Annotated in this window: 50 protein-coding genes; 27 read left to right on the top strand and 23 right to left on the bottom strand. The window is 57.5% G+C overall.

Annotation, left to right across the window (positions count from 1 at the left end):
- Positions 1–769 precede the first annotated feature (769 nt).
- From GRX64_RS11220 to GRX64_RS11190, 7 genes are all read left to right on the top strand, one after another.
- Positions 770–2071, top strand: a complete 1302-nt coding sequence (locus GRX64_RS11220) for a DEAD/DEAH box helicase (protein WP_166267203.1) — start codon at positions 770–772, stop codon at positions 2069–2071.
- A gap of 270 nt (positions 2072–2341) precedes the next feature.
- On the top strand, positions 2342–3160 hold the full coding sequence (locus tag GRX64_RS11215) for an IclR family transcriptional regulator (protein WP_166267201.1): 819 nt from the start codon (positions 2342–2344) through the stop codon (positions 3158–3160).
- 636 nt (positions 3161–3796) lie between these two features.
- Positions 3797–4954: a TAXI family TRAP transporter solute-binding subunit gene (locus GRX64_RS11210; RefSeq protein WP_166267199.1), complete on the top strand. Its 1158-nt coding sequence runs from the start codon at positions 3797–3799 to the stop codon at positions 4952–4954.
- Positions 4955–5030: 76 nt separating this feature from the next.
- A complete protein-coding gene (locus GRX64_RS11205; protein WP_235937642.1) occupies positions 5031–6974 on the top strand; it encodes a TRAP transporter permease in 1944 nt (647 codons plus the stop codon).
- 27 nt (positions 6975–7001) lie between these two features.
- Complete coding sequence (locus GRX64_RS11200; RefSeq protein WP_166267197.1) at positions 7002–7685, top strand: 3-oxoacid CoA-transferase subunit A; 684 nt, start codon at positions 7002–7004, stop codon at positions 7683–7685.
- Positions 7672–8313, top strand: a complete 642-nt coding sequence (locus tag GRX64_RS11195; RefSeq protein ID WP_166267195.1) for a 3-oxoacid CoA-transferase subunit B — start codon at positions 7672–7674, stop codon at positions 8311–8313. Before GRX64_RS11200 ends, GRX64_RS11195 begins: the two co-directional genes overlap by 14 nt.
- Before the next feature lie 22 nt (positions 8314–8335).
- Positions 8336–9715, top strand: coding sequence for a hypothetical protein (locus GRX64_RS11190; RefSeq protein ID WP_345790076.1), 1380 nt, complete (start codon positions 8336–8338; stop codon positions 9713–9715).
- A gap of 24 nt (positions 9716–9739) precedes the next feature.
- On the opposite strand, the gene GRX64_RS11185 is transcribed toward GRX64_RS11190, so the two are convergent.
- Entirely contained in the window at positions 9740–10219 is a 480-nt protein-coding gene (locus tag GRX64_RS11185; protein ID WP_166267193.1) for a winged helix-turn-helix transcriptional regulator, read from the bottom strand.
- Between the two features lie 158 nt (positions 10220–10377).
- Between GRX64_RS11185 and GRX64_RS11180 the strand changes: the two genes are divergently transcribed.
- The 4 genes from GRX64_RS11180 to GRX64_RS11165 all read left to right on the top strand — a co-directional run bounded on the left by GRX64_RS11180 (position 10378) and on the right by GRX64_RS11165 (position 15827).
- Complete coding sequence (locus tag GRX64_RS11180; protein ID WP_166267191.1) at positions 10378–11490, top strand: NADH:flavin oxidoreductase; 1113 nt, start codon at positions 10378–10380, stop codon at positions 11488–11490.
- A 384-nt stretch (positions 11491–11874) separates the two neighbouring features.
- The gene (locus tag GRX64_RS11175; RefSeq protein WP_207308782.1) at positions 11875–12315 is read left to right on the top strand and encodes a GNAT family N-acetyltransferase; all 441 of its coding nucleotides are present in this window, start codon (positions 11875–11877) and stop codon (positions 12313–12315) included.
- Positions 12316–12603: 288 nt separating this feature from the next.
- Entirely contained in the window at positions 12604–13362 is a 759-nt protein-coding gene (locus GRX64_RS11170; protein ID WP_166267189.1) for an SEL1-like repeat protein, read from the top strand.
- Positions 13363–13400: 38 nt separating this feature from the next.
- A complete protein-coding gene (locus tag GRX64_RS11165) occupies positions 13401–15827 on the top strand; it encodes a bifunctional diguanylate cyclase/phosphodiesterase (RefSeq protein ID WP_235937640.1) in 2427 nt (808 codons plus the stop codon).
- A gap of 99 nt (positions 15828–15926) precedes the next feature.
- Here GRX64_RS11165 and GRX64_RS11160 read toward each other — a convergent pair whose 3' ends face one another.
- The 3 genes from GRX64_RS11160 to GRX64_RS11150 form a co-directional block, all read right to left on the bottom strand.
- Positions 15927–16619, bottom strand: a complete 693-nt coding sequence (locus GRX64_RS11160; protein WP_166267187.1) for a pseudouridine synthase — start codon at positions 16617–16619, stop codon at positions 15927–15929.
- Positions 16620–16733: 114 nt separating this feature from the next.
- Positions 16734–18701, bottom strand: coding sequence for a hypothetical protein (locus GRX64_RS11155; protein ID WP_166267185.1), 1968 nt, complete (start codon positions 18699–18701; stop codon positions 16734–16736).
- A complete protein-coding gene (locus GRX64_RS11150) occupies positions 18698–20245 on the bottom strand; it encodes a M17 family metallopeptidase (protein ID WP_166267183.1) in 1548 nt (515 codons plus the stop codon). Before GRX64_RS11150 ends, GRX64_RS11155 begins: the two co-directional genes overlap by 4 nt.
- 504 nt (positions 20246–20749) lie before the next feature.
- On the opposite strand from GRX64_RS11150, the gene GRX64_RS11145 reads away from it, so the two are divergent.
- Positions 20750–22132, top strand: a complete 1383-nt coding sequence (locus GRX64_RS11145) for an L-serine ammonia-lyase (RefSeq protein WP_166267181.1) — start codon at positions 20750–20752, stop codon at positions 22130–22132.
- A gap of 9 nt (positions 22133–22141) precedes the next feature.
- Here the strand turns inward: GRX64_RS11145 and GRX64_RS11140 are convergent, their stop codons facing one another.
- Positions 22142–23320: a magnesium transporter gene (locus GRX64_RS11140; RefSeq protein WP_166267179.1), complete on the bottom strand. Its 1179-nt coding sequence runs from the start codon at positions 23318–23320 to the stop codon at positions 22142–22144.
- A 145-nt stretch (positions 23321–23465) separates the two neighbouring features.
- Between GRX64_RS11140 and GRX64_RS11135 the strand changes: the two genes are divergently transcribed.
- The 3 genes from GRX64_RS11135 to GRX64_RS11125 all read left to right on the top strand — a co-directional run bounded on the left by GRX64_RS11135 (position 23466) and on the right by GRX64_RS11125 (position 25985).
- Complete coding sequence (locus tag GRX64_RS11135; protein ID WP_166267177.1) at positions 23466–24206, top strand: competence/damage-inducible protein A; 741 nt, start codon at positions 23466–23468, stop codon at positions 24204–24206.
- A 210-nt stretch (positions 24207–24416) separates the two neighbouring features.
- Complete coding sequence (locus tag GRX64_RS11130; protein ID WP_166267397.1) at positions 24417–25010, top strand: LysE family translocator; 594 nt, start codon at positions 24417–24419, stop codon at positions 25008–25010.
- Between the two features lie 153 nt (positions 25011–25163).
- Positions 25164–25985, top strand: coding sequence for an SDR family NAD(P)-dependent oxidoreductase (locus tag GRX64_RS11125; RefSeq protein ID WP_166267175.1), 822 nt, complete (start codon positions 25164–25166; stop codon positions 25983–25985).
- Between the two features lie 14 nt (positions 25986–25999).
- Here GRX64_RS11125 and rlmF read toward each other — a convergent pair whose 3' ends face one another.
- The 3 genes from rlmF to GRX64_RS11110 all read right to left on the bottom strand — a co-directional run bounded on the left by rlmF (position 26000) and on the right by GRX64_RS11110 (position 28196).
- Positions 26000–26998 (bottom strand): 23S rRNA (adenine(1618)-N(6))-methyltransferase RlmF, encoded by a 999-nt coding sequence (rlmF, locus tag GRX64_RS11120; RefSeq protein ID WP_166267173.1) that lies wholly within the window; start codon positions 26996–26998, stop codon positions 26000–26002.
- 184 nt (positions 26999–27182) lie between these two features.
- Positions 27183–27968: a sterol desaturase family protein gene (locus GRX64_RS11115; protein WP_166267171.1), complete on the bottom strand. Its 786-nt coding sequence runs from the start codon at positions 27966–27968 to the stop codon at positions 27183–27185.
- A 66-nt stretch (positions 27969–28034) separates the two neighbouring features.
- The gene (locus tag GRX64_RS11110; protein WP_166267169.1) at positions 28035–28196 is read right to left on the bottom strand and encodes a PEP-CTERM sorting domain-containing protein; all 162 of its coding nucleotides are present in this window, start codon (positions 28194–28196) and stop codon (positions 28035–28037) included.
- A gap of 289 nt (positions 28197–28485) precedes the next feature.
- Between GRX64_RS11110 and bamE the strand changes: the two genes are divergently transcribed.
- Both bamE and GRX64_RS11100 read left to right on the top strand, forming a co-directional pair.
- Positions 28486–28800 (top strand): outer membrane protein assembly factor BamE domain-containing protein, encoded by a 315-nt coding sequence (gene bamE / locus GRX64_RS11105; protein ID WP_166267167.1) that lies wholly within the window; start codon positions 28486–28488, stop codon positions 28798–28800.
- Between the two features lie 138 nt (positions 28801–28938).
- Positions 28939–29436, top strand: a complete 498-nt coding sequence (locus GRX64_RS11100; RefSeq protein ID WP_166267165.1) for a hypothetical protein — start codon at positions 28939–28941, stop codon at positions 29434–29436.
- Between the two features lie 194 nt (positions 29437–29630).
- Here GRX64_RS11100 and GRX64_RS11095 read toward each other — a convergent pair whose 3' ends face one another.
- The 7 genes from GRX64_RS11095 to GRX64_RS11065 form a co-directional block, all read right to left on the bottom strand.
- On the bottom strand, positions 29631–30260 hold the full coding sequence (locus GRX64_RS11095) for a YccT family protein (protein ID WP_166267163.1): 630 nt from the start codon (positions 30258–30260) through the stop codon (positions 29631–29633).
- Between the two features lie 113 nt (positions 30261–30373).
- A complete protein-coding gene (locus tag GRX64_RS11090) occupies positions 30374–31303 on the bottom strand; it encodes a porin (protein ID WP_166267161.1) in 930 nt (309 codons plus the stop codon).
- Between the two features lie 441 nt (positions 31304–31744).
- The gene (locus GRX64_RS11085) at positions 31745–32518 is read right to left on the bottom strand and encodes an SDR family oxidoreductase (protein ID WP_166267159.1); all 774 of its coding nucleotides are present in this window, start codon (positions 32516–32518) and stop codon (positions 31745–31747) included.
- A 21-nt stretch (positions 32519–32539) separates the two neighbouring features.
- A complete protein-coding gene (locus GRX64_RS11080) occupies positions 32540–33688 on the bottom strand; it encodes an acyl-CoA dehydrogenase family protein (RefSeq protein ID WP_166267157.1) in 1149 nt (382 codons plus the stop codon).
- A gap of 34 nt (positions 33689–33722) precedes the next feature.
- Positions 33723–34910, bottom strand: a complete 1188-nt coding sequence (locus GRX64_RS11075) for an acyl-CoA dehydrogenase family protein (RefSeq protein ID WP_166267155.1) — start codon at positions 34908–34910, stop codon at positions 33723–33725.
- Between the two features lie 76 nt (positions 34911–34986).
- Positions 34987–36171: an acetyl-CoA C-acyltransferase gene (locus GRX64_RS11070; RefSeq protein WP_166267153.1), complete on the bottom strand. Its 1185-nt coding sequence runs from the start codon at positions 36169–36171 to the stop codon at positions 34987–34989.
- A gap of 45 nt (positions 36172–36216) precedes the next feature.
- Positions 36217–38307 carry a 3-hydroxyacyl-CoA dehydrogenase NAD-binding domain-containing protein gene (locus tag GRX64_RS11065; RefSeq protein WP_166267151.1) on the bottom strand — a complete coding sequence of 697 codons (2091 nt, stop codon included), beginning with the start codon at positions 38305–38307 and terminating at the stop codon, positions 36217–36219.
- 224 nt (positions 38308–38531) lie between these two features.
- Here GRX64_RS11065 and GRX64_RS11060 point away from each other — a divergent pair, with 224 nt between their 5' ends.
- Complete coding sequence (locus GRX64_RS11060) at positions 38532–39149, top strand: TetR/AcrR family transcriptional regulator (RefSeq protein ID WP_166267149.1); 618 nt, start codon at positions 38532–38534, stop codon at positions 39147–39149.
- A gap of 7 nt (positions 39150–39156) precedes the next feature.
- Here GRX64_RS11060 and GRX64_RS11055 read toward each other — a convergent pair whose 3' ends face one another.
- Complete coding sequence (locus GRX64_RS11055; RefSeq protein ID WP_166267147.1) at positions 39157–39999, bottom strand: substrate-binding periplasmic protein; 843 nt, start codon at positions 39997–39999, stop codon at positions 39157–39159.
- Positions 40000–40332: 333 nt separating this feature from the next.
- Here GRX64_RS11055 and GRX64_RS11050 point away from each other — a divergent pair, with 333 nt between their 5' ends.
- Both GRX64_RS11050 and GRX64_RS11045 read left to right on the top strand, forming a co-directional pair.
- Entirely contained in the window at positions 40333–41232 is a 900-nt protein-coding gene (locus GRX64_RS11050) for a DMT family transporter (protein ID WP_166267145.1), read from the top strand.
- Positions 41219–42124 carry a hypothetical protein gene (locus GRX64_RS11045; protein WP_235937639.1) on the top strand — a complete coding sequence of 302 codons (906 nt, stop codon included), beginning with the start codon at positions 41219–41221 and terminating at the stop codon, positions 42122–42124. Before GRX64_RS11050 ends, GRX64_RS11045 begins: the two co-directional genes overlap by 14 nt.
- A gap of 155 nt (positions 42125–42279) precedes the next feature.
- On the opposite strand, the gene GRX64_RS11040 is transcribed toward GRX64_RS11045, so the two are convergent.
- A complete protein-coding gene (locus tag GRX64_RS11040; RefSeq protein WP_166267143.1) occupies positions 42280–43266 on the bottom strand; it encodes a quinone oxidoreductase family protein in 987 nt (328 codons plus the stop codon).
- Between the two features lie 215 nt (positions 43267–43481).
- On the opposite strand from GRX64_RS11040, the gene GRX64_RS11035 reads away from it, so the two are divergent.
- Positions 43482–44114, top strand: a complete 633-nt coding sequence (locus GRX64_RS11035) for a MarC family protein (RefSeq protein WP_166267141.1) — start codon at positions 43482–43484, stop codon at positions 44112–44114.
- 71 nt (positions 44115–44185) lie between these two features.
- Here GRX64_RS11035 and GRX64_RS11030 read toward each other — a convergent pair whose 3' ends face one another.
- Entirely contained in the window at positions 44186–45088 is a 903-nt protein-coding gene (locus GRX64_RS11030) for an alpha/beta fold hydrolase (RefSeq protein ID WP_166267139.1), read from the bottom strand.
- 129 nt (positions 45089–45217) lie between these two features.
- Between GRX64_RS11030 and GRX64_RS11025 the strand changes: the two genes are divergently transcribed.
- A complete protein-coding gene (locus GRX64_RS11025; RefSeq protein ID WP_166267137.1) occupies positions 45218–46249 on the top strand; it encodes a GlxA family transcriptional regulator in 1032 nt (343 codons plus the stop codon).
- Positions 46250–46280: 31 nt separating this feature from the next.
- On the opposite strand, the gene GRX64_RS11020 is transcribed toward GRX64_RS11025, so the two are convergent.
- The 5 genes from GRX64_RS11020 to GRX64_RS11000 form a co-directional block, all read right to left on the bottom strand.
- Entirely contained in the window at positions 46281–47162 is an 882-nt protein-coding gene (locus GRX64_RS11020) for a DMT family transporter (RefSeq protein ID WP_166267135.1), read from the bottom strand.
- 414 nt (positions 47163–47576) lie between these two features.
- Positions 47577–49091, bottom strand: a complete 1515-nt coding sequence (locus GRX64_RS11015) for a TniQ family protein (protein WP_166267133.1) — start codon at positions 49089–49091, stop codon at positions 47577–47579.
- Complete coding sequence (locus GRX64_RS11010) at positions 49091–50077, bottom strand: TniB family NTP-binding protein (RefSeq protein ID WP_166267131.1); 987 nt, start codon at positions 50075–50077, stop codon at positions 49091–49093. Before GRX64_RS11010 ends, GRX64_RS11015 begins: the two co-directional genes overlap by 1 nt.
- A complete protein-coding gene (locus tag GRX64_RS11005) occupies positions 50070–52022 on the bottom strand; it encodes a DDE-type integrase/transposase/recombinase (protein WP_166267129.1) in 1953 nt (650 codons plus the stop codon). Before GRX64_RS11005 ends, GRX64_RS11010 begins: the two co-directional genes overlap by 8 nt.
- 47 nt (positions 52023–52069) lie before the next feature.
- Positions 52070–52678: a TnsA endonuclease N-terminal domain-containing protein gene (locus GRX64_RS11000; protein WP_166267127.1), complete on the bottom strand. Its 609-nt coding sequence runs from the start codon at positions 52676–52678 to the stop codon at positions 52070–52072.
- Between the two features lie 252 nt (positions 52679–52930).
- On the opposite strand from GRX64_RS11000, the gene GRX64_RS10995 reads away from it, so the two are divergent.
- From GRX64_RS10995 to GRX64_RS10975, 5 genes are all read left to right on the top strand, one after another.
- Positions 52931–53569 carry a hypothetical protein gene (locus GRX64_RS10995; protein WP_166267125.1) on the top strand — a complete coding sequence of 213 codons (639 nt, stop codon included), beginning with the start codon at positions 52931–52933 and terminating at the stop codon, positions 53567–53569.
- Between the two features lie 254 nt (positions 53570–53823).
- Complete coding sequence (locus GRX64_RS10990) at positions 53824–54699, top strand: phage exclusion protein Lit family protein (RefSeq protein WP_166267123.1); 876 nt, start codon at positions 53824–53826, stop codon at positions 54697–54699.
- Positions 54700–54781: 82 nt separating this feature from the next.
- The gene (locus GRX64_RS10985; protein WP_166267121.1) at positions 54782–55378 is read left to right on the top strand and encodes a hypothetical protein; all 597 of its coding nucleotides are present in this window, start codon (positions 54782–54784) and stop codon (positions 55376–55378) included.
- 88 nt (positions 55379–55466) lie between these two features.
- On the top strand, positions 55467–56249 hold the full coding sequence (locus GRX64_RS10980; protein WP_166267119.1) for a hypothetical protein: 783 nt from the start codon (positions 55467–55469) through the stop codon (positions 56247–56249).
- 63 nt (positions 56250–56312) lie between these two features.
- Positions 56313–57466, top strand: a protein-coding gene (locus tag GRX64_RS10975) for an IS3 family transposase (protein WP_166263181.1) whose coding sequence is annotated in 2 segments (ribosomal slippage) — positions 56313–56553 and positions 56553–57466 — 1155 coding nt in all. Because the reading frame shifts where the segments join, the coding sequence is not laid out codon by codon here.
- Positions 57467–57471 lie beyond the last annotated feature (5 nt).

The following is a 57471-nucleotide window of genomic DNA, read 5'->3' as shown; positions in this document are numbered from 1 at the left end:
GCCAATCACGGACGGAGCGCAGTGGGTCGCCCAAAAGGTAGTTCCGGAGATGGAATGATCTGCATTGTGTCGGCATGAAGATTCACTCTGGTGGCCGGCTCCGGTCTGATCGAAACGGCCATAAAATGGACGGTTTAGGCGCGCTTAATCGCTACAGATGGCCAGCAGCGTGCGCCTGAGGGCGAGTCTTGTAATGGAGTCAGTGCAAGAAGCACCGGGCGGTGCAGGGGGTGTTATAATGGGGGAGTGGGCGGCTCGGGCAGAGCAACCCCGATATTGGGAAGCTGTCAGTAATAACATACAGAAATCCTCTCCCAGATAGCCGGATCACGGCGTTTTGGGGTCATATTGTTGTTGTGTCACGGCGGGTAGCCGATGGACCGATTTCAGGGTGTCTGCGCCCTTTTGGGGCGTGACACTATCGAGATTAAAAGGGTTTGACGTTAACGTCAACGGTTAAAATCCGGGCAACGGTGGAAGGCTTCGGAAAGCGCCAATGGAACAGTACCCTGCGTGAGCAGACTGTGGGTTTAAAAAAGTAAATACCCGTACCCGGTCGTTATTTACACACGACTCTGTTAGAGTGGCGGTCTTCCTACCTTGAAGGATTTCGTCGAAACGTGCGTTAAGCAGACACGACGAACCCATCCAATACGACCTTTCAGAGGACGGCGCCGGCAACATCGCGCGACCGTAGTCGTTTTACATTCGATGACTTGTTCACGGTCTTTCCCCATTGTGCGGGCAAGAACCGCAAGAGATTAATACTATGGATTTTTCTTCACTCGGTTTGTCCGAGAAGCTGGTACGTGCGACTTCCGACCAGGGCTACTCCACACCATCACCCATTCAGGCTCAGGCCATACCCGCCGTGTTATCCGGCAAGGACGTGATGGCGGCGGCTCAAACCGGTACCGGTAAAACGGCGGGCTTTACTCTGCCATTGTTGCAGCGGCTGGCGGAAACCCAGCGCCAGGGCAAGGGTATTCGCGCCCTGATTCTTACCCCGACTCGTGAACTGGCAGCCCAGGTGGCGGCCAGTGTTGAGCTTTACAGCAAGTACATGCCAACGTCGTCCGCCGTGGTTTTCGGTGGCGTAAAAATTAACCCGCAGATCGCCAAATTGCGTCGCGGTGTTGACGTACTGGTGGCCACACCGGGCCGCCTGATGGACCTGCACCAGCAGGGTGCCGTTCGATTTGACGCCGTTGAGACCCTGGTGCTGGACGAAGCCGACCGCATGCTGGACATGGGCTTCATCCGCGACATTCGTAAAATCCTGGCGCTGCTGCCGGCCAAGCGCCAGAACCTGATGTTCTCGGCGACCTTCTCCGGCGATATCCGCAAGCTGGCGGAAGGCATGCTCAACAATCCGGTGTTGATTGAAGTGGCGACACGCAACGCAACGGCTGACAATGTTGACCAGACCGTTTACCCGGTCGACCAGAATCAGAAATCCGCGCTGCTCAGCCAGTTGGTCAGAAGCAATGACTGGCAGCAGGTCCTGGTCTTTACCCGTACCAAACACGGCGCTAACCGTCTGACCCAGAAACTGGAAAAAGATGGCATTACCGCCGCCGCGATCCACGGTAACAAGTCCCAGGGGGCCCGGACCCGTGCGCTGCACGAGTTCAAGCAGGGATCAGTCAGGGTTCTGGTTGCAACGGATATTGCTGCCCGTGGCCTCGACATCAAGCAATTGCCACAAGTGGTCAACTTCGAGCTGCCTAACGTGCCGGAAGACTATGTCCACCGTATTGGTCGAACCGGTCGTGCCGGTGAAAGCGGCCATGCGTTGTCACTGGTCAGCGCGGATGAGATCAAGTTGCTGTCCGGCATTGAGCGGTTGATTAAGAAAGATATTCCACGCAAGCAGATGGAAGGCTTTGAGCCCAGTGTGAGCTTGACGGCCAAACCACGCGGCGGCTCCGGTGCGCGTCCGAGCGGTGGCCGTGGTGGCCGGCCCGCAGGCCCAAGCCGCGGTCGCGGTGGTAACGGGGGCGGTAACAGTGGGGGCAACAACAGCACGCAGTCCCGTCGTCCTGCTACTCGGCGCCCAACAAGTGCCTGAGTGAGTGGCCAGACCCAGACCGCCGGTAGCTGCTGCCGGTGGTCTGGGGTGGCTGTTGGGTGCAGTCCCGAGGGTCCGCCTGGAAAGGCTTCATTCGTTTACAGACCCTCAAACTGCTTGAGTGTCTTCCTCGTTTTTTCACGTTCATTGATCCAATCTGCCGGCTTAAAAATTTCACTGACTGAGATAATATTATCGACATGCGGTAAAGTTTTGTTTATCGGTCCTATGTGTCCGATAAAACAGATCCTCTGAGTAGCGCATTTGATTATGGCCACTGACAAAAACCACACTGCAATACCCACTGGCGCAACCAGTACAACCCTAAGCAAGGCGTCGAAGCTACTGCGCACCGTTGCCAAAACGTTTCCGACCGGTGGCACCTTGTCTCGCATTGCCCGGGAAGTAGGCATGAACATAGCCACTACGCACCGGCTGTTATCGTCCCTGACCCACGAGGGATTGTTGACTTTTGACCCGTACGCCAAAACTTACCACGTGGGTTTTGAGTTGCTGCAGATTGCCGAATCGGCCCAAGCGGTGGCGCCAGATCTAAAATTGCGTCACCGAATGAGGCCGATGCTGGCAAATATTGCGCGGCGGACTGAGGAATCAACGTACCTTTCCATTCGGTCAAACCAGGATTCCGTCTGCATTGATCTGGCCGAGGGGACCTACCCGATAAGTGCCAACACGCTGATTGCCGGGGCGCGCCGACCACTGGGTGTCGGGGCGGGCGCGATGGCACTGCTTGCCGCTCTGCCGCTGGAGGAAGGCGACCTCATGGTCGTGCAAAACCAGGAGCGCTACGAGCGATACTCCGGCATTACCACAGCCGAGGTTGAGCAGGACCTGGTGGAGAGTCGGCGGCAGGGTTTTGCCTTCAACAATGGTCGTATCGTGCCAGAGGTCGCGGCGCTGGGTGTTGCGTTCAGAGTGCCGGACACCGGTCATTACGTTGCCATCAGTGTTGCCTCTGTCGTATCGCGCATGTATCCGGAGCGACGGCAGTTGATCGTAGAGATCATCCGGGACGAGATCCGCGACTGGATCTCTGGTTTGGAGTTCCGTCCACCCATTTATTCCTGATACCGCGGTGGATGATCAACCATCGTGATGAGGACGGGCCCCGTCGCTTATTTTAGGTACTTCGCGCGCTATCGGGAACGACGGCCATGTCCAGCAGCCAGGCCAGGCACCACAGCGATAGAGGGAGCCCTGTCGCTGACGTTTCGGCTTCGGAGGTTTCTAAGGGCGCCATTATGGGCGGCCTAAAGCTGAAGCGTTCCGAGGCAGTCAGCCGTTTACAGTGATCGAACATCAAGGCTGGGCTTTTATGTCAAGCCTGGGTGAGTTTTAATTTATCCCTTCCGCGCAGTACGCTCTATATTCCGCTCTGCAAACTACAATATCATTAATATAGCTTTCTGCTCTATGAGGATTTCCGTGGATTAATATTTATAATGCATTGTTTAGTATAGCTATAATTTTATTTTTTGAGTTAATTTTGGGACTGTTCTCGGATTTTCTGATTTAACATGTTCTCAACATACGATAAAAAAATATTTATATTTGAGAATAATTCATTGACGCTGGTGGGTGCTTCAGTCTAGTTTTGGGGGCCGTTGTCAGCTTGCAACCGGTTTTAGGCTGGATATCCCGCCGGAAGTCAGACCGGCAAGCAGACCTCCGAAATACAAAACAACAATTGATAGGAGAAACGCCATGTTTCGCCCCACCATTTCAGATCGTCCGCGGGTGACTGTCACCCTCGCCACGGCGTTTACCACAATGATGACGCTGGCTGCGATGCCGGTTAATGCCGAAACGGCTTTGCCCGATACCATGACCTGGTCGTCCTATGACGTTGGGTCTGCAGGTTATGCTGAAGCTTCTGCCATCGCCGATGCCTTCGGAAAAAAATACGGTACCCGGGTTCGTATCCAGCCATCGGGTTCCGCCATTGGCCGTTTGCAGCCACTGTTGAGCGAGCGCGCCGATTTCAGTTTTCTGGCCACGGAAACCTTTTTTGCAGCCGAAGGCATTCATGACTTCTCGACCCGCCGCTGGGGGCCGCAGGATCTGCGTGCTGTTGCCGGCCGGCCGTCGTCGTTCGGTATTTTCACCGCCGCCGACGCCAACATTCACAGCCTGAAAGAGCTGAAAGGCAAGCGCTTCGCCTACGTGGCCGGTAACCCGTCGATCAACGTCAAGTGCGATGCCTTCCTGGCGTTTGCCGGTCTGACCCGGGACGACGTTGAAGTGATCATGTTCCCTACCTACGCCAACACCATGAGCTCCCTGGCCCGCAATGAGGCGGATGCCTCCTGCACCACCACCACGCCGAGTCACGTGTATGAGCTGGCGGAATCGCCCCGTGGCATTCGTTGGCTTGAAGTGCCTGCCGACGATAAAGAAGGCTGGAAACGCCTGAAGGCCGTTGCGCCGTTCTTCCAGCCCTACACTGAAACGGTCGGTGCGGGCATCAGTGAAGAGAAACCGGTCGATATTCTGGCCTATCGCTATCCGGTCCTGACGGTGCGTGCCAATACCGATCCGGAGCTTGTCTACACCTTCATCAAGGCGCTGGACGAAACCTATGACATGTACAAAGACGCCACGGCGGTGATGCCACGCTGGCGCCTGTCGGAGGCCGGTACTCCGGCCATTGATGTGCCGTTCCATGTCGGTGCCATCCGGTATCTGAAAGAAAAAAGCATTTGGACGGACGAGCATCAGGCCTGGAACGAAACGCGCACCGAGCGATTGAACGCACTGCGGGAGGCCTGGCCGAACGCCGTGGCGGAGGCGGAAGGCAAAAGCGACGACGAGTTCTCGGCTATTTGGGAAAAGCATCGTACGAAAGCTCTGAATTCCCTGTGATTTTTAACTGAGTAAGTTCGAACCGGGAGCGCTCCACGCCTTCCGGTTCGGTTTCTTTTTCCAGAGTGTTCTCTATATGAAACCTGCATCAAACGCCCCTGCCGAACAGACCAATACGCCGGACGCCCCTTCCAGCCGTCTCCAGGGCTTTGCCTACTGGTGTGCCATGGGGCTGGGGACGCTTGGTCTGCTGATGGCAATCAACCAAACGTTCAATCTGAAAATATTGGGCTTCCAGCCGCTGGGCAACGCCTACCTCTATTACCTGATCGGTGTTTTTCTCGCGGCGGCCTTTCTGTGTTTTCCAGCCTGGTCCGGTGCCCGCCATCGGGTGTCGTGGTATGACTGGCCGCTGGCGCTGGCGGCCCTGGGTGCCTGTGGTTACCTGGGTTACCACGGTTTGATCATGATCCAGCTAGGCTGGGATTATATGGCACCAACCGAGGCGACGGCTGCCTCTGCGGTCTTGCTGGTATTGGTGCTGGAAGGGGTTCGGCGTTGTGGCGGTTGGCCGCTGCTCGGGGTCGCTGCGCTGTTCGGCACCTACCCACTGTACGCCGATTCAATGCCCGGTTTTCTCTGGGGCAATGAATACGGCCTGGCGGAAACCATCCGTGCGCATGTGATGGGCGTCGAAAGCATCATTGGTATTCCGATGCAGGTGGTGGCGCAACTGGTCATCGGGTTCGTGGTGTTTGGTGCGGCCTTGACCGTCACCGGTGGCGGTGAGTTTTTCATGCGTTTTTCCACGGCCCTCATGGGGGGCAGTCGCGGTGGTCCGGCCAAGGTGTCGGTGTTGTCCAGCGGTATTCTGGGCAGTCTGTCGGGCAGTGTGATCTCCAACATTTTGACCACCGGTCCAATCACCATCCCGACCATGAAGAAGACCGGTTATCCCGCCCATTATGCGGCCGCAATCGAGGCTTGCGCGTCTACCGGGGGCACTTTGATGCCACCGATCATGGGCGCGGTGGCTTTTATCATGGCGTCGTTTCTGGGGGTGCCGTACTCGGAAATCATTATTGCGGCGTTCCTGCCAGCGCTGCTGTTTTATCTGGCGTTACTGTTCCAGGTTGATAACTACGCGGCCAAGCGTGGCCTTAAGGGCATGCCCAAAGCCGATATACCGGACCTTAAAGAGACCCTAAAAGACGGTTGGCCGTATTTGCTCAGCCTGGTCATGCTGATCTATATGTTGCTGTTCATGAGGCTGGAGGCCTATGCGCCGTACTACGCCACGGTCGTGCTGTTAGGCATCTCAATGTTTAAGCGTCGGCACCGGCTCAATCTCAAGCGCGCACTGGCGTTTATCCGGGATCTGACGACCAGCGTCTCGAATCTGGTGGCCATTCTGGCCGGTATCGGCCTGGTGGTGGGTGGTCTGTCCTACACCGGTGTGGCTGGCGCTTTTTCCCGCGAGCTGTTGTTGTACGCCGACGGTAGTATCCCGTTAATGCTGGCGGCCGGCGCGGTGACCAGTTTTGTACTGGGCATGGGAATGACGGTCAGCGCCTGTTACATCTTCCTGTCAATCCTGCTGGCACCGGCGTTGGTCAACGCGGGCCTGAACCCCCTCGCCAGTCACTTGTTCATTCTGTACTGGGGCATGATGTCGTACATCACCCCACCGGTGGCCCTGGCGGCCATTACCGCTGCCGGCGTCGCCGGCGCCAACGCCAGTAAAACGGGTCTGTACGCCATGCGGCTGGGGGGCATTCTGTTTATCTTGCCGTTCCTGTTCGTGCTGAACCCGTCGCTGATCCTTCAGGGTGCCCTGAGCAATATTCTGGTGTCTGTGGTGACGGCCGTCACCGCGATCTGGCTGATGGCCTCCGCGATGGAGGGTTATCTCTACCGGGTGGGCATCCTGGTTTGGCCGCTGCGAGTGCTGGTCATGACCTCCGGTGTGGTGCTGATCTATCCCGACATCGTAACGGACGCCATCGGCTTCGGCCTGGTTGGCCTGATCTATGTGTGGCATCAATGGGTGCGCCGGCCGGTATCCCTGAAATCCAGTTAACCGCAACCAATGCGATGGTGAATAATTGTGATTAACAAAATCTGTGAGTCCCTGCGGGCCGCGGTCGCCGATATTGAAGACGGCAGTGTTGTGATGATCGGCGGCTTTGGTAACTCGGGCATTCCGATGCAACTGATCGAAGCGCTGCGCCTGCACGGTGCCCGTGAGCTGACCATTATTTCCAACAATGCCGGCACCGCCGAAGATGGCATTGCGTCATTATTACGGGACCGTCTGGTGCGCAAGATGGTGTGTTCGTTCCCACGCTCGTCCGGTTCGATCTGGTTTGAGCGCCTGTACGAAGAGGGCGAGATTGAGCTGGAATTGGTGCCGCAGGGCACCCTGGGTGAACGCATTCGCGCGGCTGGTGCCGGTTTGGGCGGCGTCTACACGCCAACCGGATACGGTACCCGGCTGGCCGACGGCAAAGAGACCAAGGTGATCAATGGCAAGGGCTATGTGCTCGAAACCGCCATGCCTGCCGATGTAGCACTCATCAAAGCAGACCGCGCCGACGCCTGGGGCAACCTGGTCTACAATACCGCCGGCCGCAACTTTAACCCCATTATGGCAACCGCCGCCCGCATCACGATCGCTGAAGTAAAGACCATTGTCAGGGTGGGGGACCTGGATCCGGAGTGCGTCGTCACGCCCGGCATTTTTGTCGATCGTGTCGTCGCGCAGGAGGTACAGAAACATGATGCGGCTTAGTACGGATGAGATGGCTCGACGGGTGGCCCAGGACATTCCCGACGGCGCCTACGTGAACCTCGGCATTGGTATGCCGACCTCGGTTGCGAACTATGTGTCTGATGACAAGCAGGTTATCTATCACAGCGAGAACGGTATTCTCGGCGTAGGGCCCGCTCCTGCGCCGGATAAGATTGACCCGGACCTGATCAATGCCGGCAAGCAGTACGTGACCCTGCTCAAAGGCGGCAGCTATTTCGACAACGCCGAATCCTTCGCGATGATGCGCGGTGGCCATCTGGACATTGCTGTGTTGGGCGCGTTCCAGGTTTCGGCCACCGGCGATCTGGCCAATTGGGCCACCAACAACGACAAGTTTCCACCGGCGGTTGGCGGAGCGATGGACCTGGCGGTTGGCGCCAAACAGCTGTTTGTGCTGATGCGCCACACCACCAAGACCGACGAGGCCAAGATTCTGGAGCAGTGTGAATACCCACTGACCGGAGCGGGCGTGGTCAAACGCATCTACACCGACCTGGCGGTTATCGATGTCACCGGTGAGGGTCTGCGGGTGCGGGAACTCTATGGCGACAATACCCTGGCTGAGGTTCAGGCATTGACGGCGGCGCCACTGCTACCACCGTTATAGGGAGACAGGTCTTGGTCACTGGATGGACAGACGTCATGCCGCGCCCGACTTCATGAGCCAGGACCGGGTGTCACGACTGCTTACGCTGCGTTCCGCGCTGGCCTATCTGGCTTTGTGTGCGGGGGTGCTGTCGTTCTTGCCGGGACTCGGGGTGGCGGGTGCGGCCGCGATCATCAGCGCCATCGTCCTGGGTTGGCGGGACCTTCGTCTGGTCGCGCGGCTTCTGTTCGGACTGCTCATGGTGATGACGGTCATTGCGATTGCGATTGAGCCAGCCGCGCTGATCGGCGCGGCCACCAGCATGACGCGCCTGACCGCACTCATCATCACCGTGATGTTGTTGTCCTCCATGCTGGGCAAATCCGGTGATCTGGGGGTGATTTCCAAGAGTCTGTTTGCCGGCTCGCCGTTAGCCCGCTACTACAGTGTGGCTTTTGGCACCGGGTTTTTGGCGATGCCGCTGAACTTTGGTTCCGTTGGTGTGGTATCGACCATGATTCGCGCTGAGATCGATCAACAGGGCGATTCCGCCACCACCCGCAACGCTTCCCGTGGAGCCTTGCGGGGCTTTGGTGCATCACCGATTTTTTCGCCGCTGTCAATCTCGGTGGTACTCACGGTGACCTTTGTCCCGGCGCTGCACAGTTTGCAACTGCTTGCGGTCAGCCTGCCGCTGGCGGTGGTCTACTTGCTGGCGGGGGCACTGTTTCTTGAGCGGGAACTTCCCGGGTCATCAGCGGCCGGAACGTCAGAGACCCGAACGACACTGGCCAGTCTGGCACCATGGCTTCGGTTTGCAGCGATCATCGGTGCTATCTGCGCGTCAACCTTTGTGCTCAGCGGGTTCTTTCAACTCAGCTATTCACGCGCCGTTACTTTGAGTTGCCTGGGGACGGTGGTGCTGGGGTTGGCGCATCGTCGACTGTACGGCGGTAAAATTACCCTGCCGTCGATGGCTCCCATGAGCAACGAGCTGGTTATTATGGGAGGGTCTGCATTCCTCGGAGTGTTGATCAGCACGTTTGCGACGCGTTGGCTGGGTGCAGATTTCAGTCTGCCGGGCTGGTCCTATCCGCTGGCGGCCTTTGTGGTGCCCTCGGTGTTTTTCATGGGCGGCATGATCGGGTTTAACCCAATTGTCATCGGTACCCTGATCGGTGGTGTGCTGGGGCCAATCTGGCCAATAGAAGCCGTGTTGGGGCTGGGCGTCGCGATGGTCTCCGGCTGGGGACTGACGACGGCGGGCACACCCTATTCGGCGAATTCGTTGTTGCTGGAACGACTGACGGGCTACAGCGCCCAAGTGGCTTCACTGCGCTGGAATATGGCGATGTCGATATGTTGTCTGGTGGCGTCCGGAGCGCTGGCCGCCACGATTACACTGGTGAAGGCCGGGCTTTGATCTGAAGGCAGGTCGGGGTCGCCGTTAACCGGTTTTGTTATCGGTTTTCCTGGTGTCGGATTCAGTGTGCTCGGGCAGAAATACTTCACGCACGGTCAGCGGATTGCCGTCGGCATCTTCCACCGACATCGGGGCAATCGGTCGGCCAGTCTTGCGGTCTCGTAGGTTCAACGGGGCACCGTCCGGAGCGGGGTTCCATTTATCACCCCATTGCCGCAGGGCAATCACCACTGGAAACAGTTCGCGGCCCTTGTCGGTCAGACGATATTCCTGACGGGAGCCGTGTTCCCCTACTTCCACTTTGCGCAGAACCTGATTGTCCACCAGTCGCGACAAACGGTCACACAGGATATTGCGCGCGATGCCAAGTTCCTGCTGAAAGTCCACGAACCGGCGGGTGCCGTACATGGCTTGCAGCACAATCAGCAGCGACCACCAGTCCCCCACTTCATTGAGGGCGCGGGCGACGGAGCATTGGGAATCATCGAAACGTTTTCTGGCCATGATCGGGAGTGTACCTAATAGGGTTGCATTTTAAAACCAGATTCAATATGGTTGCTTCACGAAACCAAACTAGCAAGGTTGCTACTTAATTGATCGACCCTTTCGTTAGTCGTGTTATTGAGCGGCAGTCTGCGGCCCATCAGGAGGCATAGCGCACCATGACCATGAATCTCGGCCCTTTATTCCAGCCCTTTGAAGACAAGTCTCTGAAGCTCCGTAACCGGGTGGCGATGGCCCCCATGACACGAAACTTCTCGCCGGGCAACGTGCCGGGCGAGAACGTGGTCGACTACTACCGTCGTCGTGCCGAAGGCGGTGTCGGTCTGTTGATCACCGAGGGCACGACGGTGAATCACAAGGCCGCCAACGGCTACCCTGATGTGCCCGCGTTCCATGGTGATAAGGCCCTGGCGGGTTGGAAAAATGTGGTGGACGCCGTGCACGAAGCAGGTGGGGCAATCTTCCCGCAGCTCTGGCACGTGGGTGCGATTCGTAAAGAAGGCATGGAACCTGACGGAAGCGTGCCGGGCTACAGCCCGTCCGGCCTGTATGCTCCGGGCAAGGCCAATGGTAAAGCCATGACCAAAGACGACATTGCCGAGGTGGTTCTGGCCTTTGCCGATGCCGCCCAGGATGCCAAGGCACTGGGCTTTGACGGAGTGGAAATCCACGGCGCTCACGGTTACATCATTGATCAGTTCTTCTGGGAAGGCACCAACCAGCGTGACGACGAGTACGGCGGCTCGATGGCTAACCGCCAGCGCTTCGCCATCGAAATCATCGAAGCCATTCGCCAGCGCGTCGGCCCCGAGTACCCCATCATGCTGCGATTCTCCCAGTGGAAAATGCAGGCCTTCGACGCCAAACTGGCCAACACCCCGGCCGAGCTGGAAGCGTTTTTGATGCCGTTGGTTGAGGCTGGCGTAGATATCTTCCACGCCTCTACCCGCCGGTTCTGGGAGCCCGAGTTTGAGGGCTCTAACCTGAACCTGGCTGGCTGGACCCAGAAAATTACCGGCAAGCCGACCATGTCCGTGGGCAGTGTGGGGCTGACCGAAGACTTCATCAGCGGCACCTTCGCCAGCAAAAAAGAGGCCGTGGAGCAGTCCGGCATTGATGAGCTGGTTGAGCGCATGAACAACCAGGAGTTTGATCTGGTGGCGGTAGGACGCGCGTTGCTGCAGGATCCCGAGTGGCTGGTGAAACTGAAAGATGGCCGTGGGGATAGCATCGAGCCATTTGCCAAGAAGTCTCTGGCCAAGCTTTATTGATCGACGGGCACGAGCTTTGATTGAAGCCGCAGCGCGCTCGCACTGCGGCTTTTTTGGTTCAGCGATCCGGACCGGGGGATACGTTCATCTCTGTGTGCGCCACGGTCGGCCGCCAAACGTTGTTTCGTGGCCGACGCCTCCGCTTCGGGGGCCCCTCACGGCTTCAAGACCGAATCCGGCAGCCCCGGGCCTGCTGCGAAGCTGAGGTGTCGGATACAGTTGCCAGTAGCGGGGTTCAGTAACCGGCTGGGACGTCAGTGGGTTCACGCCGTTCCGTAGGGGATATTTTTGCCAACGCTTAAGCTCGGTGAGCCGTTTGCTATACTGCCAGCGTAAAGATGTCGAAGGCGTCACCGTTTACTGGGAGATTACCGGGAGAGTAACGTGCCCCACATCCGGGTTGCCCGACAAACCGACACGAAGGCGCTGGCGCGCCTGACCAGCCAGCTCGGATACCCCGCCGACGCGCAGGCGATGGGAGACCGTCTGGCGATATTGTTGGGTTCTGACCAATACCAGGTGCTGGTGGCGGAATCCGATGCCTCGGATCTGCTAGGCTGGGGTGTTATCGAGCGCAGGCTAGGCCTGGAATCTGGCCCCTTCGCGGAGTTGACCGGCCTGGTGGTTAGCGACGCCCGCCGGCGCACCGGTGTGGGTCGGGCACTGGTGACGGCGGCCGAACAGTGGGCTGAAAGCCAGGCATTGGCGGTGGTGTGCGTCCGCTCGAATGCTTTGCGGCATGCCTCGCATCCGTTTTATGAAAGTCTTGGCTATCAGCGCATCAAGACGCAGCATGTATACAACAAGACCTTGAAGCAACAGTAGGTGATCGTAACGAAGCCTTTTTTGCCGGGTTTCATGGTGCCTGGCCGGCTGAGGTTGTGAAGAGTCGTACTGCCAACAGGTTCTGATCTCTAGCGTATTGAGGAGGGCGCGGCGGCCGATCGGGCGGATCGATGTCCCGGTGCTATACTAGTGCGTTGTATCGACCGGTGGTTGCTCAATAACATTAACAACCAGCAATGTTTTTGATACTAAAAGATAACGGTTTTTCTGCGACCACTGTGGAAAACTAATAACGTGGGTAACTTGTCGCTATTTAGGTGGGTTTTGATGTACCAACTTTTCGTTACGCTGGCAGGCATCGTTTTGCTGGCGGGCTGCGCAATTGTCCGGACCCCGGTAATGCCAGAGGGAGAGTTGGCACCAGACATAGACAACAGCGCGGGCAGTAAAGCCTTGGAGAATGCGGATTCGGATACTGCGGCCGGCGAACGCCTGTTGGCAGAATTGTTCGCCCAGCCCTACATTGATCCTCTGACCGTTTACCTTGCGCGCCAGGAGGGTGATGCTAACTTGCGCCAGCGGGTGGCGGAGGAGCGCGCGCGGCGTTGTGAGGAAGTCGCTCGCCGCTTCAGTGCCGAGCCGGCGACCGAAGAGGCTTTGAGCAGCTACCGCACCGGGTATCTCTATTCCTGTCCTGACGATGTTGAAGCCTACGCCCGACGTTTAACGGCGCATAATAAACAGCCGGTGGCAGGAATCTCCAAGCAGTTGAACGACTGCTACCTGTTGACGGCCATACGGAATTACAGCGAGGGCCTCAAGGCCTGCCGTGAACCTGCCCTCCAGGGGGATACGCAAGCCCAGACCAATATGGCGTTGATGACTTTTGCACTGAAAGATTATGCCAACGCGTTCCGCTGGGCCAGTGAGGCCGCACCGCACTCGGGTGCCGCTTCTCATTTATTGGGGGAAATGTATGCATCGGGACGAGGGGTTAAGCGGGATTCTAAAGCTGCCGAGAAATGGAGTTCACTGGCCGCGGAACGCGGCTATGAGACGGCCAGCACCTTACCTGACCAGAACTGACAGGATGCCGTCTGGCCAGGTCAGGAAGCCATAGCGTTTTGGCACCTGTCTGGTGGACATCGCCACTGAACCTCTGGCGAGGCAAGCGCACCATACACCCTATCATGGGGTTGTTTGTGTTGCTGATTGGGTTGTTTTTTACCGGCATGCTGTTGCTCTCCCACCTTAACCTCAACTACTCCCAGCAAGCGCTCTCTGACCTCCGGCGAGATCAGATTCGCGATGTCTTTTTTGCCAGCCTTACCCGCATTGAAGCACGGCAGCTTGCCCTTGCGCGGCAGACCTCGGCCTTCTCCTTGATCGGCGAAACCTTTTATCGACTGTCCCGTGACCGTTCAACCGGTGGCACGGATCAAACCCGACTGCAGGCGCCATTGGAGCGGGCTCTGCGTCAACACCTGCAAAATTCCGACGGGGCGTCGGGTGCGGGCATCTGGTTTGAGCCGGGCATTCTGGCCGCTCCCGGAGATACTTACTCGTCCTATTTTGTGCAGAGCGAATCCGGGTCCGGCGCGAACACCATTTCACGGGTGGTAGCGGCTACCCAATATCGTAACGCTCCCTGGTTCGACCTGACGTTTGGCCCGAAGTGGCAGGCGGACCAGCCGCCCGTTGAGCGGGTCTACTGGTCACCCGTGTACTTTGATTTTGCCAATAACAGAGCGGTGCTGACCCTGGCCGTCCCCATGTTCAGTGCGGATCGTCAACTGATCGGTGTGGTGACGACAGATTGGGCGGCCACCGAAATTATCGATCTGGTCAGCCGCGTAGCCGTCACTGACAACAGTTTCGCCTTTCTCAACGATCGTAATAACCGAAACCTGTCCAGTCTGGCCCAGGGCCAGGACACGGTACTGGAACAACAACTGATTGATGCCATTCTCGCGCAGAATCTGGCCGCCGCGTCAAAGCAGGGCGACCCCGGGATCTCGTTGACATCGGAGGCGATGGATGACCGTCTGCGTACTCGGGTCGTCACCGTTGACGAACGAATTTATGAGCTTTACTACGCCACCACTCCCGCTGGCATGATCTATGGAGCGGGTGTCCCCCGGGATGAGATTGACAGTGTGCTGGTGCCGATGGAGGAGACCAACACCCATATTCTGCTGATCACCGGGTCCGTGTTATTGCTGTTGAGTTTGCTCCTGCTCTATCGAATTCTGCAGCTGATGCGAGACTTGCAGGCGTCCTATACCGATGCACTGACAGGCCTTCCCAACCGGGCAAAGTTGCTGAAAGATCTTGAAACCCAAAGTGGGGCCTGCCTCATGCTGATCAATCTCGATCGCTTCAAGGAGCTGAACAGCCTGTTTGGTGAAGCTTGTGGCGATGGGGTGTTGGTGGTGCTTGCCAGCCGGATTCCTGAGTTTTGCCGTGCCCACGCCGCCGTTTTCAAAGCCAGGCTCTACAAGCTGCCCGGGGCCGAATTTGCGCTGCTGGGCCCGACCATCAAGGAGTCCGAGATTCACGAATTTGCGGGCCAGCTCAGTGGGTTTCTTCGCCACCAAAGTATCGACTGGCAACAGCAGTCACTCAGCGTGGATGCCAGCGCCGGCATTGCCTGTCGTGTCAGAAACCGGGGTAAGGCCGCGGCGGGCCAGCTACTGAGTCAGGCCACCATCGCCCTGTTGCGGGCTCGCGACCATCTGCGCAACTACATGATTTATGACTCTCAGGAGCAGGTGGAGAAAGGCTACCAGCAAAATCTTTACTGGGCGCGACGGCTCAAGGATGCGCTGATCAACAATCAGATTGTGCCGCATGTTCAGCCCATTTTTGACAACCGTAGAGAATGCATCAGCAAATACGAATGCCTGGTGCGGATGGAGGATGAACGGGGTGAGGTTGCCACCGCTGGGCATTTTTTGGGGATCGCTCACAAACTGAGGCTCGGCCGGCAGTTAACCTGCGTAATGATCGACAAATCGTTTGAGTTGTTCCGTCAGCAACCCTACGAGTTTTCCATCAACTTGTCTTACGCGGATCTGGTTGAACCCGAGGTGCTGGATCTGATTCTCCAACACTTGCGTGACGGCGATATCGGTAAGCGGGTGATCTTCGAGATTCTTGAGTCAGATGGCATCGAGAACTACAGTCAGGTGCTCCACTTTATCGAACAGGTCAAACGCTTTGGCTGTCAGATCGCCATTGACGATTTTGGTACCGGCTACGCCAACTTCGAGCATCTGATGCGCCTGAATGTCGATATCATCAAGATCGACGGTAGCCTGATCCAGAATCTGGATCAGGACCGCACCGCGTTTGCTATCGCCAAGGGCATTGTGCAGTTCGCCCGCAGCCTGGACATCAAAACCGTGGCAGAATTTGTGCACAGTGAAGACGTCCAGGCCAAGGTGGTGGCACTGGGTATCGATTTCTCCCAGGGTGAATATTTCCGGATGCCGGGTGCGACTCTGGTAGCGCCGACCCCGGCCTCGCGCCAGGAACGCGAATCGAACTGACAGTGTCTGTCGTCGGCCAGTTTTTCATGTCTTGGCGACGATTGGACTGAGCGTTGAGCGCAGTCAGGTGGCCAGCCGTTACCGACTGGCGTGTCCGTATTATCGAAAGCTCCCAATCTCAGCTTCGGTCAGCGCCCGGAATTCTCCCGGTGCCAGCGCCGGATCAAGGCTAACCTCACCAATTTGTTCACGATGCAGCGCCACCACGTGGTTGCCAACGGCGGCGAGCATGCGCTTGACCTGATGGTAGCGTCCCTCAGTGATGGTCAATCGGACCTCTTTGGCGCTGAGACGTTCAAGGTGCGCCGCTGCCGTGGGCTTGCTCTCCCGCTTCAGCGTCACACCTTCGCTCAGCGCCTGGACCATGGCGTCGGTTATTGGATCGGCGACCGTCACCCGATAGGTTTTGGTGCACAGCGCGTTGGGCGAGGTTACCCGGTGGGACCATTGGCCGTCGGTGGTCAGCAGCAGCAGCCCGGTGGTGTCGCGATCCAGGCGACCCGCGATACGGAGATTGCGGCGCAACTCCGGTGGCAGCAACTCCATCACCGTAGCGTTGTCGTCATCGGTGGTGGCACTGACCAGATCTGCGGGTTTGTTGAGCATTAAATAGCGCTCTCCGGGCAGGATCATGTCGCGGGCATCGAACTGAATCGTTTCGTGCCCCGACACCGGGGTTGCGGCTTTTTTGCAGACGGTGCCGTCGATGGTGACACGCCCCGCCATGATGGTGCGGCGGGCTTCTTTACGGGACTGGTTGGCGCTATTGGCAATAAAGTAATCGAGTCGCATTGAGCTCGGGTTTCCTGTTGAGTGGTGTACTACAGTGGTGACGTTGCGCCTACTGAGCGCTCGGCGGTGCCTTGACCAAATAATGGATCGCGCAACCAACAGCGTAATGGGTCGTCATAGATCCTTTGCCCAGCTCGTGCGTCCAAGCTCCATCACGCGGGCCACTTCCTCGTCCGGTACCGCTTCGGTATCTCCCCGTTCCAGCGGATCGTAGTGGAACACGTACATCCGCGAGGCAAACTCGGCAATGGGCAGGGAGGCTTCACCGTTCAGTTCATCATTGCCCTGAATGGTGCAGACAATACCCTGGCCCCAGTCCTGACCGCTGTCGTTGTTGGGATTAAAGAAATAAACCCGCATCTGGTCATGGGCGTCCAGGGCCACACGTAGAATGGTAATGGCGTGCCGGCCCACATAGCGACCGCCGCTGTCGGTCGAGGCGATACCCGCCGGTTGCGGGTGAATCACCGGCATGTGGCCGTTGTAATAGGGATGATAACTGGCGTAGAACTGTCGGATGAAGCCTTCATAGTCATCAAGTTTACCGGTATGGATATCGGTCACCACCCGGAAACCGTGGCCTACCCACCAGCCGTAGAATTCGGGGTTGATCCAGCGGTGCAAATCATCTTCGCGGTCGCCGCACAGGCGGCCCATTTCCATGTAAATACGGTCAAGGTGCGGCACCAGCATGAGCGACACTACATCCACATCCATCGGCAGTTCCTTGGCAAGGCCGGGCTCAAGGCCCTTCGACGTGATCGGCTCGCCCTCAAAGCGGGTCAGAATTTCATTATCGCGAGCCGCCCAGGCCAGCAGCTGCAGCAGATAGTCAGCGTCGTTGTCAGCCCACATTGAGAGCCCGATGACGGACTGACAGGTGGGATTGTTGCCTTGGCCGACCCCCAGTGGCAGGCCCAGTATGCTCAGTACGCCCGCCAACAGAAACACTCGGGGTGGGTGTGCATCACCATAGGCCGAGGCCAGTAATTCTGTGGTGTCGGCGGACAGTTTCAGTTCGATCTGTCGCCAGAGCCCGGCCGCCACCGGTGAATGAAACAGAGTGCCCCGCTCCAGCAGCATGGCGAGACCGTAGGCCGCCTGACTGGTTTCGGGAAAAATAGCGTCGTCAATCAGGCGGTAGACCAGTTGGCTGTAACATTGCAGGGCATCGATGCCGGTGCTGCTCAGGCCCAGCGCGATCGGAATCAGATCGTCCCGGCGTTTGCGGATAAAACGCAACAAGGCAGGTTGGTAAGCCGACACCAACCCGGTGTCATCCATCGCCTTGGCAAAGTCGGTCGCCTCGTCCTCGAGGGCGGCCCCGTCCATGGTGGCGAGCCGCTGGTTGTAGACCTCCAGTCCGGGGTCTTCGCGACAGCCTTTGGTGGGACCAAACAAGGCCTTGACCAGCCCTGCGGCGTCCTCACTGCCGGCGGTATCAAGCTCGGGATCAAACAGGCACTTGGCGATCTGACTGATCATTTTCTTGATGCTGTTGGTCTGGATTGGCCGCTGGGCCAGCAGGCGTTTGACCTCACCCACCAAGCTGGCAAGAATGCTCTCGTACCCCAGGCGTGCGAGCAGGTATTGGTACAGCGACTGCACAATCTCGCCCAACGCCTGCGGGCGTTCGCGGTCGGCTTCGTTCATTTGGCCGGACAGCAAGTCAAGATTCAGCGCCATCACCTGGGTCAGGAAATTCCTGGCTTGCTGAATGGCGATTCCCGGGTGAAAGTAGTCACCCGAGGCAATCGCCAGCATGCGGATTTCACTGAGTGCTTCAATCACCGTGATTTCTGCTTTGCTCTGGCGCAATGAGCGCACTGCAAGGCCCGGTTGCAGGATGGCCGGTTGTGCCCAATCGCGGCCAGCGAAGACGCCGGCGGCTTCTACTGCTGCGACCCGTTTATACAGCGCATCCAGACCATCGGGCGTAGTCATCACCACTCTGGCCGACTCCAATACGTCGGCGCTGGAGGCTTTCGGATCCGTCTTGCGGGCCTCGGCAAATCGCGCCAGCGTGGCATCGAATGCATCAACGGCCGGATGGGGGGTGTCGGTCGGGTTCTCGATCTTCATGACGTCGCAGCTCCTTTTGCTTTGACCCGGTTGCTAAACCACTCGACGCCGAAACGCACACCGAAGCCCTGCACGTCGGTGGGTATCTGCGCCAGGCCGCCTTTATGGGTGCCGGATGAAGCCATGTCGACGTGAACCCAGCCAATGCCTTGGTCGACAAAACGGCCGAGGAAACGGGCTGCGTAAAGATGATCGCCGGCGCCCTGGGTCCGGCATTGCAGGGTATCAGCCACCTGGGATTCCAGGTCCTCGTCGTAGTCGTCCTCATAGGGCATGGGCCAGACCCGTTCACCGCAGTGCTCGCCAGCCTGGATGATGGGCTCAACCCAGTCGCGTCGGTTGGTCATGGCGCCCGCCATGCGCTGGCCCAGGGCGGCGACCACGGCACCGGTCAGGGTGGCATAATCCAGAATGGCGGCCGGCTTCTCGCGGCTGGCGAGGGCCAGGGTGTCGGCCAGCACCATGCGGCCTTCGGCATCGGTATTGATCAGCTCAATGGTGGTGCCGTTCAGCGCGGTAATGACATCGTTGCACTTTACCGCGTCCGGGCCAATGTGGTTTTCCGCCAGTGCCAGCCAGCAGTCCAGCGGCTGTTTGAAGCCCAGGCGAGTGAGCGCCAGGAAGGTGCCGAGGGCGACCGCACTGCCTTGCATGTCACCGTGCATGCCCAGCATGCCGCCACCGACCTTGAGGTTGGTGCCGCCGGTATCGAAACAGATGCCTTTGCCCACCAGGGCCAGCGCCGGTCCGCTGGAACCCTTGGGCCGGTGGGTCAGGTGCAGTATGCCGGCATCGCGGTTGGGGCTGGCCTCGGTGACTGATAAAAACGCCCCGGCGCCCAGTTTTTCCAGCCGTTTCAAATCAATAAAGTCGGCACCCCAGCCTTCCTGCTTCGCCAGGGTCTCGGCGTAATGGCGATACAGGGCGGGCGTCAGGTAGTTACCCGGTAATTGCGTCAGCCAACGGGCCAGATTGTTGCCCTCGGCGGTGGCCAGGGCATGGCTGAAATCTACCTCCCCATAGGCACCCACAAAGGTGACCGTTGCCAGAGCCGAAACGGGCTCCGGTTTGCCGGTGATTTTGGGCAACCGGAACACGGCGGCATGCACCGCCGCTACCAGGGCGTTGGCCATGGCCTGGGCGGCGCCGTCATCATCAAGCAGGGACACCACTCTAATCTGGCGTGGTCGCTCATTCAGCAATGGACCGACCAGCTTGCGGGCCAGGGTCAGCAATTTAAAGCTGGAGACGTTCTCGTCGATAAATCCGATGGCGGTGCGCAGGCCATTGGGCGTGGTGGTGACCACCGGGTTGGTCTTCTCCGGGAAGGCCGCCAGGCGCAGACTCAGGGCGTCGGCCCAGGGGGTTTGCTCGAGCGCCGCCCATTGACCTGCCTGTCCATTCGGTCCTTTCGACGCTTTCGAGTCATTCGGCAATAACAGTACCAGCCCACAGGCGTTGTCGGACTCCCAGGCGGCGGACGTCAGTGACGTTGTCTCAAGCGCGATGGTCGGGAAGACAGGGAGTGGCAGCGTTGGCTTCATGGTGTTGACCTCAAGAAAAACAGGGTGGCGAATTGTCGGCCCGGACGTCGCAGCATAACGTATGGGGACGCCGTCATAAGGTGTTTTTCGTACCGCAATGCACCTAACGGCATCGGATATCCCGTCGTTCGGTGGCGACGGACAACTGTCCGGAGAGCCTGTTTGCTCAGGTTGGCAGATTGCGACCCTGAGTGCCACGGCGTGGATGCATAGGGTACGTCGGCCCCGGGTCAGTTGGATGATCCCGGCTCGAACACGGTGCGGCAGGGCTACCTGAAAGGTGGGCGGCGATTGTTGGGCGACGTTAGCATCGTGCTGTTGTGAGATGGGGCTACAATACAAGTGCGACATGACATAGAACGACTCTATACAGAACGACTTTACACCGTACTATTCTGAATTTAAGTGTGGATAACCGGTCAGACTCCACAGTCTCCCGTTTTCTGGGGCCGGTCTGTGGCGGATCGTTCTCAGTGAATCCCCAGCGTCAAGGAGCTACGCAGAATGGCCACCAGCCTGTTCGACATGTTCACCATCGGCATTGGCCCGTCCAGCTCTCACACGGTTGGTCCGATGAAAGCGGCCTGTCGGTTTGTCGACCAGTTGGCAGCGGAGGGTCATAAGCACAAGGTGGCTCGAGTTCGGGTAGACCTGTACGGCTCTCTGGGCGCCACCGGCGAGGGCCACGGGACCGGCCCTGCCGTGGTCCTCGGTCTGGAAGGCCACAAGCCCGACGAAATCGACCCCGAGGCCATAGCGCCCCGGATGGCGGCGATCAATGCCTCCAACACCCTGAATCTGGGCGGCGACCATGCCATTGGCTTCGTGACGAGTACCGATGTGGTGTATCACCCCGACCAGGTGCTGCCCTTTCATCCCAATGGTATGACCTACACGGCGTTTGATGAGGCCGGACAGACGCTGCATGAAAAAACCTGCTATTCGGTCGGGGGCGGCTTTGTGGTGGATGACCAGGCCAAAGAAGCCGACCCGGTGGTGGCGGATAACACCGCCCTGACGTATCCGTTTAACAGTGGCCGGGCACTGCTGCAGCAGTGCGCCGATCATGGTCTGTCCATTGCTGACATCATGTGGGCGAATGAGCAGGCCTGGCGGACGGAAGCGGACATTCGAACAGGGCTGCTCAGGTTGTGGCAGGCCATGCGCGAGTGCGTGCAGGCGGGTATTCACCACGAGGGCATCCTGCCCGGTGGACTTAACGTCAAGCGTCGGGCGGCGTTGCTGTACCGGTCACTGAACGACAAGACCCGGGTTGATCTGATCTCGCCCAGTCTGGGCGCTCTTGATTGGGTGAATCTGTACGCCCTGGCAGTGAATGAGGAGAACGCCGCCGGTGGCCGGGTGGTGACGGCGCCGACCAACGGGGCGGCCGGTATTATTCCGGCGGTTATGCATTATTACCGGGAGTTCTGCCCTGGCGCCGATGAGGCAGGCATCATTCGTTTCATGCTGACCGCCGGCGCCATCGGGATTCTGTTCAAGGAAAACGCGTCCATTTCCGGTGCCGAAGTCGGCTGCCAGGGTGAGGTGGGCTCCGCGTGCGCCATGGCCGCCGCAGGTCTGGCGGCCGCCACCGGCGGCAGCCCGGGCCAGATCGAGAACGCCGCGGAAATTGGCCTGGAGCACCACCTTGGCATGACCTGCGACCCGATCGCCGGGCTGGTTCAGGTGCCCTGTATCGAGCGCAATGCCATCGCCTCTGCGAAAGCCATCAACGCCGCGATTATGGCCATGCGCGGCAACGGCGAGCACTTTGTGTCGTTGGACAAAGCGCTGCACACCATGCGGGAAACCGGCAAGGACATGCTGGATAAATACAAGGAAACCTCCCGCGGCGGGCTCGCAGTCAACTTCATCGAGTGCTAGCCCCCATGATTACAGAATCACGGCGGTGGCCAGGAACAGCATCAGTCCCATACCGATAATGTCGGTAAACGTGGTCAGGAAAATGCTGCTGGCGGTGGCGGGGTCGGCGCCGAAGCGTTTCAGGGTCAGGGGCACCATCACCCCGAAGATGCCACTGCCGATGCAGGCACCGGTCATGGCGATGAGGATGACCAAGCCCAGCAATAAAGGCTCGGAGGAGTCCGTCGCCAGGGCATAGGCAAACATGGCCAAGCCGGCGACCAGGCCGACGATGGCACCATTGAGTGCGCCTAACAGAATTTCCTTGCGCACCAGTTTGCGGACCGGGTAATCCTGCATCTGGCCCAGGGTGATGCCGCGCAGCGTAATCGCCAACGCCTGGCAGCCGGTATTACCGCTCTGGCCAGCCAATACCGGCAGAAAGACCGCCAGTGCCACCACCTGGGTGATGGTGTCTTCGAAGATACTCACCACAAAGGCGGCTGCGAACGCGGTAAACAGGTTAACCAGCAACCAGGGGTGCCGCATCCGGAACGAGGCCAGCACCGAGGTAGTAAGCTGTTCCTCCCTGGCCACCCCGTACTGGGCGCCGGCCTGGCTGCTGAGCTCGGTGGCAATGCGCTCGTACAGCTTCCAGCTGCGTACCACGCCGACGACGCGCTGATTGTCGTCCACCACCGGATACATCGGGTAGTGTCGGTAAAGCACCTCGGAGACCGCGTCCGAAATGGGGGTGTCGACGGTAAAGGAAAATGGCTCGGTCACCATGATGTCGGCGAGAACTTCCGACGGTTTGGCCAGCAGCAGGTCCCGCATCCCGACAACGCCCACCAGACGGTCGGCGTCGGTGGCGAAGATGTAACTGATCTCGGACATCTCGGCACTTTTCACCAAAAAGGCCAGCGTTTCGGCCACCGTGGAAGCGGCGTCCAGAATGGCCGGTGCGGGCGTCATCAATTCACCGATGGTTTCCTCCAGGCCCGAGATCACGGCCTTGGTGGCAATGTCTTCCGAACTGGCGCTTTCGGCCAGGTGGGAGGCAACGGACATCGCGTGTTCAATGGGCAGGCGCGAGAGGATGAACTGAATATCGTCCGGAGGCAGCCTGGCCAGTGTTTCAGCGGCCTCGGTGGGTGAAAGGTCTTTGATCTGTTGAGCCAACACCGTTATTTCCGGGCTCTGTCGCATACACTGTTCCTTATTGATCCGCAGGCAACGCTGCACCAGCATCAGTTTATGTCAGATTTGATGGCAGGGTGTTTTAATTATGCCAATACTTGAACCTCGTGCCAGCGTCGCGCAGCACTGATGCAGGACTCATTCAGGAGTGATAATGACCACCACACCCATACCCCGTTTCGGTCTCATTCTCATCGGTGACGAACTGTTGAACGGCCGTAAGCAGGATGCCCACCTGGCGGCGATGATTCCGCGATTTGAAGAGCGCGGCCTGGCATTGTCCTGGGTGCGCACGATTGCCGATGAGGGCGACCTGATCACCCACACGCTCACGCAAACCTTTGCCTGCCCGGATGTGGTGTTCAGCTTTGGCGGTATCGGCGCAACCCCGGACGACCTGACACGCCAGTGCGCGGCTGCAGCCCTGGGGGTGGACTTGGCCCTGCACCCCGAAGCCGAGGCCGAAATCCGCTCCCGACTCGGGTCACGGTTGAACCCCTTGCACCTGCGCATGGGGGAGTTCCCCGTTGGTAGCCGCATCATCCCCAATCCGAGCAATGGCATTCCCGGTTTCGCCATCCATCGCCATCATTTTGTGCCGGGCTTTCCCCGAATGGCCTGGCCGATGGTGGAGTGGGTGCTGGACCATGATTACGCCGATTTACAGGCACCTAACCGCACTGTGAGTCAGACCCTGGTGTTAACCAATACGTCCGAGGGGCCGTTGATTCCGCTGATGGAATTGCTGCTGTCGGAATATCCGGATTTGCGTCTGGCCTGCCTGCCCAATGCCGACGGCCGGCGCGAGGTGGAGCTGAGCCTGAAGGGCGATCCTGCGCAAGTGGTGGCCGGCATGAGCCGTCTGCGAGGGCTGTTGAGCGAGCTGACGGGCTGATACCATATCGGAAGGCTTTTGGGCATCTGTACCGGTGGTGTGGGTGACCAACTGTGTCTGTGCGGCTGCCCCCAACTCTGTAAAGCTGGGGTCTCGAGCCTTCACGTCCGGGAGTTGTGCCAGTGCCAATCGATCAGTCCAGTCTCGCCAACCCGCACTTGCCAACCCAGAGCCTCCCGGGAGTGACCTGCAGTGACGCTTGATCTGTTGATGGCGCTCATGGCGTTTGCTTTCGTCACCTCAATCACACCGGGGCCGAACAATCTGATGTTGATGGCATCCGGTGCCAATTTCGGATTCCGGCGCACGCTCCCCCATATGCTGGGCATCGGTGTTGGGTTTGTCGTTATGGTGGTGCTGGTCGGGTTGGGCCTGGTGCAGGTGTTTCAGGCTTACCCGGTCAGCTATACCGTGCTGATGGTGCTCAGTGTGGTGTACCTGCTGTTTCTGGCGTGGAAGATTGCAACCTCTGCGCCGCCGGACCAGGTTGAACAGGTTGGCACGCCATTCACCTTCCTGCAGGCCGCGCTGTTTCAGTGGGTAAACCCCAAGGCCTGGGCCATGGCACTGACCGCCGTGAGCGTCTATTCACCGTCACGGGAATTTGGCGCCATTGTGTTGGTGGCCGTCATTTTCGGGCTGATCAACATGCCGTCGGTAAGCACCTGGACGCTGTTGGGACAACAGATGCAGCGGGTGCTGACCAACCCACAACGACTGCGACGGTTCAATGTGGCGATGGCGCTGTTATTGCTGGCCTCCCTGTATCCCGTGGTGTTTGCCAATGGTGTGACGGCCGCCTGATCCCGGGAGTTGCGCCACTTCACTGCAGTGCGCGGTCAAACATGCCAGGGTGTACCCGGTGCCATCCGCTCGAAGTGGGCATGATGGCGGTCGTGACGGAGCAGGGACCGTTGTCAGCCCGTACCATCGCCAGGCCATTGAGGGGAGTGACGAATGAAGCCATTGAACCACGTAATGATTACGGGTGCGGGCAGCGGGCTGGGTCTCGGGTTGGCATTGCGCTATCTGAAGCGCGGTGCCGCGGTCAGTGTGCTGGACCTGATGCTCAGTGATGACCGGCGGACAACGTTGGAGGCGGCCGCCCGAACCGGTGGCGCAGCCTGGCAATTCTTACCGGCGGACGTCTCGGACGAGTTGGCGCTGGGGCATGCGGTGACAGCCGCGGTGGCGGCCTTCGGTGCGCCCGACCTGGCGATCAACTCCGCCGGCGTTGCACTCAATAAGGCGTTCAGCGATACCACGGCGGCCGAGTTCCGGCGCGTCGTCGGCATCAACCTCAACGGCAGTTTCCAGTTTGCCGCCGCGGTGTTGCCCACGCTGCAGCCGGGCGGTCGGTTGGCCCTGGTCGCGTCCCTGGCCGGCCTGATCAGCAATTACGGATACTCTGCCTATGGTGCTTCCAAATTTGGGGTGGTGGGTCTGGCGACCACCTTGCGTTACGAATACGAACCCCTGGGCATCCATCTCAGCTGCATCTGTCCGCCTGAAGTGGACACACCGATGGTGGCCGATGAACGCCTGCACGGTAACCCGGTCTCGCTGGAATTAAAGCAATTCGCCGGCTCGCTGGACACTGATGTCGCTTGCGATCAAATGGTTGCGGGCCTGGACGCGGGCCGATGGATGATCATCCCTGGCCACAGCGCCAAACTCACCGCCGGTGTCGCCCGCTATTTGCCCGGCCCTTTTTTCGCGGTGATGAATCGGCTGGTGAAGCGTATTTTGGCGCGCCAACCACCCATCGCGCCGGATTAAACCTATGGCGCGCCTTATTCTGACCAGCGGTCGCGACACCACGCAATCTGGGCCTGGCGGGACAAAAACGTCCACGCAACGATGCGCGTGATTTTCTGGCCCTGCGCCATGGTGATGGTTTTCACGTCACTGGCTGAAGCGGCTTCCAACGCCTTGTAAAGCGTGGGCAAGTTGTCTTTTTTCGACACCAGTGTGCTGAACCAGAGGCACTGGCGGGCATACCCGATGCTTTCCCTGACCATGCGGTTGATAAAGCCGGCTTCGCCACCCGGGCACCACAATTCCGCACTCTGCCCCCCAAAATTCAGCGGCGTCTTGCCGGGTGCCTTGCGGCGGTTGCCTTTCCGGGACGCGCTGGCGGCGAGGTTCTTCACCTTGCGCTCGGAACCCGCCGCCGCCTCTGCCAGCGAGCCATGGAAGGGGGGATTGCACAGGGTCACATCAAACTGTTCGTCGTCACCAATGATGCGATTGAACAGGCACGATGGAGCGGTTTGCAGTCGGCCGTGAAGGTGACCGTCCAGCGCCGGGTTGTGGCCCACGAGGGTATTGGCCGCCGCGATTGCCACCGGGTCTATATCCGAGCCGACAAAGCGCCAGCCGTACACCTGCGACCCGATGATCGGATAGACGCAATTGGCCCCCATGCCAACATCCAGAGCAGCAATCTGCTTGCCGGTGGGCACCTGGCCACGCCGGGGGTTGCCGGGCGTACTGGCGAGTAAGTCGGCAAGGTAGTGCAGATAGTCGGCGCGCCCGGGTATGGGCGGACACAGGTAGTGGTCGGGGATATCCCAGTATCGGATGCGGTAAAAGTGTTTCAATAACGCCTGATTGAGCAACTTCACCGAGGTGGGGTCGGCAAAATTGATTGACAGATCGTCAAAGCGGTTGCGATGCACGGCGGGCGCGAGCTCGGGACTGGTATTGATCAGCGCGGTGAAATCGTAGCGTTCACGATGGGCGTTGCGTGGGTGCAGGCCTTTGGCTTTGGGTTTGTGGGCAGGTGTCATCAATGGCCGGTATTCGCTTTGAGTGTCCGCCAGTATAGCAGGGGCATCCGTCGTGATGCTGCCTTGCGAAACGGGAGCGTTACAGAATGACGGCCGCGCTTGATCGGAACGGCCCCGGGGCACCGGTGGTGATAAGGCATTGTGGACTGCGTTCCCTTGGCAAAGGACGCATAGCCGCACACTCTCATTCGTCGGCCACCGTGCGGCTGATGGACGCGCGCTGAAACGGCTGGACCAGCAAGGACAGCCAGCGCTGGTCGTCGGCAGAACGACAATCCGCGAGACCAAAGCGACGGGGTTGCGGCTGAATGTGGGGGGAAGTGAACGTGCCAAACCACCGGTCCCACCAGGTCAGCGCCTGACCATAATTGCTGTCCGTTTCAGGCTGAAAGTCGGAATGATGAATCTGGTGAACGCGGGGAGTCACAATGACCGTGGCCAGCCAGGCATCAAGTTGTGGGTTGATTCGCAGATTGCTGTGGGCGAACAGTTCGACAAAGCGCATGACCACAAGCGTCGGGAGGATTTGCGCGACCGTCAGGCCGAGTCCGGCCGTCGCCAGAGCCACGATCGCGAGATTGAGCACGAACTCGCCGGGATGATGGCGAAAGGTGGTGGAGGCGTCCAGGTTCAGGTCCGAGTGATGGGTGCGGTGAAATTGCCACAGCAACCGCACCCGGTGGTTGATCCGATGCAACCAATAAAAGCCAAAATCCATCAGCAGGAATGCCGCCACAGCGCCGATAATGGGTGGCCACCGGTCAGAAACGGTTTCAGCGTGGGCGCTTGTCAGCAACGCTGACAAGAGCACCGGCACGGTGAACCGGATCAATTCATTGAGACAGCCAAATCCGACATTGTTCAGCCAGCGGTCATACCGGTCCTCGGACAGATCGATTCGGGCGAACCGATTCTCGGCGAGAACAACCAGCGGGATCACACTGAGATAAACAACCTCATACCACTGCATGCGCAACCTAGCCGTGTCTGATCTGAGTCAGCGGGCGTCCCTGCCGACCGATGTTTCCGCAATGGGTTATTTTTTGAATTTTTTCAGCAAAAATAAAGCAACACCCGCCGTCGCGAACAAGCCAATCATGCCCGGCTCGGGAATTGGTATGGGTTCGGGTACCACCACGCCTGCCATGGCGCCGGCGGAAGCCAGTGTGGTGAAGAAAAACAGCGCTAGTCTGTTCATGGTTATCATCCTTGGGGGTGGGTCTACTCAATGATCTGCAAAATTCGCGCCTTAAAATTTTCGACCGATAAACAGTTGGTTATAAAGTGACCACTTGCCGGCTGTAAAGTAATCTGACGGCGCCAGCGGTGCGAGGCCGCGGGGAAGCGTTAAAAAGCTATACACCGGTAAGCGTTTTTTTACACCGGTGGACTGACTGGCGTCTGAGTAACCGGTGTCCAGACTGTAATTTATTTGCGAGTCATAACCCGTATGATAATGACGGTCACACCAACGAAAGAGGGACATCATGGGATCTGTTAAGTCAGTAATTGCCGCGGTATTGCTTGCCACCACTGTCTTGGTGACAGGTTGTGCGACGGTGGGTAAGGATTTTGCGACCCACAATGTGGATCAGATTCGCATTGGCGAAACCACCCGCGCCGAGATTCAGTCAATGTTTGGCGAGCCCTGGCGCACGGGCATTGAGGATGGCATGCGGACCTGGACCTATGGCAAATACCGTTGGTCTGCGTTTGGTGACGACGAAACAACCGACTTGGTGGTGCGTTTCGATGCCAACGGCAAAGTTGCCTCCTACGTTTACAACACCACCAACGAGTAAGCCTCGGCCCACTCCGTCCGCGCGGGTCAGTGCCTACCGGCCAATGGCGGGATTCCCGGGTCTGAAGTGTGTCACATTCGCTCAGCGGGCCGGACAGCGGCAGGGGTCAAGGGATCCGAACGGATGGGAGGAAGAGGCATGCTGCCCAGTACCCTGAGTCGCCGGCTGGTGATGCTGGCCCTGCTGTTGGTCACCCAGATTGCGGGTGCGGAGGTGATCAGTGCCCGTGCCGTCAGTACCACCATGACCTTTGCCCATGACGGCCAGGCGGTGGTGGTCAGCACGGACGTGCCCGCGGCATTGTTGGGCACCTATTGGCTGAAGCCGGCGGAGTTTTTCAAGGAGTTTGAGCGCCGGCTGACCCTGCGGGCGGACGGCACCGTCACCACCGAGGCGATCGGCGCAGGCGGTGGCCCGCGACGGTTGACCTGGGGACTGCTGGTAAAAGACGGCCAGTTGCGCGTGACGCGCTACCCCGGCCCGGTCTGGATGGGCAGTCACGAAGGGGAGAACCTGCCAGCCTACACCCTGGTACTGCGTTACGAGAACGGCGCGTTCACCCGGAAAGCCCTGTTCGAGAGTCGGGACCGGCTGGGCATCGAGGGCCCCGGCGGCATGGCACTGATCAAGCAATAGCCTGTCGCCCTGCGACAAGCGCTCTTCCAGGACCACCCTTTAACTGCCACTCTTCAACGCCCCACTTTCCACACCCCTTTTCGCAACGGCTCGGCCGCGGCTTGAGAAAAATTTGGCATGATATTGCCCTGGGCGCCGAGCAGAACGGGGACAATTTTTTATTGGGGAGGAGGGGGAAGCCGTCAGTCTGGACCTCACAGGGAGGCTTTGAACGTTTCCTGCGTTGCCGGCGATGCCAGTTTGTACCAGTGTTGCAACATTTTCAGAATAACAGTCTGCTCTGTGTCGTGGGCATTGATCGTTTCGGTGGGCAGTGCCGTAGTTTCTGTTGGCGGGATTGCCGCAGCAGCCGGGGTCTGATTAAACTCGCTGAGTTCTTTTTCATAGTCTACGCCGAGGCGAAACCCCTGCAGCGGAAGCAGGTTTGCAGTGTAGCGGATGGGAGCATTATCGGGGGTCGTCAGGCTCCAGTTCCGTTGATTGTTGAACGCTTCTATCTGTCTTGAGCTGGAGATTCCGGGGGCACTGATTGTTATCGGTTGATCGGATGCCGTAAATGTGATGACTGAGAGCTCACTTTCTTCCAATTCATCGCTGTTGCCATTCTTAATTTCAGCTGTATAGGAGACCAGAATCTGGTTGGTTCCCTCTGAAAGGGAGAATTCGCCCTTGGTGGAAAAAAAGCCACTGCCTTTGGGTAGTTCTCTACCATTGATAGCAAATAGATTGACCCCCTCGTCCAATTTCAAAATATTCTCAGCAAAACCCAGTGAAGGGAGCAGGGCGATGGACAGAAAGACCGCAAGCGTGTGTGTGCTTTTCATCACATGACCTATTAATAGGTGAGCATTCATTGGTTGAATTGCCAGGCTGGCAACAGCCTTTAGAACGGCCTGTGGATCTTCAGGAAGCGTCCACAGGACCTAACTGGGGATGATTAGAATTTGATCTGCATGCCCGCGAGGATGTCCGATTCGTCACCCGCGTCGGAGTCACTGATCTCCGCAAACAGCGTGACATTTTTCTGGGAGGGGAACCGGTAGCTGACGTTGGCGTACCAGGCATCCACTTTCTCAATCTCATCGTCAACGTTCACGTAACCCAGGGCGAAGTCGGTGGTTTGAGATGCCTCGAATCGGATCACCAGGTTGTAGGTGGTTTCGTCAAGGTCACTGCCGTCAATGTCTGAAACACTGTAGTCGGCGCCCAGATTGACAAAACCAGCATCGTACTGCGCGCTTACACCCCAGGAGTCAGAATTGTTGTCGTAGATCTGATAGGCCGCGGCTAAAGCCAGGGCATCAAAGTTGGTGCTGACATACAGGTCGGTTGAGGCGTCGCCCTGGCTGGTATTGCCTGTCGATTCCAGCTCATGTGAGACCGAGAGGTAAACAATGTCAAAGTCCGCATCGACGCGGAGAACGTCGTCGCCGGCATCAACCATGGCTTCAAACTGATCCTCATTTGTCCCTGCGGGCTTTTCGTATGCGGCTTCCACACCGAACTCGTCACCGGATGTGTTCATCTTGCCGACTCTGAAGGCAACGCCGTCGTATTTCAGGCCCATGTAAGCTTCTTCCAGCTTATCGCCACTCTGTTGGTTTTCAGCCGCTTTGTCGAAACTGAAGTCCAACTGACCGAACGCCTGCAGGTTGTTGCCCAGGTCGTAGGTTACGGTATTTTTAAGTTCCAGGTCATCAAACTCGACATCCGGATCTTTGGATTCGGAGGCGCTGTCACGCAGCTGAATCTGCCAATCACCTTTCAACTTGTACGTCAGACCATCGCCATCATAGAGGGTGGCTGCGGTGGAGGTTTGGGCGAATACGGCAGTCGATAGGGCCAAAGTTAATGCTATTTTTTTCATGTGAGGCTCTTGTTTTTGTTTATAAGTTAGGTGCTGTTATATAAATATTATATTTATCTATTTATATAAAATGTTTGAATCGATATTTATCGAATGTTCAGGTTTAAACTTACAGCTATTTATTATCTATAAAAGATCTCCATATTGGTTTAATGGTTATTGGCAGGCGAAATAACGCCCATGCGATAGAGCGCACTCATATATTGGTTGATATGTGTAAAAAATATGCTGGCGCTTTGTATTTGTTCTATGAATGTTGGAAGGCTAATGCGTTGGTTGGTTCAAATGAAGTTTATGAATTTAAAAGGCGTATAAAATATAAACTGCATTTTGTTCATTTTATTTACGCTGGCAAACTCGGGGAACAGCAAGATTCTTGCTGTTCCATAAAAAAAGCGGGCTGAGGAGCCCGCTTTTCGTAATGGGATGGTCCGGCATTGGCTAGCTCACCAACGTTCCCCCATCCACCGCCAGGCACTGCCCGGTAATATGTCGCCCGGCTTCGGAGGCCATCAGCACGGCCGCGCCCTTGAGGTCCTCGTCACCACCAAACCGGTTCAGCGGAATGCGGTTCAGCATGGTATCGCCCTGGGCGTCGAGCAGGCCCTGGGACATCTTGGAGGGGAAGAAGCCGGGACAGAGGGCATTCACATTGATGTTGTAATGCCCCCACTCGGCCGCCAGCGCGCGGGTAAAGTTCACCAGGGCGCCCTTACTGGTGTTGTAGGCGATGGTTTTCATGTCCTCGGGGTTGCCGGACAATCCGGCGATGGAGGCAATGTTGATCACCTTGCCGCTCTGGCGCGGGATCATGCAGCGCCTGGCCACGGTCTGGGTGAGGAAGAACGCGGCATTGACGTTCAGGTTCATCACCTTCATCCAGCCCTCCGGCGGGTAATCCTCGGCCGGTGCGCCCCAGGTGGCGCCGGCGTTGTTGATCAGGATGTCGATCTCGCCGAGGCCGCCCACGACTTGCTCGACCACGGCCGGAATGCCTTCCAGATCGGACAGGTCAGCGGCCACCGTCAGCACGTCGATGCCCATGCGCTCGAGGTGGGCTTTGGCGTCGTCCAATTCGTGCTGTTTGCGGGCACTGATGGCGATCTTCGCGCCCAATTCGCCCAGCGCTTCGGCCATTTGCAGACCCAGGCCCCGTGAGCCGCCAGTAATAAAGGCGACTTTGCCGGTCAGGTCAAAAAGCTGTTTCACACTCATGTTCGGCTCCAGTATTGGGGGTTAGGCGCTCTTGGCCAGCAAGGCATCACTGACCTGGGCCAAATGATGATCGGCATCGCCAAACAACAGGTTAATCAGTGTCAGCCGCTTGAACAAATGCGCCGCAAACATTTCGTCGGTGACGCCCATGCCGCCGTGCAGTTGCACGCCTTTCTGGCCGACGGCCCGGGCGGACTGTCCGACCAGGGTTTTGGCCATGGAAACCGCAGTCCGGCGCCGTGCACGATCGTCCGAGTCGGCTTCACTGGCGGCCAGAATGGCCATCGACCTGGCCTGCTCGGTGGCAATGAACATGTCGGCCATGTTGTGCTGCAGTACCTGGAATTTGGCAATCGGTACCCCGAACTGTTTGCGGGTTCGGGTGTATTCCAGCGTTGCCGCGTTCATCGCTTCCATGACACCAACGGCTTCCGCGCACAGGGCGGCGATTGCCAGGTCGGTGGCTTTCTCGATCACGGCGGCGGCCCGGTCCTGAGGCCCCAGGAGTGCGGCCGAGCCGACGGTCACATTGGTGAATCGGATCTCCGCAGTGCGATGACCGTCATGGGTGGCAAAATCGCTGACGGTGACGCCCTCGGCGGTCCTATCGATCAGGAACAGTGTCAGCCCATAGGCGTCATTGTCGGCGCCTATGGTGCGCGCGGAGACGATCAGCTGGTCTGCCTGGGCGCCATGCAGGACCGCAGTCTTGTGGCCATTGATGACAAAGTCATCGCCGGAAGGCGCGGCCTTGGTGCTGACCTGGTTCAGGTGATAGCGGGCCCCGGGTTCGCTGTGGGCGAACGCCATGAAGTGCTCGCCCGCGGTGATTGCCGGCAGGATTGCGGCCTTCTGGGCCTCGGAGCCGGCGTCCCGCACCAATCCGCCCCCCAGCACCACCGTGGCCAGATAGGGCTCGACCACCAGTGCCCGGCCGAAGCTTTCCATCACCAGCATGGTATCGATGGCGTTGCCGCCAAGACCGTCGTGGGCTTCGGGAAAGGTAAACCCGAGCAGGCCCATTTCCGCCAGTGCCTGCCAGGTGCCGTTGTCCCGGCCCTGGCCGGAGGCAATGATTTGCCCGCGTTTTTCGAAGCCGTATTCGTTGGCCAGGAAACGGCGCAACGAGTCCTGCAGCATTTGCTGTTCGTCGGTGAGATTGAAATTCATGATACGCGACTCCTTAGGATTCAAAAATCATCGGTTAAAGACCCAAAACCATTTGGGCGATGATGTTGCGCTGGATCTCGTTCGACCCGCCAAAAATCGACAATTTGCGCATGTTGAAATAATCACCGGTCGCCGGTGTGGCGTCCTCGGAGCCGACCCGCGGGCCGTCATAACCCAGTTCCAGTGCGTCCGGGATGTGCGCGATGGCGTCTTGCCCCGTGGCCTCCATCAACAGTTCGAACAGACTCTGGCCGATTTCACTGCCTTTGATTTTGAGGATGGACGCCTGTGGCCCGGGCCCGGCGTCGTTAGTCAGTACCCGCAAGGTGGTCAGTTCCAGGGCGCGTAATTCAATGTCGAGCTGCGCCAGGCGATCCCGGAACCGGGTGTTCTCCATCAGGGGGCGTTGGCCGTCGCGCTCTTCGTGCGCCACTTCCTTGAGCCGGCGCATCAGCGATTTCCACTGGCCGACGTTGGCCAGACCGGTGCGTTCGTGGCCCAACAGGAACTTGGCGTAGGTCCAGCCCCGGTTCTCTTCGCCAATCAGGTTGTCGGCCGGCACCTTGACGTTGTCGAAATAGACCTCGTTAATCTCATGCTCACCGTCGAGCATGATGATCGGCCGGACGGTGACGCCCGGTGACTTCATGTCGATCAGCAGGAACGAGATGCCCTGCTGGGGTTTGCCTTCGGTGCTGGTGCGCACCAGGCAGAAGATCCAGTCGGCGTGCTGGCCCAACGTGGTCCAGGTCTTCTGGCCATTGACCACGTATCCGCCGTTTTCAAGTTTGGCGCTGGTGCGCAGTGACGCCAGGTCAGAGCCGGACCCGGGCTCGGAATAGCCCTGACACCACCAGTCTTCTCCGGTCAGGATGCCGGGTAAGAAGCGCTGTTTTTGCTTTTCGTTACCAAAGGTCATGATCACCGGGGCGACCATACGGAGGCCAAAATCGAGCTGACGGGGCGCTCCGGCAAGGGCGCACTCCTCTTCAAAGATCAGCTGCTGGATCGGGCTCCAGCCAGTGCCACCAAACTCCGTGGGCCAGGTGGAGGCTCCCCAACCGGCGTCCGAGAGGATTTTCTGCCAGCGCTCGGTCATGGCTTTGTCCGGCCGCAGACGTTTCTTGACCCGCTCACGGATGTCATCGGGCAGGTGGTCCTGCAGGAACTGGCGAACGTCGGCGCGGAAGGCGTTCTGTTCGGCGGTGTAGTTCAGGTCCATAGACGTGCTCGCTTTAGAAGATCACTGAAAAGCCGGCCGGTCACCCGAGGGGCCCGGCCGGTTAACGGGCGTGGGGTCAGGCCACCTCAAACAGACCGGCGGCACCCATGCCGGTGCCAACGCACATGGTCACCACCACGTACTTCACACCCCGGCGCTTGCCTTCAATCAGGGCGTGACCGGTCAGGCGTGACCCGGTGGTGCCGTAGGGGTGGCCTACGGCGATCGCGCCGCCGTTCACATTCAGGCGGTCCAGCGGGATGCCGAGCTTGTGCTGGCAGTACAGCACCTGCACGGCAAAGGCTTCGTTCAGCTCCCACAGCCCGATGTCCTCGACATTAAGGCCGTGGCGTTTGAGCAGTTTGGGTACGGCGAACACCGGGCCAATGCCCATCTCATCGGGTTCACAACCGGCAACGGCAAAGCCCCGGAAAATGCCCAGCGGTTCAATGTTGCGCTGCTGTGCCAGCTTGCCATCCATCAACACGCACGCGGAGGCGCCGTCGGAGAACTGGCTGGCGTTGCCGGCGGTGACCACGCCGCCCTCCATGGCTGACGGGATGTTGCTCACGCCTTCGAGGTTGGTGTCAGGACGAATGCCTTCGTCCTCGGAAACGGTCACTTCCCGGGAGGACAGCTGGCCGGTGGCCTTGTCCGCGACACCCATGGTGGTGGTAATGGGGACAATCTCATTGTCGAACTTGCCATCGGCCCGGGCCTTGGCGGCCAGCAGCTGGCTGCGGACGCCGTACTCGTCCATGTCTTCCTTGCGGACACCGTAGCGTTTGGCCACGGTTTCGGCGGTTTGCAGCATTGACCAGTAAAGCTCCGGCTTATGCTTGGCCAGCCAGGGTTCCATCATGTAGGTCTGGTTCACATTGGCCTGCACGGTGGAAATCGACTCGACCCCGCCGGCGACCATGACCGGTACCTTGTCGACGGCAATGTGGTGCGCGGCCATGGCGATGGCCTGCAGGCCGGACGAGCAGAAGCGGTTGATGGTGGCGCCGCTGACACTGACCGGCAGCCCGGCACGAATGGCACCCATACGGGCGACGTCGTTGCCGGTGGAGCCTTCGGGCAGGGCACAGCCCATCAGCACGTCTTCGATTTCATTGGGATCAACTTGGGCGCGCTCAACCGCATGCTGGATGGCATGTCCGGCCAGGGTGGCGCCGTGGGTCATGTTGAGACCGCCGCGCCAGGATTTTGCCAGTGGCGTGCGGGCGGTGGATACAATCACAACATCATTATTGGACATAACAAATCTCCTCAGACCGGGAGCGACGTGCGCTCCCGATGGCAATTAGTCGAAGCGTTTACCGTCGGCGGCGCACTTGGCCAACAACGCGGCGGGCTCCCAGAAGCCGGGCTGGGTATGCCGGTCTTCGGTAAAGGCCTGCATGGCGCGCACCACGTTGGGCAGTCCGACTTCCTCGGCATAATGCATGGGGCCGCCGCGGAACACCGGGAAGCCATAGCCGGCCAGGTACACCATGTCGATGTCCGAGGCGCGCTGGGCGATGCCCTCGTCCAGGATCCGCGCGCCTTCATTGACCAGGGCATAGACACAACGCTCGACGATTTCCTGGTTGCTGATCTTGCGTGGGGTAATGCCCAGCTCGGCGCGAACCTCGTCCACCACTTTGTCGACTGCCGGGTCGGGCAGGGCGTTGCGGTTGCCAGGCTCGTAGCGGTAAAAGCCGGCCCCGGTCTTCTGGCCATAACGCCCCATTTCACACAGACGGTCAGCCACGACCATCTTCACCATGTCGGGGTTTTCCTCGTACTGGCGCTTGCGGATGGCCCAGCCGATATCACCACCGGCCAGGTCCGCCATGCGCAGCGGGCCCATGGCAAAGCCGAACTTTTCGATGGCCTTGTCGATCTGCTGCACGCTGGCGCCTTCCTCCAGCATCAGCAGGGCTTCGCGCTGGTACTGGTTGATCATTCGGTTGCCGATAAAGCCGTCACAGACGCCGGACACGACGGCGGTCTTCTTGATGGCCTTGGCCAGTTTCATGGCGGTGGCCAGCACGTCCTTGGCGGTCTTGTCGCCACGCACCACTTCCAGCAGTTTCATGATGTTGGCCGGGCTGAAGAAATGCAGGCCGATGACGTCTTCCGGGCGTTTGGTGAAGCTGGCGATCTTGTTGAGATCGAGCGTGGAGGTGTTGGACGCCAGAATGGCGCCGGGCTTGCAGACCTCGTCCAGTTTCTCGAACACCGACTGTTTGACGTCCATTTCCTCGAACACGGCCTCAATGACCAGGTCCACATGGCTCAGATCGTCATAGCTGAGGGAAGGGCTGAGCAGTGCCAATTTGGCCTTGGCATCGTCCTCGCTCATGCGGCCCTTCTTGACCCGGCCTTCGTAGACTTTCTGGACGGCGGCGACGCCACGGTCCAGACCGTCCTGCTTCATTTCCACCAGGGTGACCGGAATCCCGGCATTGAGGAAGTTGATGCTGATGCCAGTACCCATGGTGCCGCCGCCGATCACACCCACGGACTGGATGTCGCGAACCGGCGTGTCGGACGGCACATCGGCGATCTTGCTGGTGAGGCGTTCGGAGAAAAAGGCATGACGCAGGGCGCGGGATTCGGCGGTGTGCATCAGGTGCACGAACGCTTCGCGCTCAACCTCCATGCCTTTGTCGAACGGCTTGGTGACCGCCGCTTCCACCGCGTCCACGCATTTGAGCGGGGCCGGGTAGTGCTTCGCCATGGCACCCACGGTGTTGCGGGTGAACATGAAGAAGCCTTCCGGGTTGGCGTGTTTCGCTCTGAGGTCCCGCACGCGCTTGAGCGGCAGGTTTTCGTTGACCACTTTGGTGGCGTAGGCAATCGCGGCGTCCAGCAGTGCGCCATCGACCAACTCGTCAAACAGCGCGCTGCCCTGAAATTGTTTGGCAGGCACCACGCTGCCCGACACAATCATGTTGAGGGCGTGTTCTGCGCCAATGACCCGTGGCAGGCGCTGGGTACCACCGGCGCCGGGCAACAGACCGAGTTTCACTTCCGGCAGGGCAATCTGCGCGTCCGGCTTGGCAATCCGGTAATGGCAACCCAGTGCCAGCTCCAGACCGCCACCCATGCAGGCACCGCTGATGGCCGCGATGACCGGCTTGCGGCTGCTTTCCACGTAGTTGATGACGGTGGTGAGCATGGGCTCGGCCATGGCTTTGGCGGAGCCGAATTCACTGATGTCGGCCCCACCGGAGAAGGCGCGGTCCGAGCCGATAATCACAACGGCTTTCACCGTGTCATCGGATTCGGCCTGAAGGATGCCATTGACAATACCCTGGCGTAACGCCAGACCCAGGCCATTGACCGGTGGGTTGTCGAGTCGAATAACGGCGATATTGCCGTTGGCTTCGTAATGCGCGGTACTCATACCAGAGCTCCTTGTTGGCACGGGCGGGGCAGGACGAGTCGCAGTTTGCGGACCCCGCGGTGATTCTTTGGGTGTAACGGAAACGGGCTAATTGCTTCCATACACTGGTGTATTGTTTGTCCATACACTAATGTATGTTTTAAGCTTGGTCAACGCTTTGATGAATGCGACCCGGGTTCATGTAGAATCCTTCCACGTATGTAACGACAGGACACCACGCCAGGATGACCGAACCCAGAACCCCAGCCCGCAGCGGCCGCAAGACCTCGGAGAAACCGCAGCTCAGCCGGGACAATTGGCTGGATGCAGCGGCGGGTGAGATTGCCGCGGGCGGGTTCGGCCACCTGCGGGTTTTAACCTTGTCCAAAAAGCTGGGCGTCACCCGAGGCAGTTTTTACTGGCATTTCAAGGACCATGAAGACCTGGTGGTCAGTTTCCTCAACCGGTGGCGGGATCGCCGTCTGCACGAGTTGCAGTACTGGAAACCCAAGGGCGGGGATGTGGAAACCGAGTTGCGGCAGATCCTGGAACTGCTGCTGACGGACGCCTCCCGCAACATTCGCCGGTTGCAGGTGGAACTGGCTGTCCGGGACTTTGCGCGCCGCAACGACTATGCCGGTGCATTGGTGGCGGAGGTGGACGCCGCCCGGATCAATCAGAACTGTACGCTGTTTCAGCGTTTGAGCGGTGACCCCGAACGCATCAAGGACCTGTCGCTGCTGCTGTACGTGGCCACTATCGGGTCTCAGGTTGTGTTGACCGGTAAGCAGGGGGATGCGGAGTCGATTCGCCGAATTGAAGATTTGATCGCCCGCGTCGTGTTGGAGCAACGGGCCACCTAGTACCCCGTCAGCGTGAGGGTAAATCAGGGCATTGGTGATTATCCAGGCAGGCAAACAAGACGTCGGTGGGCAATTCGTACCGCTCCAGCAATGCCTGGACGGTGCCCTGCTGTTCACGCAGAAACCGGTTGAGGCGGGTAAGGACCTCGGGATGCTGAATGGTGGAAAGAAAGTACCAGCTGTGTTTTTGTGTCATTAATTGGGGTGCGACGACCAAACCGTCTGCCTGATTGATCGCCCGGAGCTGGTAGCGGGCGACCGGCACGGCCAGATTGATTGCGTCCACTTGTCCGGACAAGGCCAGGTCCACCAGATTACGCGGGTTACTGGCGGTAATCAGCCGCAACAGCCCCTGGTCGATTTGCCAGGCAAATTTCCAGGGTGTAAATCCCTGGATGGTGCCGTAATCATCCATGTCATGCCAGGTCATGTGCCTGTTGGCGGGAAGGACAAAAATCGCGTCGATAAAATTCACCAGCGGATCGGAGTACTGGATGTATTGCCCGGCTTTGTCGGTTCGGTTCCAGAGCGGATGGTCCGGTAACGCAAAATCGTACTTGCCGTGAACGAAGCCGGTGATTATCCGGCGCAAAGGGCGCACTCGATAGTCAAAACGAATGCCCTCGTGCTGGGCGAAGGCATCCATCAGATCTCTCAGGTAGCCATCATACTCATGGGTGGAGGTGCGCTCAGCCCGGTAAATCGGATAGTAGTCGATGTTCTGGACGCCCACAGTGTAGACCGTCTGGGCCCAGGCGACGGGAATCGAGGTCAGAAGCAGGGTGAGGGCGAGCACCTTTGGGCCAATGCGGGGCTGGGTGTCTTGTGGTCGATCACATGAATGCAACATTCCTGTGCGTCCTGTCAGTTTGTCCGGCGGTCTTGGGGAACCCGCACTCAGGGTGGTGATTAACCCTTTGAGATCGTTCCAAGCCCATGTATGGCCGCGAAGGTTTCAGCATTTGGCGATCTTTGAAGGGTGACGCCCCCAGGCGTTTGCGAAACGCCTGGCCGAACCGGCAGGGGCCACCGACGCCATAACGCACTCCAGTCGCGTGAGCTTGCGGCGCGGTTGGTAAAGCAGGTCATGCAAGAATCATCCACCGTCCGGCCGGATCTGACAAGTCTGGTGTGCCGGGTCGATGCACTTTGCTGAACGGATTCACTCAAAAAGGACAGCGTTATGCCCATTAGCATTCACTACGGTTTGACGGTGTTGATCTGGGGACTGACCTGGACCGCCATTCGACTGCAGGTGGAATCGGCGCCGGTGGATATGGCGGTGTTCTACCGGTTTGTTTTGGCTTCGCTGGTGGCGTTGGGCGGGTTGGCGCTGCTGCGCCGGCTGCCGGAGCTGTCGTGGTCGCAGCATCGATGGCTGGTGCTGCAGGGGCTGACGCTCTACAGCGTGAACTTCCTGCTGATTTATCGCGCGGCCGAAGCCATGACCAGCGGCCTGCTGGCGGTGGTGTTCTCACTGGCGGCGCTGTTCAACGCGCTTAATGGCTGGCTGTTGATGGGCCTGCGGCCAAGTGCGCGGATCTACCCGGCGGTGGGGTTGGGCCTCTCCGGTGTGACGCTGCTGTTCTGGCACGACCTCAGCCTTGGCAACGCGACCCTTGCCAGCATCCTGTTTGCGCTTGCCGGCACCTATTGGTTTTCGGTGGGCAACCTGATCAGTCTCAAGGTTCGGGCCGCGGACATCCCGTTGCTGGCGGGCAACGCCTGGGCGATGCTCTACGGGGCGCTGGTGCTCGGGGGCTGGTGTCTGGTGCAGGATGTCAGCTGGTTTGTGCCATCGGCGGGGGCCTTTTGGAGTGCCACTGTGTTTTTGGCCATCCCGGGCTCGATCATTGCGTTTTACAGTTACATCACCGTCATTCGCACCGTGGGTGCCGATAAGGCTGGTTACGCGACCGTGCTGTTTCCGGTTGTGGCGCTGTCGGTGTCGACCTGGCTGGAGGGCTTTGAGTGGAGTGTCACTGCGGTTATCGGGGCCGCCCTGGCGTTGCTGGGCAATTACGTGCTGTTTCGCAAGGCGTCGGTACCGGTTGCCGGCAAGGTGCAGTATGGTAAGGAATGACGACAAAACCTCCGGGGTTGCGGTGATCGATTGTAAGAAAATACTGGCCTTGATCGTGCTGTGCGGCTGGGTCTCAAGTGCTGCCGCCGAGGACGCCTGTCTGGCCTCTGCGCAGTCCGGATTAGAGCGCCTTTACTGCGAGATTGTGGCCCGGGGTGAGGGCCGGGGACTGCCATCCCCGGCGGATTTCAAACGCAATGACCCGCAGGTGCAGGCGCTGTTGCTCAGGCGTCCGGCCGCCCGGTTGGGGTTATCGGTGCCCGCGTCAAGTCCGGCCCCCAGCCCCACTGCGACCGCCCCCGCTGACCGCCTGTCGGATCCGACTGTCGAACCCGCTCCGACACCGCCATCACCGTCCGCCCGCCGGTCGGCGAATGACCGCGCCCAGTCACCGGTAGCGCCGGACCGACAGTCCGGGCTGTCGGGCTGTCAATTGGCCGGCGAGGTCATCGATTGTCCCAACCGTCGGCTGGTGCTGGCCAGCAATCAGGCCAACCGCGAGTTGCAGCCAGGTGCGCTGGCGGCCGGCAATACCCTGTCATTGGCGTCTTTTCAGGGTGATCGCCGCGACGCCGAGGTTGTCCGGCGCTATCTGTCCGGTGCCTATGACGTTTACATCCTGAAAATGCTGGCCATTGGCCTGGGTGCAAACACCATGAGCTTCACCGCGTTTCATCACGCCTTTCACAGCCTCGAGGACGGCGGCGTAGACTTTGCCCAGCGGATGGAGCAAACCTACCGGTTATTGAAAGAGGACAAAAAAACCCTGGCGGTCAAGGCCCGTTATCACAATGAACTGCCGCAGAGTCTCGCCTGGTGTGTCAGCATCAATCGCGAGGTGGTGGTCTGCGACAACGTCGGCACCAACTGGGTGTTTACCGCTGCGCCCTAGTGCCCCGTTTGGTCAATTCGTTACCCTACTGCGTGACGCTGACCTCCGGTTGCCGGATAGGCCCGGCGCCGGGCTCACGGTTGTGCTGAGCACTCGTTCTGTGTCGCCTGCCCGCACGAGGAGCGCGGGTCAGGCCGGTCTGATCGCTGGACGGGTTAAACCGTCAGAATGGTCGCACCGGTGGTCAGGCGGGCTTCCAGTGCCCGGTGGGCGTCTGCCACCTGGGCCAGTGGGAAGCGCTGATCGATGCGAAGGGTGACTGCGCCGGAGGTGACTTTTTCAAACAGATGCCGGGCCATCTGCTGGCAGGTTTCATGATTGGCAATATGGGTGAACAAGGTCGGCCGGGTGACCTTGAGCGAGCCCCTGGGCCCCAACGTGCCGAGATCCAGTGGTGGTACTTTGCCGGACGCATTGCCGAAACTGATCATCATGCCGAGAGGCTTAAGACTGTCCAGCGAGCCTTCAAAGGTGTCCTTGCCTACCGCGTCCATGACCACATCGACGCCTTTGCCATCGGTCAGGGCCTTGACCCGGTCGGCAAAATTCTCGGTGCGGTAATTGATCATGTGGCTCGCGCCGTGGGCCAGTGCGAGGGCACATTTTTCATCGGAGCCGGCGGTGCCGATCAGTGTGATGCCTTCGGATTTTGCCCACTGGCAGGCCATCAGCCCGACGCCACCGGCTGCCGCATGGAACAGCACCGTGTCACCCCGGTTTATCGGGGTGGTGCGATGGAACAGGTACTGCACGGTCAGCCCCTTGAGCATCATCGCCGCGCCTTGCTCGAATGAAATCCCGTCTGGCAGTGGACAGACCTGGGCAGCAGGCATTACCCGGGCTTCGGTGTAGGCGCCCGGAGGCTGGGATGCGTAGGCCACCCGGTCGCCCGGCTTGAGGTGTGTGACGCCTTCGCCAACCGCTTCCACCACGCCCGCCGCTTCCAGCCCCAGTGGCGTGGGCAGGGTCAGTGGGTAGAGTCCGGTGCGCTGGTAGACATCAATGTAATTGAGACCGCAGGCTTTGTGGTGCAGACGGATTTCACCGGGGCCGGGCTCGCCGACCTCGCGCTCAGTCAGAGTCAAAACGTCGGGGCCGCCAAAGGCCTCGATAATGATGGTTCGGGCGTGCTTGGTGTGCATTCTGTTGTTCCTTGTTCTGGCTTGCGAATTCGTTGACGGTACGCCGCTGGAGCCTGCCCGGCTATACGGCTTGAGTCTGAGTGGCGTGTGCCTTATCCGCAGGGTGTAACGGTAAGTCACCATAACGCCGGGCGACACATGTTGGCTATCATTCGGAAATTGTTGCGTTATTTTATTCACCTCCGATGTTTTTCATTAAGGCCCCAAGCGACCCCATGTTGTCCGTCTTCCTGAGTACCTATGTAAGCAGCTCGATCAAGTTCCTGTTCCTGCTGGCGCCGTTCTTTGTCGTCACCATGTTCCTGGCCTTGACCCGGGGCCAGTCGGCGGGTGAAAAGAGCCTGATCATCCGGCGCTCTTGCGTGTCGGCATTTTTCCTCGGCCTGGCGCTGTTTTTCATGGGGCCGCTGCTGTTCAAGGCCATTGGCATTACTCTGGACTCCTTTCGTATTGGTGCCGGCTGCCTGCTGTTTCTGACCGCCATCAGCCTGGTGACCTCGGGCACCCGGAGCCATGCCACCGGCCTGCCGGATGAGGATCGTGACGACATCGCGGTGGTGCCGTTGGCGATTCCGATCATGATCGGCCCGGCTACGATCGGTGCGATTCTGGTGTACGGCGCTGAACTGAAAAGGTTTGCCGAAGTCAGCGGTGGTCTGCTTGGCCTGGTCACCAGTCTGGTGGTGCTGGCTGTTTTGTTGCACCTGTCAGGGTATCTGGAGCGCGTGCTGGGTAAGAATGGCCTGCACATCATGTCCAAAATCAGTGGCTTGATTTTGTCGGCCATGGCGGCGGAGATTGTGCTGACGGGGATTGCCGGGTTTATCCGCAGTACCGGGCTGAATTAGCCCCTACGCCCGGCGGGAGATAAAAACGGAGCACCTTCCCGGTGCTCCGTTTTTTTTGCCCTGCGACTGCTTCAGGCGCTGGCGGTCACTTGGCCGACCACCCGTTCCACCACGTCGCTGTCCCACAGCAACCGGTGATGGCCCAGACCCTGGGTTCGCAGAATCTGAGAGCCCGGCCAGCGCTGATGCACCCGTTCGCTTTGGTCGGGCGGCACTGAACGGTCGCCGTAATCCACCACCACCAAACCCTGGGCCTTGAGTCGGGGTGCCAATTCCAGCAGTGACAACCTGGGCCAGACGTCGGCGCCGAACTGCTGCTCCATGCGGTGACGATGGTTCGCCAGTACGTCAGCGGGCAGTTGGAGTTCGTCCGCCACACCGTTGACCACCGCGGCCAGGTCCGCTGGCGGCGCCAGCATCACCAGATGCTGCACCGCCAATCCGTCCACGACGGCCCGGGCGGCGGCAATGCTGCCCAGGGAGTGCGCCAGTACGGCATGCACCGGTCCGATCTGGCGGGCGACTTTGCCGACGACCGCCGTCATTTCGTACAGGTTGGTGCGCTCGCCCTGGGCGCGACCATGGGCCGGTGCATCGAACAGCACCACCCGGTAACCGGCCGCGACCAACGGCTGTATGTACGCGCCGAACTGGATGCCGGCGCCGCCCCAGCCATGAACGCCGAGGATCACCGGTCCGTCACCCCAGCTGTATACGGGCAGTACCTGCGCACCGTGCTTCAACTGGGTGTGGCTGTCGGCTTCATCCAGCAGATATTCGTACCGAGAGGGCATGGGTAACCGGTGCGGTTTGAAAAACTGCTGGTTGACCAGTTTGCCGGCCGCTTCGGTGGAATAACGGGCGTACAGCTGAAGCCCCAGACGCGTCGCCGCCAATGCCAGGTTGCGAGTGCCTGGGCGCTGGATGGGCGGCTGGATCGCAGTGTCGGGCAGAGTGTTCATGTGGATCGTCATGGTGAAGCCTCCTCTAAGAGCGACCGCCATGGCCGCTTTGCACTTTGGATGACAGGGTCAGCATAGGGCTTGCGCGCTCACCGCTGGAGTGTCATATTTGACATATAAAGTGCGTAAAAGGACATTATCATGATCAACGTAGCGGTGCTTGCGTTACCCCACTGCCATGCCAGCGGCATTCATGGGGTGATGGATTTTTTTGCGGTGGCCAACTACTGCGGACGCATGCCGGCCAGCGACACCGCCGTGCCGTTCAACTGCCATATTGTCACCCTCGATGACCAACCGGTGCAGGGCTACAGCGGTGCGCTGGTGACGCCGACTGCTGCGCGGGGGTCGTTCCTTCCCGATGTCATCGTCGTCGGCGCGGCGGTGGAAGCCACCGTTGCCGAGGCGTTCATGGAGCCGATGATGGACAAGGCACGGCCACTGTTCGGCTGGCTGCAGGCGGCGTTCCACCGCGGCGCGATTCTGGCGAGTGTCTGCACCGGCAGTTTTTTACTGGCAGAGGCCGGGCTGCTGGCAGGCCAGGTGGCCACCACGCACTGGCGGGCGGCCCCGTTGTTCCGACGTCGTTATCCGGAGATACGTCTGGAAGTGGACGAACTGCTGGTGGACAACGGTCAGATCGTCTGTGCCGGTGGCGCTACCGCCTTCGTTGATTTGTGTCTGTACCTGGTGGAGCGGTTATCGACCCCGGCGGTGGCGCTGGCCTGCAGCAAGTTGCTGATTCTGGATAACCGTCGCACGGAGCAAACGCCTTATATGAGCTTTTATCATCAGAAAGCGCATCAGGATGTCGCCATTCGCAAAGCCCAGAGCTGGCTTGAGCAGCATTACGCCGAAGCCATTGAGATCGACGACGTGGCCAGCGTGGCCGCGTTGGGTCCCCGGACCTTCAAGCGGCGTTTCAAAGAGGCGACCGGTGAGACTCCGATCGGGTATTTGCAGCAATTGCGGGTCGAAGCCGCCAAGCATCGGTTGGAGTCCAGCCGTGATCAGACGGCTCAAATCATCTGGAGTGTCGGTTACGAGGACGCCAGTTCCTTTCGCCGCCTGTTCAAGCGCACGGTGGGCTGCACCATGGAGCAGTACCGGCGACGGTTCAGCTACGTGGTGCCGGTGCGTCACGATGGCCGCACACTGTCGGAAGCCCATTGACGGTCGGGGCGGCCAATGGGGCCATCTTTCCTCAGACTTTGCAGCTGGCGGCGGATAGAGATGTCCGGGTTTTTCGTCGATGTTGCAGGCTGATCAATAACAATGGCACCACAATCATCACGCTGCCCACCAGGAACCACAAGTCCGGGACTTCGCCAAAGCCGACCCAGCCGATGGTCACCGCCCAGATCAGTCCGGTGTATTCGGCGCTGGTGACCTGGTTGGCATCGACCTGCTGGTAGGCCAGCAGCACGGTGATGTTGTACCCCATGATGAACAGTGTCGAACCTGCCACATGGATCAGAATGTCCGGATCCCAGGGCGCACCCTCGACCAGCATGAGGACGAAGCTGGCGGGCAGAATCAGGACATAACTGAGCAGCAGTTTGTGCACGGTTGACTGTTGCTTCGGTAACTTGCGCACCATCAGGGCGCCGATGGCCAGGGCCAGGGCCGCGATTAACGCCGATAAGGCGCCCCAGCCAATATCGACCGGTCGCAGAATCACCACAATCCCCGCAAAGCCACTGATCACCGCCAGCACGCTGAAAGGCGTTAAGCGTTCTTTGAAAAACAATACCGCAAACACCATGACCAGCAATGGTGCAGCGTAAAAGACCGCGTTGGCGGTAGCCAGTGGCAGCGTGCCGAGGGCGATCACCATGCAGGATATGCCAGCGAGCTGGATGTGGGCGCGCAGTCCGTGGACACCGATGCCCTCAAAGAACCGGGTGAAATCGATCTGACGACGGAACGGCAACAGCATCAGGGCGGTCAGCAGACAGCGCAGAAACGTATACTGAAACACCGGCGCATCGGGCCCCATCGTCTTGATGAAGACGTCCGAGACCAGAGCCATGAAATTGCCAATAACCAGCAGCAGGATGGCACTGTTGACGGTTTTACCTGACATAACATCGGCTCCTTTTCTCAATGGGTGACTGTGTCAGTCCAAGGCTAAGGCGAGATTTTGGAAGTTGAAGAATCAGGAGGTTAGGAAGGGGTCGCCAATATAGCGATTTGAGATGTCAGACTTAACGTGAGATTTCTTATTGCTTTCTCACGAAAGCATGAGATTTTTCTGGAAAAGGTCAACTAAAACATTGACCTACATTCATTAGCAGTAATTAATAGCATTGAAGTTAGAGAAGGTAAAGTGAATTCGCTTTGGCAACGAATTCAGGATCTGGCTGGTATGTTCGATAGGTAGGAAATGATTGAGTCGGTGGGGTAGCGTCGAAGGGTTTTTATTGGATCGCGAATTTGATGGCGATTTCAGTCACACCTGTAAAAGGGGCTGACTTAGAGGAAAAATTGCGTTCGCGAATCAAAGTATTCGCTCTGAATGCATGACATATTCGCAGAAGGATTGATTGTCTACCCTGGGCTCAAAATGATTTGCTCCTTCCCATTTGAGTGAATTATCAGCTACAAGGTTGTGAATGGACTCCCGACTGCAATGTAGCGCTTTTGTGGCAAGTTGCATTGAAAGCCCTTTAGCGTTGGTGCGATTGAGCTGATCAATCAGCCACTCTTTGAGCACTTTGGGATGAAGAAATACACTTCTCACTCCGCGGGTATCGGAAAAACCACCAGCGACCCGATTCAGCATTACCTCATTCGCGAGTTGCCCAAACGTTATCGGAAATCGTGAGAAAATTGGGTTATCCGGAAATATTTCTATCGAATTGGCCGGGCTGGGTCGCTTTTGGATGATTCCCTTGAGCTCACGCAAGTCGAATCTGCGGCTTGTTGAATACTTAACGTTTTTGTGAGATTCCAGAACATCCCACCTGAAATAGTCTTGGGCAGATTCTTTGCTCAATCCCAGTATTCGTGCAAAGGAGACTACATTTGTCTGAAATCGATAGTTCGACTGCCCGTCGGACTCTAATGCTTTGTCACGCCTTGATTGAGATATGTACTGAGTGGTTTCTGAAAAAGCGTGTTCGGTGAAAGATAACTCCTTGGTTGGTAGAGCTTGCTCATTAGGACCTCGCCACTTTCTCACCAAAAGAGAGCTAAAATTGTTGTAGGGGGCTTCAACAAATTCCTGACCCAAGAAATTCAACTCGCGTCTCTTCCCGTGACACTGTTTAAGCCAGGCTGCATTTGTCGATGGGCTTACAAGGAGCGAATAGGCGCGGGCGACGTACCTGGAGTGTTCCATCATCTTGGGACAGTTTCTGACGGACTCGCAAACTAAGTCGAAGGGACGCATCGCAACTATTATCGCCAGACAGATGTCCTGCAATAGCGATTCGTCCACATCGTTGGACATAGTCCCCATGTCCTCCCAAAGCTGACGTTCTGTTTTGGAGATCTCCGAGGGTTGAGGAGAATCGAGTTCGCTCCAGCTTTTTTCGCAATATGGACAACCGATGAGCAGACTGCTGGTCCACTTTAACTCTTTGTCACATTTCGGACAGTTCGACGTCAGCAGACACTCATGCTCTGGGCAGTGCGCAGTTACCGCCAGACCCCATCTCCAATCCAAGGTGCCGTGCTCGGAAACGCAGGTCGTACAAATTCTAGGAAAGCCGAGCCGCAGGTCAATAATCATGCGGCTTTTTGAAAACAGCCACCTTAATTGTGCTCTTTCCTTGAATCGTGATCTGTGTTTATCCAGAGGCTTCTCGAGTTTCCTTTCCAACGCTCTGAATATCTGCTTTGATGGTGTCTCAAGCCAACCATAGTGGCCAGGTGCGGGCGTTGGCTCGCAGTCTAGATACTTGACGATTTCAGAATGCTTAAACAGACAGTTCAGCTTTCCGATGCGCAACAGGAAGCCATTGAATGACTCGTTTTCGAGTGGCTCAGGCCGGACTGCGAATCTTCTCATCAATGAATATCCCAGTTGTTTTTGTTCTCGAGAGCCGACTTTTTAGTGGCCTTCTCAGCGCGGTCAAGAACCCTTTCATAGGGCGCTTTAAGCGGGTTGAAGTTTTTAAGCTCCGGGTTTATTGGCGCCTTGGTGTACGCCCTGGCGAGGTCGTTTCGCGTAATCGTTTCGTTTGGCTCTGCGTCCGCGAGAGCCATCTTTAAAAGCATTGCGATCAATCGCGGAATTCCCCTCGTTGCCACGTATAGGCGGACCATCATCTCCTTATTAGACAGAGGAACAATCTTGACCTCCTGACGCTCAAGGAAGTTGGTGCAGGCTTTCAGGTACGCACCAAAAGCTTTGAGATCTGCTTCTGAGCTGATTTGAAATGGTGTCAAACGCGTCTGTCGTTGAGCGAATCGCTGATACAATTCCTCGTAGTTGGCAATTGATCTGTAACCGGCGGGTGTGCCAGCCATGACGACCGCCAGCTTGTGTTTATCCATCATGAGCTTGATATGGTTAACTACTCCCCTGGTATTAGATTTCGCCTGCTCGCGCAGGAAATGCTGAAACTCATCAAGGATGAGTAGCTCTACCCCCCGCTCGTGGATCAGCTCATTGAGCTTTTGTCTAAGCTCGCCAACAGTGCCATTAATGGATCCCTCGAAACTCGACGCCAGAAGAATTTCCTGGATCAGGGTCTTGAGAGTCGGTTCAGCAGGCACAGAGACCAGAAGGATGGGCTCTTTCGAGCGTTCAGGACTTTCCAAGTCATTGCGTTCGGCCAAGTGGTGCTTGCAATACGACGCAAGGATTGACGACTTCCCAAGGCCCGGTATCCCCATCAGAAGCATTCCGGCGCCCTCCAGGCCCGACATTGCATGGGTTCTGCTAATGTCATCAACGGCTTGTTCAAAGCGGTTGTGTCGTGTTCGCCACTTGGTAAATTCAGTCATCACAGGCTTCAATCCTGGGCGGTTTCTTTTATTGCGATCAGTCATCTTCGTACTCTCCGTCTGCGCCGTATTCTTGAGCACTGGGTTTTGTTGGTTTGGTCGACATCGAATGCGTGCCTACTGTCGGAATGGGCGAGTTGTCATCCCCTTCTCGAGCGCTATTGATTAACTCATTGAGTGTGCCGGTATCATCCTGCTGGCTGCGTCGTGAACCAACTCTTCGCATGTTTTCGTCGTGCGCTTCGTTCGCGTTCCTGACGGTTCTGCTTGATTTTGCCTTACGCTTTCCGGTGAAGCCTTTATCGGCATAAGTGCTGCGGCGCAGGGCGTTCCACTCAGAGAGGCTTGTGCCCTGTTCGATTCGGGTGTCTGTCACAAAAGCCTGGATTATGTCGTCGGTGAATGGATCAACGACGTTGACCGACGACAGGTCATTGTGCGTGTATTGCACTGTGACCTCTGCTGGTTCACCCCTGCTTTGAAGTTTCATTCCGATGTGTTTAAGCCGATTTTCATGATCGTTGTACCGCAGATTATTGAGCTGGACCCCTTGATGCGCGTGAAGTCCGGAAATCTTGCAGACTCGGGTTTCGCCCATCGTGAACCTGATCCGCTCGAAGTTGGCGGGCAACTGTGGTGTAAACATCCGCGCGTTCTCATCCCAGACCTCGTAGGGCGTTCGACCCAGGCCGCTATGAACCGTCTGGTGGTATTCATCGATTACCCATTCGTGGAGTGCGGTCCGAAACTCCTGCAACGTCATGGATGCTTTTTCCCTGATTGTTGCATCGAGATTGGGACGATCCGTATGCTTGCCACAGTAGCCGCGTAGCGTCTGCGCAAAGCGAGTCCTTAACGTCAGAAAGAATCTTTCGATGAAGGGCTTGCGCCATCCTGCATAGGTTTTAACGGTCTCCGTTTGGCACCCAGCGTCAAGTAGAAAGGAATGGGTTTGTAAGCTGGCATAACCAGGGCCACCATCGCTCACAAAAGTCTCGGGCGCGCCATACATGGGCCAGTCGTGTTCAACGTCTTCGGGCAACGCATCCCGAGGCTTCGGGCTAATCGCATGCTTGTAGCTGTCAATAACTGAGCCGGAGGATTCGCCGCGCCCAACCTGGACGATCAAGCCAAGAATTGCGCGAGAATAAACGTCGATGACTGCGAAGAGCGTCACGGGTCCGAGGTACCGGCCGTCTTCGTTTTTGACGCCGATCGCGAGGTTCACCGCATCCGCTTCCACGCGCTCCAGAATTCGTTCCCCCTGAATTTTTCTGGTTGCGTTTCGGCTAGCCGCCCTTGCGGCGCGACGGCCCTCGCGTTTTTCGATAAATTCGATCGGTCCCACGCATTGCTTCGCCCACTTGCGGTAAACCTCACGGCAAGGTCTTTTAGCCGTTTTACCAAACCTGTTTTCAAATTCTTCTGAAAAGCAGTCGTACGCGTACTGAAGCGTTGGATTTCCGAGCTGGAGGTAGTAATCGTCAAGAGTTTCCAGTGCGAAATCCTGGATATCTTGTGAAAACGACGATTTGCGATGCCGTTTTTCGGCGCTAAGTGTTGCTGCGACACCCTGCGAGTGCGTTTTTGCTGTGCGCGCCCAACGGGCAAGGGTTGAGTGGGAAATTGGGCTTGGATCCTGGATTTCCCGAGCAGCGCGCGCAATAGCTTGTCTCCGGATTTTGACCCCTCCAATGCCCCCTTTTTTGGTAAGTCGCTGCAACTCATTGACATAGGCAGCGCGTCGTTTGACTTCCTCAAGATCCGCATTCGAGAGATTGAGACCCTTAGGCGAAGCTACTTTCCCTTTCGGAATCAGATGAAGAGTTTTTCCGAATTCGGCCTCAATCTGACGGCAAGACATGATGATGGGTGGTTGCTTCTCATCGTCGAACGTGAGCGCAACCTTTGAGTTCGGCAGTGTTGTCAAAGTCGCGTGCAGATTGCGAAAAGACACCCGGTTACCGGTTACAGCGATGGTATGAAACATAGTCGGTTCCTTTCTAAGTCGTTGGAGGTTGTTTAGAGGTGAGAGCGTCACCAGGTGAAGTTCAGCCCGGCCCAGGGCTTGGCCAGCTCACATCGCAGAAGCTTGTGTGCGACTGCACGGCGAATGAACGAGGGGTCTATTGCCTGGGCATCGAGAAGTCTGCGAAGCTCCGTCAGTGAGGCAGAACGCTGGTCTGTAGCGTTCAGAAGCGTTTCGAATTCGGGAATTGGCGGGGGCAAATCCAACACCGGCGTTAAAAACCGTATATTTTGAGCTTGATTCCCAGGTCGAATGTGGTCTTCAGTAAAAACTCGAAAAATTTGGCCGCGTTCTCTGAAAAAACGGCTAAGCTTCTTGGCCTTTTGGAGAAACTCTGGATTGTTCGCGGCGCTCCGAGTTTTTACCTCGTCAACGTATTCGACTCCGTTCTCGACAATTAGAAAATCAGGGGTATAGCGCCTGGGGCGACCCGCAAGGTGAAATTGCACCGAAAACGGCTGGCTCTCGACAGACTCTGCGGTTTTCTCGAACCGAATGAGACTCAGATAGTCGAGTTCGAGTGCGCTTTCCACCGCGTACACCCGACCGTAATAGCTGGAATAGGCCAGGTAGGAAGACCGAATGGGTGATTGTTTTACGAGCTTACGTTGCTTCACTCTTTGCTCCATCTCCGTTTGTTCGGATATCAACGAATAGTTCAAAAATTAGCCAACGCCAAAATTTAAAGCGTTATAATTCAAATACTTATTTATGGTTATGCAATGTTGCCGCCTGTCCGTTCATAGGTAAGTAACTAAACGGCCAAGCAAAACCGGACAAAAAATTTTGGGAAAACTGAAGATTTTTGCGGAAAAGTGTCAGATTAAAGATTTGTAATGTTTATAAATTTGTACGAAAAGGACCGAGGCATGGATAACTCGACAAGTGCAGTAAGCCCAGAAGAGATTGGACGTGTTGCGATGCAGCAAGAGGTAAAGAAGCGAGCGCTTTCAGTCGTCAAGAGAAAGCTGGGCCACATCTTTGGAACTGAGGAAGATTCCGAAGTCCACCAGATTGCACAGGATGCTCTGAACGATGTCACGATGCGCCTTCTCAGCGCGACCCATGCCGGCACAACGTCTTTAAAAGTGGACGAAGATGTTGAAGAAACGGTTGGAGTAGCACACCCCATTGCACGCTACCTGATATTGGGCGTGTCGAATTACTGCGCGGTTCGACTTCAGCGGTGGTCAGTCAACAATAGGAAAGGCAATGTCAGCGTTCGGGCAAGATACATCATCGACACTGAGGGAGCCGACGATTCTGAATTTTGGGATCAACATGTTAGTCACGGGGAGAATTTGGGGTCAGTGGATGATAAGCGGGTAGATTCCTTGCTTACAGCGAAGGGAGTTTCGGGCGAGGATCTCGAATTGATCAAGCGGAATCTAGCGGGCTGGAGCTTTGTAGATCTAGCTGCGGAGCATGGCGGCACTGCGGACAAGTATCGACGCCGAATCCAGCGGGCTCTGGATAAAGCTGGTATCGATCCCGCCTTGCTGGGGTAGAGCACCTTCGGGCAACGCCTCACAGGCGATCCGGCCAATCTGAAAATTGGGGTTGGGTTTTCGTCCTGGCCAAACCCGCCGATTCCAACTACGGTTTAGTGCGTAAACCCACGAGTTGGGTTCCTCTCTGGACAGGAGTCTGCAATGCCGTATGGATGCTTTGACCATAAACCCCAGGGGTGCTTTGCCACTTAACCAGTCATGCCGGGCGGATGCGCTGGGCGCTCCGCTGCGCTTCAATGTTAGCGAGAGTTATGAGATCACCGATACTTGAACTAGAAACTGCCATCGCTGCTGCGCCATTTAGTATTGTGCCAGAAAGAAAGCATGAGCTTGGCGATTGGGTCGACAGTGAAGGGGTTACCTTAGATTTTATCGATCGACCAAGCTTTACTTTTCATGTCTATACTCAGAAAAAGACAGTTCAGACGAGTATCGCAACTCTGGAGTATCTGTGGGCAACCTCACATGTACACCTTGTTTTGTATGACGAGTACGGGCAAGCACAGAGGCGAGGCGATACGCAGTTCAATACTGGAGGAAATCACCGATCACGAAGTGCATTAGAAATCGCAAAATGGGCGGTGGAAAACCTCCTTAGTACCGGAGTTCAACCGTGGCCGGAATCGTTTATTAGGCCTCACTCGCACCCTGAGAATTGCTCCGATGTTCATACAGCAAACGAGCTGTTTTTATGCGCCTTTGCCTGGATGATGCACCACGAACTAGCGCATGTTCGGCTTGGACATAACGAAGCAATAACCTCGCGCTCGTTAGAGGAAGAAAAGGAAGCAGATGTTGAGGCTACTAAATGGATTTTAAGTCAATGCTCGGATTCTGCGCAGGCACAGAAGCGAATTTATGGAGTAGTGGCGGCAATACTGGCGCTGCAAGCGATTTCCAGCCCATCTGGCAATAGTATTATGCAAACCCATCCGCCTACATTCGAGCGTCTTGATTACTGCTTATTTGAATCCGGCGTGGATCCGGACAACGAGGCATACGCTTTTGCCGCTTGTATTATGCAGATTCAACTGGCTGCTCGTGGGGTGTCTATCGCTCATGACGGCAAGAGTTTCCGCGATATATATTCGGAGTATCTCTGTGAATTTGCGAAGCTCCTTCACTAACAAATTAATGTTGTTGGGCAATCTTCCCGCCGTTGCGCGGCGCCAAAATAGCCATAAATTTCAGCGTTAAACAGAGAAAGCCATGGATATAGAGCCATACGATGTCACAAAAGCCTACCTGGATATGGCGTACGCAATTATAGACTCTGAAATTAGTGTGGCCGACGATCTCAACGCAAAGAGTAGTCAACACAAAAACGATGCCGACCTTGCAAGGCAGAGTTGTGCCTACCTCTATAGTTACATGGCGATCACTGCATTTGTGTCCGTGCATTTGTTCGAGCAGTGGGAAAAAGAGGATAGCCCTTTTAGAGAGTGGAACAGCGATTTTTCGTCTTTCGAGAGATTGATGAGAATACGGTATCGCGAACTGAAGGATGGACTGAAAGCGCTATGTGATATTGTCCAGGTTCCGAGAATGCATGAACAGAGTCCCAAAGTGTGGCAACACCTCATTGAATTTGTGAAAGATTACAGAGATTTTTTCGTTCATCCCACTCCCAAAAAATTCAGTGAAGTCATCTCCAGCGCAAAGGCAAGGCCAATGCGATTTCCAGTAGATACTGCGGTTGAAGCCATTGGGTATTTCTACGACAAGAATGACCAGCAACGGCCCGCTTGGCTGGAGGACAGGCGTGACCTGCAAATACCAGAGATTGTTGTTGCGTCGTCGGTCTAATAATTGGTTGCAAGCGACCAACTTTCCGCTGCTTTGCGGCTCCTTATCGACGCGTGGGCCCAGCGTTAAAGGATTAATGGATAAATAAGTGCCAAACCGACGACTACTCTTTTTGCTTACAATATTGGTTGTTGTGGCTGTGCTGGCTGCAATAACATCATTCCGCCCAGAGGTGCTCTCAGCGTATGGGAGCGTTGTCGCTGCCGGAGGAGGTCTGTTAGCTGTAATATGGTTTTCGGCCAGTCTTTGGTATCAGTCCCGTCAGCTAGACGAGCAAAGAGTACAGTTTTCATTACAGTTCAGGCACCTTCAGGAAGCAAGCCGCAGGGATGCGCTCTTGACCGTAAAGAACATTCTTGACAACGCAGAAAAGCACGCTGTGAAGGAATATGGCGGAGTTACGGTTTCTTCCGAAATTTCAGGACATTTTTTGCAGAATATCGCACTCTTAAAACCCATAATTGAGTCAGAAAATCCCCATGAAGTATTCCAGGTGGCCCAAGAATGGATGAGAAAAGAGACGGCAGTGCTGATTCTACTCAGAGGTGTTAAGAGTGCAGCAGAAGTCTATTTTAGAAGTACCGGCTCTGAAGATATTGATTACTCTCGGCCACCTGAAGAGTTTATTCACATATACGGCGACCGGTTCTTAAACCAGCCCTTTTTTGAAACTTTGCACGGCTCCGCCAAAATGCTGTCCGATAATCTATTGCGTTTGCAACCTTCGCGCACTGCGGTCCAAATTGCTTTTTTCTCTGCAACTGTAAAAACGATCGGGGGCAATGTCGTAAAAATCGAAATGCTCGAAGAAGATATACGAGAACAAAAACGGAACGGCTATCCAATGCCGATGATCGCAAAAGACCTCTAACGGGTTCTACCCCGTTACTGCGGACATTCCTGAAAAGAGGCACACTGTGCCAAAGGAGTGTTCATGTCCAGACGCAGAAAATATAGCCCAGAGTTCAAACGCGAAGCCATTGCTTTAACCCGGCAACCCGGTGTGAGTTGTCGCCAGATAGCTCTGGAGGTTGGAATTAATCCCAACCTGCTATCTCGTTGGCGCAGAGAAGCGGATGAGGAGACGGACAAGGCCTTCAAGGGCTCTGGTTCCCCCAGAGATGAGGAGGTTGCCCGTCTCAAGCGAGAGTTAGCCCGAGTGAAGAAGGAGCGTGATTTTTTGCGCGAAGCGGCAGTGTTCTTCGCAAAGGAGTCGTCCTGAGGTATCAGGCGATTCAACGTTGTCGCAATCATTTCCCCATACGTCTTATGTGCCGATGCCTGAAGGTGTCGGCCAGCGGTTATTACGCTTGGGTATCTCGCCCTGAGTCCGCCAGGGCAAAGGCGAATCAGCACTTGCTGTCGCGCATCAGAGAGATTCATGACGATAGCGGTGGCATGATTGGCTCACCCCGCATGCACGAGGACCTGGTTGCCGAGGGTGCTTCAACCAGTCTGAACCGTGTTGCGCGATTGATGGCCAAACACGGCATTCAGGGTTGGCCACGGAAGAAGCGCGGACGCTTGGGACGTCAATCTTATCGGCCACCGGGTATCCGGAATCATCTGGAGCGGAATTTCTCCGCTCTGGAGCCGGACACCAAGTGGGTGACGGATATAACAGAAATAACCACGCAGGAAGGAAAACTCTTTCTCTGCGTGGTCCTCGACCTGTTCAGCAAGCTGGTCGTTGGTTGGTCCATGCATCACCGGCAGGATCGGTATATGGTGATCAGAGCGGTTGAGATGGCCGTTTGGCAGCGACAGGGGAATATCCCTGTGATCCTGCATTCAGATCGAGGCAGCCAATTCACCAGCGGAGACTATCAACGATATCTCGGCAGTAATCGCTTGGTGAGTAGCATGAGTGCAGTTGGTCATTGTGGCGATAATGCCGCCTGCGAGGGATTCTTCGGGATGCTCAAGCGGGAGCGAATTCACCACCGGCGCTACCGAACTCAGAACGAAGCGCGAGCTGATGTATTCGACTACATTGAGCGGTTCCATAATCCCAGGATGCGACGTAGAGTTGCCGCTCAGGATCTGAAGTTGTCAGCCGTTTTAAAACCGTCCGTGGAAACGGGGTAGAACCC

The sequence above is a fragment of the Marinobacter caseinilyticus genome (assembly GCF_011074955.1).
In the GTDB taxonomy this organism is placed as follows: domain Bacteria; phylum Pseudomonadota; class Gammaproteobacteria; order Pseudomonadales; family Oleiphilaceae; genus Marinobacter; species Marinobacter caseinilyticus.
Note: the sequence above shows the minus strand (reverse complement) of the source record. Positions and strands in the feature narration are given on the sequence as shown.

What these genes read in the sequence shown, in the direction of transcription:
- GRX64_RS11220 (WP_166267203.1), top strand. Translation starts at nt 770, where the DNA reads ATGGATTTTTCTTCACTCGGTTTGTCCGAGAAGCTGGTACGTGCGACT.
- GRX64_RS11215 (WP_166267201.1), top strand. Translation starts at nt 2,342, where the DNA reads ATGGCCACTGACAAAAACCACACTGCAATACCCACTGGCGCAACCAGT.
- GRX64_RS11210 (WP_166267199.1), top strand. Translation starts at nt 3,797, where the DNA reads ATGTTTCGCCCCACCATTTCAGATCGTCCGCGGGTGACTGTCACCCTC.
- GRX64_RS11205 (WP_235937642.1), top strand. Translation starts at nt 5,031, where the DNA reads ATGAAACCTGCATCAAACGCCCCTGCCGAACAGACCAATACGCCGGAC.
- GRX64_RS11195 (WP_166267195.1), top strand. Translation starts at nt 7,672, where the DNA reads ATGATGCGGCTTAGTACGGATGAGATGGCTCGACGGGTGGCCCAGGAC.
- GRX64_RS11190 (WP_345790076.1), top strand. Translation starts at nt 8,336, where the DNA reads ATGGACAGACGTCATGCCGCGCCCGACTTCATGAGCCAGGACCGGGTG.
- GRX64_RS11185 (WP_166267193.1), bottom strand. Translation starts at nt 10,219, where the DNA reads ATGGCCAGAAAACGTTTCGATGATTCCCAATGCTCCGTCGCCCGCGCC.
- GRX64_RS11180 (WP_166267191.1), top strand. Translation starts at nt 10,378, where the DNA reads ATGACCATGAATCTCGGCCCTTTATTCCAGCCCTTTGAAGACAAGTCT.
- GRX64_RS11170 (WP_166267189.1), top strand. Translation starts at nt 12,604, where the DNA reads ATGTACCAACTTTTCGTTACGCTGGCAGGCATCGTTTTGCTGGCGGGC.
- GRX64_RS11160 (WP_166267187.1), bottom strand. Translation starts at nt 16,619, where the DNA reads ATGCGACTCGATTACTTTATTGCCAATAGCGCCAACCAGTCCCGTAAA.
- GRX64_RS11155 (WP_166267185.1), bottom strand. Translation starts at nt 18,701, where the DNA reads ATGAAGATCGAGAACCCGACCGACACCCCCCATCCGGCCGTTGATGCA.
- GRX64_RS11150 (WP_166267183.1), bottom strand. Translation starts at nt 20,245, where the DNA reads ATGAAGCCAACGCTGCCACTCCCTGTCTTCCCGACCATCGCGCTTGAG.
- GRX64_RS11145 (WP_166267181.1), top strand. Translation starts at nt 20,750, where the DNA reads ATGGCCACCAGCCTGTTCGACATGTTCACCATCGGCATTGGCCCGTCC.
- GRX64_RS11140 (WP_166267179.1), bottom strand. Translation starts at nt 23,320, where the DNA reads ATGCGACAGAGCCCGGAAATAACGGTGTTGGCTCAACAGATCAAAGAC.
- GRX64_RS11135 (WP_166267177.1), top strand. Translation starts at nt 23,466, where the DNA reads ATGACCACCACACCCATACCCCGTTTCGGTCTCATTCTCATCGGTGAC.
- GRX64_RS11130 (WP_166267397.1), top strand. Translation starts at nt 24,417, where the DNA reads ATGGCGCTCATGGCGTTTGCTTTCGTCACCTCAATCACACCGGGGCCG.
- GRX64_RS11125 (WP_166267175.1), top strand. Translation starts at nt 25,164, where the DNA reads ATGAAGCCATTGAACCACGTAATGATTACGGGTGCGGGCAGCGGGCTG.
- rlmF (WP_166267173.1), bottom strand. Translation starts at nt 26,998, where the DNA reads ATGACACCTGCCCACAAACCCAAAGCCAAAGGCCTGCACCCACGCAAC.
- GRX64_RS11115 (WP_166267171.1), bottom strand. Translation starts at nt 27,968, where the DNA reads ATGCAGTGGTATGAGGTTGTTTATCTCAGTGTGATCCCGCTGGTTGTT.
- GRX64_RS11110 (WP_166267169.1), bottom strand. Translation starts at nt 28,196, where the DNA reads ATGAACAGACTAGCGCTGTTTTTCTTCACCACACTGGCTTCCGCCGGC.
- bamE (WP_166267167.1), top strand. Translation starts at nt 28,486, where the DNA reads ATGGGATCTGTTAAGTCAGTAATTGCCGCGGTATTGCTTGCCACCACT.
- GRX64_RS11100 (WP_166267165.1), top strand. Translation starts at nt 28,939, where the DNA reads ATGCTGCCCAGTACCCTGAGTCGCCGGCTGGTGATGCTGGCCCTGCTG.
- GRX64_RS11095 (WP_166267163.1), bottom strand. Translation starts at nt 30,260, where the DNA reads ATGAAAAGCACACACACGCTTGCGGTCTTTCTGTCCATCGCCCTGCTC.
- GRX64_RS11090 (WP_166267161.1), bottom strand. Translation starts at nt 31,303, where the DNA reads ATGAAAAAAATAGCATTAACTTTGGCCCTATCGACTGCCGTATTCGCC.
- GRX64_RS11085 (WP_166267159.1), bottom strand. Translation starts at nt 32,518, where the DNA reads ATGAGTGTGAAACAGCTTTTTGACCTGACCGGCAAAGTCGCCTTTATT.
- GRX64_RS11080 (WP_166267157.1), bottom strand. Translation starts at nt 33,688, where the DNA reads ATGAATTTCAATCTCACCGACGAACAGCAAATGCTGCAGGACTCGTTG.
- GRX64_RS11075 (WP_166267155.1), bottom strand. Translation starts at nt 34,910, where the DNA reads ATGGACCTGAACTACACCGCCGAACAGAACGCCTTCCGCGCCGACGTT.
- GRX64_RS11070 (WP_166267153.1), bottom strand. Translation starts at nt 36,171, where the DNA reads ATGTCCAATAATGATGTTGTGATTGTATCCACCGCCCGCACGCCACTG.
- GRX64_RS11065 (WP_166267151.1), bottom strand. Translation starts at nt 38,307, where the DNA reads ATGAGTACCGCGCATTACGAAGCCAACGGCAATATCGCCGTTATTCGA.
- GRX64_RS11060 (WP_166267149.1), top strand. Translation starts at nt 38,532, where the DNA reads ATGACCGAACCCAGAACCCCAGCCCGCAGCGGCCGCAAGACCTCGGAG.
- GRX64_RS11055 (WP_166267147.1), bottom strand. Translation starts at nt 39,999, where the DNA reads ATGTTGCATTCATGTGATCGACCACAAGACACCCAGCCCCGCATTGGC.
- GRX64_RS11050 (WP_166267145.1), top strand. Translation starts at nt 40,333, where the DNA reads ATGCCCATTAGCATTCACTACGGTTTGACGGTGTTGATCTGGGGACTG.
- GRX64_RS11045 (WP_235937639.1), top strand. Translation starts at nt 41,219, where the DNA reads ATGGTAAGGAATGACGACAAAACCTCCGGGGTTGCGGTGATCGATTGT.
- GRX64_RS11040 (WP_166267143.1), bottom strand. Translation starts at nt 43,266, where the DNA reads ATGCACACCAAGCACGCCCGAACCATCATTATCGAGGCCTTTGGCGGC.
- GRX64_RS11035 (WP_166267141.1), top strand. Translation starts at nt 43,482, where the DNA reads ATGTTGTCCGTCTTCCTGAGTACCTATGTAAGCAGCTCGATCAAGTTC.
- GRX64_RS11030 (WP_166267139.1), bottom strand. Translation starts at nt 45,088, where the DNA reads ATGACGATCCACATGAACACTCTGCCCGACACTGCGATCCAGCCGCCC.
- GRX64_RS11025 (WP_166267137.1), top strand. Translation starts at nt 45,218, where the DNA reads ATGATCAACGTAGCGGTGCTTGCGTTACCCCACTGCCATGCCAGCGGC.
- GRX64_RS11020 (WP_166267135.1), bottom strand. Translation starts at nt 47,162, where the DNA reads ATGTCAGGTAAAACCGTCAACAGTGCCATCCTGCTGCTGGTTATTGGC.
- GRX64_RS11015 (WP_166267133.1), bottom strand. Translation starts at nt 49,091, where the DNA reads ATGAGAAGATTCGCAGTCCGGCCTGAGCCACTCGAAAACGAGTCATTC.
- GRX64_RS11010 (WP_166267131.1), bottom strand. Translation starts at nt 50,077, where the DNA reads ATGACTGATCGCAATAAAAGAAACCGCCCAGGATTGAAGCCTGTGATG.
- GRX64_RS11005 (WP_166267129.1), bottom strand. Translation starts at nt 52,022, where the DNA reads ATGTTTCATACCATCGCTGTAACCGGTAACCGGGTGTCTTTTCGCAAT.
- GRX64_RS10995 (WP_166267125.1), top strand. Translation starts at nt 52,931, where the DNA reads ATGGATAACTCGACAAGTGCAGTAAGCCCAGAAGAGATTGGACGTGTT.
- GRX64_RS10990 (WP_166267123.1), top strand. Translation starts at nt 53,824, where the DNA reads ATGAGATCACCGATACTTGAACTAGAAACTGCCATCGCTGCTGCGCCA.
- GRX64_RS10985 (WP_166267121.1), top strand. Translation starts at nt 54,782, where the DNA reads ATGGATATAGAGCCATACGATGTCACAAAAGCCTACCTGGATATGGCG.